Source organism: Actinomadura sp. RB99, from assembly GCF_014706005.1.
Taxonomy (GTDB): Bacteria; Actinomycetota; Actinomycetes; order Streptosporangiales; family Streptosporangiaceae; genus Spirillospora.
This window is the reverse complement of record NZ_JABMCA010000059.1, coordinates 1-57049: the sequence shown is the minus strand read 5'-3', so window position 1 is coordinate 57049 and position 57049 is coordinate 1. Positions and strand designations below refer to the sequence as shown.

The following is a 57049-nucleotide window of genomic DNA, read 5'->3' as shown; positions in this document are numbered from 1 at the left end:
CGCCGATCCAGCGGGCCACGTCGTCCTCGCCGAGCGCCCAGTCCAGCACGTGCAGGGCGACCGCCACCTGCTGCTCCTCCGACACGAACAGGAAGTCGGGGTGGTAGGCGGTGATGTGCACCCGGGCCCGGTCGGGGTCGGCGCGCATGCCGAGCCGGACGTACTCCAGGTCGAACTCGTGGTCGCCGAGGACCAGGTCCTGCGACAGCATCTCCAGGTCGGGACGGCGGGCGGGATGGAACGTCCAGTCGCCGGCCGCCGCGCCGGCCGGGGCGGCGCGGAACCAGCGCTCGGCGAGCCCGCGCAGCTCCGGGTCGCCGCCGCCGGTGACCGTCAGGGACGGCGTGCGGTCGTCCGCGCCGCCGATCTCCCACTGCAGGTCCGGGTGGATCCGGTGGACGCGGCGGGACAGCTCCTCGATCGCCTCCGCCGACAGGCCCTCGCCGGGCGCGGGGCCGCCGGCGTCCTCCGGGCCGGTGCCCGAGGCCGCCAGCGACGCCTCGATCGTCGGGCGGGCCTGCGCCCACCACTCCCAGAACTCGCTGATAGCGGGCGGTGTCGCGGCGGAGGACTCGCGCGGGCGGCGGAAGATTCCCATTGGTCGGTGCACGAGGAGCACGTCAACGGCCGACGATGAACGTCGGGACTCCTCGCTCCTCCTCTCGGATCTGTCGGTGGCGTTCGGTAGCGTCGCGTGACGAAAAGTGTTCGAGGCGGAGGCGGAGATGCGCAGGTCGTTCAAGTTCCTGTTGCGGCCCACGGCACGGCAGGCGGGGAGCCTGGCGGCCTGCGTCGAGGACCATCGAACCCTTTACAACGCCGCCCTTGAGCACCGACGGATCGCCTATCGCAGAGCGGGTACGAGGGTCCGCTACGGCGACCAGTCCGCCGAACTGAAGGACATCCGCGCCGCCGACCCTGACGGTCAGGGACGGTGGTCGTTCTCTTCCCAGCAGGCTACCCTCAGGCGTCTCGACCTGGCGTTCGCCGCCTTCTTCCGCAGACTTCGGGAGGGGCGAAGCCCCGGATACCCCCGATTCAGGGGGCGGGGCCGATTCGACACCGTCACATGGCCGAAGGACGGGGACGGCTGCCGCTGGAACTCCCAGCCGAGGCATCCCACTGCGACGTTCGTGCGCTTCCTCGGAGTCGGCCATGTCCGCGTTCACCAGCATCGACCTGTGGCCGGAATCATCAAGACCATCAGCGTGCGGAGAGAGGGGGCCCGATGGTACGTCGTGCTGTCGTGTGACGATGTCCCCACCGAGCCGGCCGCCTCGACCGGCACCGCAATCGGGATCGACATGGGCGTCGTCTCGCTGGCCACCACCAGCGACGGCGATCACGTTCCCAACCCCCGCACCCTCGCCGCTTCCGCCCGCAGGCTCGCCGCCGCGCAGCGGGCGCTGTCCCGCAAGTCCCCGGGATCCAACCGGCGGCGCAAGGCGATCCGCAGGGTGGCCGCCCTGCACGCGAAGGTGAGGCGGCAGAGGCTCGACCATGCGCATAAGGCGGCGCCGGCCCTCGTCCGCGAGCACGACCTCATCGTCCATGAGGAGCTGCGGATCGCGAACATGACCCGCTCGGCCCGGGGGACGGTCGAGCGCCCCGGTAGCAAGATCGCTCAGAAGACGGGACTGAACAGATCGATTCTGGACGCGGGCTGGGGGGTGTTCCTGACGGTCCTCGCGCACAAGGCTGAAAGCGCCGGTCGAGAGCTGATCGCAGTGAACCCGACCGGAACGTCCCGTACGTGTGCCGTATGCGGGCACAGCGCGGCGGACAATCGCATCGGCCAGGCCGTTTTTCGCTGCTGTGCCTGTGGGCATGCCGCGCACGCCGACGTGAATGCGGCGGTCAACATCCTCGGGGCAGGGCTTGCCCTTCGTGAGGCTGCGCAAGCGGCCCAGCGAGAAGCCGCTTCCGCCAGGAAGCGGAGGAGTCACAACCCGCCTCATCGTACGCGGAATTGATGACGGGCAGCCCCTCGGCTGCGCGTACGCTCGGATGCACTATGACTCTGCGCGTACTCGCCGCCATGTCGGGCGGCGTCGACTCCGCGGTGGCCGCGGCCCGCGCCGCCGAGGCGGGGCACGACGTCACCGGCGTCCACATGGCCCTGTCCAGCAACCCCCAGTCGTACCGGACGGGGGCGCGCGGCTGCTGCACCCTGGAGGACTCCCGGGACGCGCGCCGCGCCGCCGACGTGATCGGCATCCCGTTCTACGTGTGGGACCTCGCCGAGCGGTTCCACCAGGACGTCGTGGAGGACTTCGTCAGCGAGTACGCGGCGGGCCGCACCCCGAACCCGTGCCTGCGCTGCAACGAGAAGATCAAGTTCGCGGCGCTGCTGGACCGGGCGATGGCGCTCGGCTTCGACGCGGTCTGCACCGGCCACTACGCGCGGCTGGACGGCGGCGTCCTGCGCCGCGGCGTGGACGAGGGCAAGGACCAGTCGTACGTGCTGGCGGTCTGCACGCCGGAGCAGCTCGCGCACGCGATGTTCCCGCTCGGCGACACCACCAAGGCCGACATCCGGCGCGAGGCGGAGCGGCGCGGCCTCCAGGTGGCCGACAAGCCGGACAGCCACGACATCTGCTTCATCGCCGACGGCGACACCCGCGGGTTCCTCGCCGAGCGGCTCGGCTCGGCGCCCGGCCCGATCGTCGACACCGACGGGACGCGGGTCGGCGAGCACGACGGCGCGTACGCGTACACGATCGGGCAGCGCAAGGGGCTGCGGCTCGGCGTCCCCGCCCCGGACGGCAAGCCCCGCTACGTCCTGGACATCTCGCCGGTCACCAACACCGTGACCGTGGGGCCGCGCGAGGAACTGGACGTCCACGAGATCATCGGGGAGCGGCCGGTGTGGCTGGCCGAGGCGCCCGCCGGGCCGTTCGCCTGCCACGTCCAGCTCCGCGCGCACGGCGAGGTGTACGCCTGCACCGCCGAGCGGGACGGCGACGGCCTGCGCATCCGCCTGGCCACCCCGGCGCGCGGCGTCGCGACCGGCCAGGCCGCCGTCCTCTACGAGGGCGACCGCGTCCTCGCCTCCGCCACGATCGCCGAGACGGCCCGCGTCCCCGCTTGACGGGCACCCCATGACCATGCGTTGACTTGCCGCGAGTCAATGAGCCGGTGCGCGCTTGGAGGGCGTTGTGAAATTCGGTGTGTCGACGTTCGTGACGGACGACGGGATCGGGCCCGCCGCGCTGGGGCGGGCGCTGGAGGAGCGGGGGTTCGGGTCGCTGTTCGTGGCCGAGCACACGCACATCCCGGTGAAGCGGGAGACGCCGTGGCCGGGCGGGGACGAGCTGCCCCGGCGCTACTACCGGACGCTCGACCCGTTCGTGACGCTGACCGCGGCCGCGACGGCGACCGAGCGGCTGCGGGTCGGCACGGGCATCGCGCTGATCGTCCAGCGGGACCCGATCGTGCTGGCCAACGAGGTCGCCTCGCTCGACCTGGTCTCCGGCGGGCGGGCCGTGCTGGGCGTCGGCGCGGGCTGGAACCGGGAGGAGATGCGCAACCACGGCACCGACCCGACGACCCGGATGCGGCTGCTGCGCGAGCGCGTCCTCGCGGTCAAGGAGCTGTGGACGAAGGACGAGGCGGAGTTCCACGGCGAGTTCGTCGACTTCGACCCGGTGTTCTCCTACCCCAAGCCGGTGCAGGACCCGCACCCGCCGGTGCTGATCGGGGGGTCGGGGCCGACGACGTTCGACCGGGTGGTCGAGTTCGGCGACGGCTGGATGCCGATCTTCGGGCGGGGCACCGACGCGCTCGCCGCGCAGATCGCCGAGCTGCGGGAGCGGGCCGGGCGGCGCGTCCCGGTGACGCTGTTCGCGGTCCCGCCGAAGCCCGAGGTGATCGCGAGCCTGGAGGGCGCCGGCGTCGACGAGGCCCTGTTCGACCTGCCGACCGAGCCGGCGGACGACACGCTGCGCCGCCTGGACCGGCTGGCGGAACTGCTCTGATCGTCCGCCGGTAGGGTTCCGTCCGTGACGAGCGACTTCCCGTGGCAGGCGGGCACGGCGACCGGGGTCGGGTCGTATCCGGGGGACGACCCGGCCGAGGCGCTGCGGATCGTGCTGGGGGAGCTCCCCGAGCTGCCGCACCTGCCGGAGCTCCCCGCGCGCGGGCCGGGCGCCGACCTGACCGGGCGGACGGCCGGGCTGCTGGTGGACATGCCGGTGCGGGTGGAGCCGTCCGGCTGGCGGTTCTCCGACCGGCCGGGCCGCGACACGGTGCGCTCCCTCGACCACCTCGCGCGGGACCTGGACGTCCTGGAGGAGGTCGCGGGCGGCCACGACGGCCCGTTCAAGATCCAGGTGTGCGGGCCGTGGACGCTGGCGTCGACGATCGAGCTGCGGAACGGCGACCGCGCGCTGAAGGACCCGGGCGCCGTCCGCGATCTCGTCGCGTCGCTGGCCGAGGGCGTCGCGGCGCACGTGGCCGACGTCCGGCGGCGCCTGCCGGCCGCGCAGGTCATCGTGCAGCTGGACGAGCCGGGCCTGCCCGCCGCGCTCGCCGGGACGGTCCCGACGGCCAGCGGGTTCGCCCGGCTGCGGGCCGTCGAGGCGCCCGTCGCCGAGGACGCGCTGCGGCAGGTGATCGACGCGGCGGGCGCGTACCCGGTCGTGCACTGCTGCGCCCGGAACGTCCCGTACGCGCTGCTGCGCGGTGCGGGCGCGAAGGCGATCTCGGTCGATCTGGGCCTCGTGCCGAGGCGCGACGACGACGCGGTGGGCGAGACGATCGACGCGGGCGTCGGGCTGTTCCTCGGCGCGGTGCCCGGAACGGACGCCGCGCTGCCGTCCCTCCAGGCGACCGCCGCGCCGGTGAAGGAGCTGTGGCGCCGGCTCGGCTTCCCGGCCGCGCAACTGGGGCGGCAGGTCGTGATCACGCCGGCGTGCGGGATGGCGGGCGCGTCGCCGCGCTACGTCCGCGCCGCCCTCGAACGCTGCCGCGAAACGGCGCGGATGCTGTACGAAGGCGCAGAGTAGGGGGCGCGCCGCTGGTCATATTGTCGGTGGTAGCGGCGAGAATAGGCGCATGACCACCAGCAGCGAGGGCGTTCCGACGGAGGCGGCTCAGCGGCACCTGGAGCTGAGCGAGCGCATCGACGAGGCCAACTACCGCTACTACGTGCTCGACCAGCCGACGGTCACCGACGCCGAGTACGACCGGCTGATGCGCGAGCTCCAGGCGCTGGAGGCCGAGCATCCGGAGCTGGTCACGCCGAGCTCGCCGACGCAGCGGGTCGGCGCGCCGATCACCACGGACTTCGCGACGGTCGAGCATCTGGAGCGGATGCAGAGCCTCGACAACGCGATGAGCGCCGACGAGCTGCTGGCCTGGGACGAGCGGGTGGTCAAGGAGGTCGGCGAGGTCGCCGGCTACCTGTGCGAGCTGAAGATCGACGGCCTGGCGATCGCGGTGACCTACGAGAAGGGCCGGCTGGTGCGCGGGGTGACCCGCGGCGACGGCCGCACCGGCGAGGACGTCACCAACAACGTCCGCACCATCGACGCGCTGCCGGACCGGCTGGCCGGCGAGGGCTGGCCGGACCTGCTGGAGGTGCGCGGCGAGGTCTTCCTGCCGGTCGAGGGGTTCGAGCAGGTCAACGCGGTGCAGGTGGAGGCGGGCAGGGAGCCGTTCGCCAACCCGCGGAACGCGGCGGCGGGGTCGCTGCGGCAGAAGGACCCGCGCGTCACGGCGCACCGTCCGCTGAGCATGCTCGTCCACGGGTTCGGCGCGTGGGAGGGCGGCACGCGGCCGGAGAGCCAGTCCGGGGCGTACGAGCTGATGCGCGGCTGGGGGCTGCCGGTCAGCGACCGGTACAAGGTCGTCGGCGGGCTGGACGCGGTCCGCGAGTACATCGACTTCTACGGCGAGAACCGGCACGACCCGGCGTACGAGATCGACGGCGTGGTGGTGAAGGTCGACCAGTTCTCGCTGCAGCGGCGGCTGGGGTCGACGAGCCGGGCGCCGCGCTGGGCGATCGCGTGGAAGTACCCGCCGGAGGAGGTCAACACCAAGCTCCTCGACATCAAGGTCGGCGTCGGCCGGACCGGGCGGGTCACGCCGTACGGCGTGATGGAGCCGATCAAGGTGGCCGGGTCGACGGTGGAGCGGGCGACGCTGCACAACGCGGGCGAGGTCAAGCGCAAGGGCGTGCTGATCGGCGACACGGTGGTGCTGCGCAAGGCCGGCGACGTGATCCCGGAGATCGTCGCGCCGGTGACCGCGCTGCGGGACGGCTCCGAGCGCGAGTTCGAGATGCCCACCGAGTGCCCGGAGTGCGGGACGGAGCTGGCGTACGAGAAGGAGGGCGACGCCGACATCCGCTGCCCGAACGCGCGGTACTGCCCGGGGCAGCTGCGGGAGCGGCTGTTCTTCGTGGCCAGCCGGAACGCCCTCGACATCGAGGCGCTCGGGTACGTGGCGGCGACGGCGCTGACGCAGCCGCTGGAGCCGAGCGAGCCGCCGGTGAGGAACGAGGGCGACCTGTTCCACCTGACGGTCGAGCAGCTGCTGCCGATCCGGAGCCTCGTGCTGGACCAGCGGACGGGGACGACGAAGACCGACCCGAAGACCGGGGAGCCGAAGGTCGTGTCGTTCTTCGCGAACAAGGAGGGCGAGCCGAAGAAGACCGTCGAGATCCTCTTCGACGAGCTGGAGAAGGCGAAGCGGCAGCCGCTGTGGCGGGTGCTGGTGGCGCTGTCGATCCGGCACGTGGGGCCGTCGGCGTCCCGCGACCTGGCCCGCGAGATGGGGTCGATGGACGCGATCGCGAACGCGACGGAGGAGGAGCTGGCGGCGGTGGACGGCGTCGGCCCGACGATCGCCGCGTCGATCAAGCGCTGGTTCGAGGTCGACTGGCACCGCGAGATCGTGGACAAGTGGCGGGCGGCCGGCGTCCGGATGGAGGACGAGGGCGCGGCGGGCCCGCGGCCGCTGGAGGGCGTCACGGTGGTGATCACCGGGTCGCTGGAGGGGTTCAGCCGCGACTCGGCGACGGAGGCGGTGCAGCGGCTCGGCGGGAAGGTGTCCGGGTCGGTGTCGAAGAAAACGGGCTTCGTGGTCGTGGGCGACAGCCCGGGGTCGAAGTACGACAAAGCCGTCAAACTTGGCGTACCGGTCCTGGAAGAGGAGGGCTTCCGGGTGCTCCTCGCCGATGGGCCAGATGCGGCCAAAAATGTAACTATGCGCGCGGACGCATGACCCGGCGTGGTTAAGCGGCCCCTCACCAGTGTCGCGTTACTCAGGGGTACACTTCAGCTACCGACAGGTGAGGGGCCGGTACGGAAGGGGCATAACGGAACGTACGCAATCGGTTTCGCGAAGTTGAGCAAAGGCCGTACTCTCCCTCACATCACGACCCACCTGAATCTTCGGACGCACCATCCGGGGGGAGTCGCCCCGGAGTCCGGTGCGCCCGGTGCCGGGGACGGCCCCCCGAACCCCCCGAGGATGTGATGAAGGACCCGAACAACACGCGGAACACGGCCCCGCGCCGCGGCTCCCCGTTGTGGATCTACTTCGTCGTCGTCATCCTGCTCGGCGTCGCCGTGTGCGCCGCCGCGTTCGCCGGTCTGACCGGCGCCGACCTCGACGCGCTCGCCGGGAACCCGGTGTTCTGGATCCTCGGCTGCTTCATCGTCTTCGGCGAGCTGCGCCCGATCATCACGCCGGGATCCACCGAGACCAACGGCGCCACCACCTCGACCACGTTCGCCTTCGCCGCGCTGCTGTACGCCGGGCTGCCCGTCGCCGCCGCGCTCCAGGCGATCGCCGTCGTGACCTGCGGCGTCTTCCGCGGCCGCACCCCCCACCGGATCGCGTTCAACGCCGCCCAGTACACCCTCAGCCTCGGCGCCGCCCAGCTCGTCCTCGCCCTCGCCGGCGACCTCGCCACCCCGTCCAGCACCTGGGTCCCCGACGGCGCCGACCTGCCCGCCATCGCGCTCGCCGGCACCGTCTACTTCCTCTGCAACGACACCCTCGTCGGCTCGGCCGTCGCGCTGCACGAGCGGGTCTCGCTGATCAAGGCGCTGCGCTGGGACCTCGCCTACCAGATCCTCGTGCACCTGGCGCTGCTCGGCCTCGCCCCGCTCATGGTCATCGCGATGGACCGGTCCGCGCTGTTCGTCCCGCTGATCCTGCTGCCGTTCATCGCCGTCTACCTGAACGCCTCCGTCGCCGTCCGGCGCGAGCACCAGGCCCTGCACGACGGCCTCACCGGCCTGCCGAACCGCAAGCTGCTGATCGTCCGGACCGAGGAGGCCCTCGCCGAGGCCCGCGGCGCGGAGAAGCGCAGCGCGGCCGGGCGCGCCGCCAAACGCGGGCCGGTCGCGCTCAGGCCCTCGCGGCGCCGCGCCGTCCCGGAGGAGCGCGACCAGCGCGCCGGGCTGTTCCTCCTCGACCTCGACCGGTTCAAGGAGGTCAACGACACCCTCGGGCACCCCACCGGGGACCGGCTGCTGCAGCTCGTCGCGCACCGGCTCACCCACAGCGTCCGGCCCGGCGACCTCGTCGCCCGGCTCGGCGGCGACGAGTTCGCGGTGCTGCTGCCGTCCGTCCGGGACGAGGCCGCCGCCCGCGAGGTCGCGGCGCGGCTGCGCGCCGCGCTCGGCGAACCCGTCCGGCTCGACGGCATGTCGTTCGACCTGGAGGCCAGCGTCGGGATCGCGCTGTTCCCCGACCACGCCCCCGACTTCGAGCTGCTCCTGCAGCGCGCCGACGTCGCGATGTACAACGCCAAGGAGGGCCGCACCGGCGTCGAGGTCTACTCGCCCGCCAACGACCGCAACTCCCCGGCCCGGCTCAGCATGCTCGGCGACCTGCGCCGCGCCATCGACCGGTCCGAGCTCGAGCTGTTCTACCAGCCGAAGGTGTCGCTGCGGGACGGCCAGCTCGTCGGCATGGAGGCGCTGCTGCGCTGGCGCCACCCCGACAAGGGGCTCCTCGAACCGGAGGCGTTCCTGTCGATCGCCGAGCAGACCTACCTGATGCGCTCCATCACGCACCACGTCGTCGAGGCCGCCCTCGCCCAGACCGCCGCGTGGTGGCGCGAGGACCTCGCCGTCCAGGTCGCGGTGAACGCCTCCGGACGCGACCTCCTCGACATGGGCCTCACCGAGACCATCGAGGAGGGCCTGCTCGCCCGCGGCCTGCCGGCCGCCGCGCTGCAGCTGGAGATCACCGAGCGGATCCTGATGAGCGAGCCCGCCTACGCCTCCGACACCGTCGCCAGGCTCGCTGAACTCGGCATCCCGCTCAGCCTCGACGACTTCGGGACCGGCTACTCCTCGCTCGTCCGGCTGAAGCGCCTCCCGGTCGAGGAGATCAAGATCGACTCCTCGTTCGTCGGGCGGCTCGCGGAGTCCGGCGACGACGCGGTGATCGTCCGCTCGATCGTCGACCTCGTCCGCACCCTCGGCCTGCGCTCGGTCGCCGAGGGCGTCGAGGACCCGCAGACCGCGCGCCTGCTCCGCGAGATGGGCTGCGACGCCGCGCAGGGCTGGCACTTCGGCCGCCCCATGGACGCCGACACCGCCACCGACTGGCTGCGCCGCAACGTCCAGCGGGCCCCCGAACCCGCGGCGTAGAAGACCCGGGTAACGCGCTGGCCTCAGTAGCGGCGGCGGGTCTCGTAGGGGTCGTCCTCGTAGTAGTGCTCCTCGCGGATCGCGGGCGGCGGACGGCGCTCCACGGTGCGGCGCGCGGAGGCGATCCGGACGATCCCGACGACCAGCCCGATCAGGCCGCCGATCATCAGGATCACCCCGACCAGGCGGATGTCGATGCCGCTGAACTGGTAGTTGACCGCATAGGCCAGGATCGCGCCGATGATGATCAGGGCGATGCTGCCGCCGATGGTCACGGCGGACTCCTCTCGTCGTCCCGGGGTGGACGTGAGGAGCGTTCCCCGCCTGAGGATCTGAAACGGCCCGTACCGCGCCGCGACGGCGGCGCGCGGGCGCGCGGCGGTGTAAAGCGTTCGGGCGGCGGGGCCCCGGCCAATAGGATGGCGGGTATCCCAATCGATCGCAGGAACGGTTTCTCATCATGTCCGCCATCACCCGTGACGAGGTCTCGCACCTCGCCCGGCTGTCCCGGCTGGCGCTCGGCGACGATGAGCTCGACCATCTCGCCGCCCAGCTCGACCAGATCATTTCCGCGGTCGCGCGGGTGCAGGAGGTCGCCGCGGAGGACATCCCGCCCACCTCGCACGCGCTGCCGCTGACCAACGTGTACCGGCCCGACGAGGTCCGGCCGTGCCTCACGCCGGAGCAGGCGCTCGCCGGCGCTCCCGCCAGCGAGCAGCAGCGTTTCCGCGTCCCGCGGATCCTGGACGAGGAGGCCTGATGGCGGAGCTGTTCCGGAAGGGCGCCGCGGAGCTCGGCGCGCTGATGGCGGCGGGCGAGGTGTCGGCGGTCGAGGTCGCGCAGGCGCACCTGGACCGGATCGCCGCCGTGGACGGGAGCGTCGAGGCGTTCCTGCACGTGGACGCGGAGACCACGCTGGCGCAGGCGCGCCGGGTGGACGAGCGGCGCGCGGCGGGGGAGGAGCTCGGCCCGCTGGCCGGCGTCCCCATCGCCCACAAGGACGTGTTCACCACCACCGACATGCCGACCACGGCCGGATCGAAGATCCTCGAGGGCTGGCGGCCGCCGTACGACGCGACGGTGACGAGCCGGCTGCGCGAGGCCGGCCTGGTGATCCTCGGCAAGACGAACATGGACGAGTTCGCGATGGGCTCGTCCACGGAGAACAGCGCGTACAAGACGACGCGCAACCCGTGGGACCTGTCGCGCATCCCCGGCGGGTCGTCGGGCGGGTCGTCGGCGGCGGTCGCGGCGTACGAGGCGCCGCTGTCCACCGGCACCGACACCGGCGGGTCGATCCGCCAGCCCGCCGCGGTCACCGGCATCGTCGGGACGAAGCCGACCTACGGCGGCTCGTCCCGGTACGGGATCATCGCGTTCGCGTCGTCGCTGGACACGCCGGGCCCGTTCGCCCGCAACGTGCTGGACGCGGCGCTGCTGCACGAGGCGTTCAGCGGCCACGACGTCATGGACTCGACCTCGATCGACCGGCCCGTCCCGAACGTGGTGGAGGCGGCGCGCAGCGGCGACGTGGACGGCCTGCGGGTCGGCGTCGTCCGCGAGTTCTCCGGCGAGGGGTACGAGCCGGGCGTGTCGGCGCGGTTCACCGAGGCCGTGGAGCTGCTGGAGTCGCTCGGCGCGAAGGTCGTCGAGGTGTCCTGCCCGCACTTCCAGTACGCGCTGCCCGCCTACTACCTGATCGCGCCGTCGGAGGCGTCGTCGAACCTGGCGCGGTTCGACGCGATGCGGTACGGGCTGCGCGTCGGCGACGACGGCACCCGCAGCGCCGAGGAGGTCATGGCGCTGACCCGCGCGGAGGGCTTCGGGCCCGAGGTGAAGCGGCGGATCATGCTCGGCACCTACGCGCTGTCGTCGGGCTACTACGACGCCTACTACGGCAAGGCGCAGCAGGTCCGCACGCTGGTCAAGCACGACTTCGACGCGGCGTTCGAGCAGGTGGACGTGCTGGTCTCGCCGACCACGCCGACCACCGCGTTCCCGATCGGGGAGCGCGCGGACGACCCGATGGCGATGTACCTGGCCGACCTGTGCACGATCCCGGCGAACCTCACCGGCAACGCCGCGATCTCCGTGCCGTGCGGCCTCGCCGACGGCCTGCCGGTGGGCCTGCAGGTGATGGCGCCCGTCCTCGGCGACGACCGCGTCTACCGGGTGGGCGCCGCCGTCGAGCGGGCCCTGGAAGAGCGCTGGGGCGGCCCGCTGCTGGCCAAGGCCCCCGAACTGGCGGAGGCGAAGTGAGCACCCCGACACTCATGCCGTACGACGAGGCGCTCGCGAAGTACGAGCCCGTCCTCGGCCTGGAGACGCACATCGAGCTCGGCACCGCGTCGAAGATGTTCTGCGGCTGCCCGACGACGTTCGGCGCGGACCCGAACACCCAGGTCTGCCCGGTCTGCCTGGGCCTGCCCGGGTCGCTGCCGGTGACCAACCACGCCGCGATCGAGGGCATCATCAAGATCGGCCTCGCGCTGAACTGCACGATCGTCGAGTGGTGCCGGTTCGCCCGGAAGAACTACTTCTACCCGGACATGCCGAAGGACTTCCAGATCTCGCAGTACGACGAGCCGCTGTGCGTCGACGGCCACCTGGACGTCGAGGTCGACGGCGAGACGTACCGGATCGAGATCGAGCGCGTCCACATGGAGGAGGACACCGGCAAGTCGCTGCACGTCGGCGGCAGCACGGGCCGCATCCACGGCGCCGACCACTCGCTGGTGGACTACAACCGGGCCGGCATCCCGCTGGTGGAGATCGTCACCAAGCCGATCGCCGCGACGGGCGACAAGGCGCCGCTGGTGGCCCGCGCGTACGCGACGGAGCTGCGCGAGCTGGTGCGGTCGCTCGGGGTTTCGGACGTCCGCATGGAGGAGGGCTCCATGCGCTGCGACGTGAACGTGTCGCTGATGCCGCGCGGCGCGTCGGAGTGGGGCACCCGCACCGAGACCAAGAACGTGAACTCGCTGCGCTCGGTGGAGCGCGCCGTCCGGTCGGAGATCGAGCGGCAGGCGGGCGTGCTGGACGCGGGCGGGCGGGTGATCCAGGAGACCCGCCACTTCCACGAGGACACCGGCCGCAGCACGAGCGGGCGCAGCAAGGAGGAGGCGCAGGACTACCGCTACTTCCCCGAGCCCGACCTGGTGCCGATGGCGCCGTCGCGGGAGTGGGTGGAGGAGCTGCGGGCGTCGCTGCCGGAGCTGCCCGCCGCGCGGCGCCGCCGCGTCCAGGGGGAGTGGGGCCTGTCGGACCTGGAGCTGCGGGACGTCGTCAACGCCGGCGCCGTCGACCTGATCGAGGCGACGATCGCGGCGGGCGCGGACGCCGGCGCGGCCCGCAAGTGGTGGATGAACGAGCTGTCGCGGCGCGCGACCGAGCAGGGCGTGGAGCTGGCCGAGCTGCCGATCACGCCGGAGCAGGTCGCGCGGATCCAGGCGATGGTGTCCGCCGGCGAGCTGAACGACAAGCTGGCCCGGCAGGTGTTCGAGGGCGTCCTCGCCGGCGAGGGCGGCCCGGACGAGGTCGTCGCGGCCCGCGGCCTGAAGGTCGTCAGCGACGAGGGCGAGCTCGCCTCGATCATCGACCAGGTGATCGCGGACAACGCCGCCGTGGCCGACAAGGTCCGGTCCGGCAAGGTCGCCGCCGCCGGCGCCCTCGTCGGCGCCGTGATGAAGGCCACCCGCGGGCAGGCCGACGCCGGCCGCGCCCGCGAGCTGATCCTCGAGAAGCTCGGCGCGTCCTGACGGTTCCCGCCGCCTCGCGGGCACGCCCGCGGGGCGGCGGAAATCCGGTCGCCACCCCATGGCCGCCATGATCCCCGAAGCGGCGGGTGCCGCGAACGCCGCCGTCCCCGCCATGCTCATCTGGCATTTCCAGTACGTACGACCGGACTGAGCCGGGGTCGCGCTCCCTGTCGTAGGCGTCCGCTAGCTTTCGCGGGCATGGTGGAGAGTGCGTTTCCGGCCTTGCCCGCCGGGTTGCCGTCCGGCCGGTTGGTCGCGCCCGAGGAGGGCCCTGAGGGCGTCATGGCGCTGTGGGTGTCGGACGAGCCGAGGGCCGGGCTGGGCGGGCTCTGGTGCCGGTTGTACGACGAGCGCGCGGACACGGGCCTGTATCCGCTGCTGCTGGACACGCTCGGAGGGCAGCCGACCCGGCCCTGGCACGACGGGGAGCTGTTCGTCGACGCGTCGGTGGCCGACATCGACGCCCTTGACGCCGAGGTCCTGCTGAGGGGCGACCGGAGGGGCGGCGAGTCCCGTGGCGAGCCCGGCGTGGAGGACCGGCCCGTCCCGTGGCCGGGGCTCGCCTCGCCGGGCGAAGGGGTGGAGGACGCCGACGAATACGCCAGAGTGTCCGCCGAGTTGGGCGCGGAGGACGCGGAGTTCCTGCTCGGGCTCGTGCCGGCCGCGCGGGGAGCCGACACCCTGACGGTCATGGGGTGGTCCGGGCCGGTCAATCACTGCCGGACGGCGGAGATATCCGCGGTGGTGCGGTCCTGGGAGGAGCGGTTCGGGGCGCGTGTGGTGATGGTGGGCTTCGACGTGCTGGGGCTGTCGGTGGCCGCACCGCCGCGGACGATGGAGCACGCCCGTGCGGTGGCCGCCGAGCACGAGGCGTTCTGCCCGGACAACATCTGGCAGGGCGTCGGCGACATGGAGGAGTACGCCGCCGGGCTGGTGGGCCGGGCGAGCTGGTCGTTCTGGTGGGACTAGCGGGGAGGGACGGTGATGATGCGGTCGTCGGTCCTGGCCGGGGTGCCGCGGCCGTCGCGGTTGCTGGTGGTGAGCCACAGCGAGCCGTCCGGGGCGCGGACGACGGCGCGCAGCCGGCCGTAGGAGCCGGTGAACCGGGCGACGGGGCGGCCCACCTCGCCGCTCGCGGACAGCGGGACCTGCCAGAGCCGCTCGCCGCGCAGCGCGGCGGCCCACAGGGAGCCGTTGGCGTAGGCGAGCCCGGACGGGGACGCCTCGGACGTCCGCCACGTCAGCAGCGGGTTCGTGAAGCCCTTGCGGTTCCCGGAACCCTCGACGGCCGGCCAGCCGTAGTCGCGGCCCTTCTCGATGAGGTTGATCTCGTCGAAGCGGTCCTGCCCGAACTCGGTGGCGTAGAGGCGGCCCTTGGGATCCCAGGCGAGGCCCTGGACGTTGCGGTGGCCGTACGTCCACACGCGGGTGCCGAACGGGTTGCCGGGGGCGGGCCTCCCGTCGGGCGCGACGCGGAGGATCTTCCCGGCGAGGGAGTTCCGGTCCTGCGCCTTCTCGCCCTGGCCGGTCTCTCCGGTGGTGATGTACAGCATCCGGTCGGGGCCGAACGCGAGGCGCCCGCCGTTGTGGATCTCGCCCTTGGGGATGCCGGTGACGACCGGGCGCGGGGCGCCGAGCCGGCCGCCGTCGTAGGAGGCGCGGACGACGCGGTTGTCGGTCGCGGACGTGGTGTAGAGGAAGATCTGGTGGTCCCGCGCGTAGCCGGGGGAGACGGCGACGCCGAGCAGGCCGCCCTCGCCCGCCGCGTCGACGCCGGGAACGGTCCCGACCGGGGTCACCGCGCCCGCCGGGGTGACCCGCAGCAGCCGCGCCGAATCACGTTCGGTCACAAGTGCGTCACCGCCGGGGAGGAAGGCGATGGCCCACGGGATCTTCAGGCCCGTGACCAGAACGCGGGGCGCCCCCGGCGCGGCGGTGCCCCCGGACGGCAGGGGCGGCGGGGTCCGCGCACTCCCCGTGTCCTTCGGCGGGGACGACGAGCACCCCGCGAGGACCAGCGCGGCAAGGACGATCAGGTGCTTGCGCATGAGAACGCCTCCCGTCCCAGCATGACACTTCGCTGTCGCGTGCATCACACCGTCCCGCTCCGCACCCCACAGCGGACGGTGCGGGACAAGAGGGGCGCGGGGCGCTCGGGGTCCCGAATGCGCTCACCCAGCGTGATGCCGGGCAAGCCGCCGATTCGGTGACGATCACGTTTCGGCCATCCCAAACGGATCGCCGACGAGGCGGTTCGTCGCCATGAGGACGCCCAGCCTCAATCGGTCCGTGACCTACGGAACGTACTCTGAGCATCACGGTGATCCCGCAGTGCAGCAACGTCGCTGATCTCCGGCAGGCGCATCCGATGCGCCGCCGTCCCGCGCCGACCCTGCGCGGGGCACGATCCACGACCCTCCGGCCGTTATCCCTGCGACCGGATGAGGTCTCCGGACCCAAGTCCCCTCTGGCGCACCGCCGCGACCGCGAGGGACGGACAGCTCCCCGCGGGGCAGGAAGGGACACGGCGCGATGAGCGGCGAGAACGCCAGGCGGATGCCGCCGCGGGCGGTGCCGGTCGCCATGGCCGCGATCGTCGGCGTCCTGTACGCCACCGGGTCGCTGCTGGGCTGGGGCGGCACGGCCTTCCTCGCCTGGACCGAGGCGGTCGCCGCGGGCGCCGCGGCGATCTCGCTGCTGATGTCGGCCGGGCGGCCGAAGCGCGCCGCCGCCGACTCCGGCGACGTCGGGATCTTCCGGCGGGTGTCGTCCGGCGGGATCTGGCGGGCGTCGTGGCGCTGGTACGGGGTCGCGGCCGCGGGCTGGTTCGCGGGCGCGGTCGGCAGCGCGCTGGACGGCCACGTCTCGCGCAGCGCCCTGTCGCTCTCGGTGCCGGACCTGTTCTACCTGCTGGCTGCGGTGGCGCTAGTCACCGGCCTGATCGTGCCGGTGCGGCTGGCCCGCGACGTGGGCATGTGGCTGCGGTACCTCGCCGACACCTACGTGTGCGCGTGCGCGATCTTCGTGCTGGGCTGGGTCGCGCTCTTCAGCTCGCTGTACCACCAGTCGGGGGAGTCGGCGTCGGAGTTCCTGCTGGAGCTGCTGTACCCGCTGATCGACGTGGTGCTGCTGTGCGGGGCGCTGCCGTTCGCGCTGGGCGCGGCGCGCGGGCGCCGGCGGCTGGCGTGGATGGGGTTCGGGGCGCTGGCGGCGTTCGCGACCGCCGACGTGGTGACGACGTTCGTCCGGCTGGACGGCGGCGGGCCGTCCGACGACCCGTCCGACATCCTGCGGCTCGCCGGGCTGCTGCTGCTCCTGCTGGTGCCGTGGACGGGCCCGGTGCCGGAGGCGGAGCCGGACGGCCCGTCCGACGACGTCCCGGCGGACGCCCTGCCGCAGGACGCGGCGCCGGAGCCCGACGAGCGCGGCCGGCTGATCGGCCCCGGGCTGGCGCCGGCGGCGGTCGCCGCGGCGGCCTCCCTGTTCGTCGCCGGTCACTCGCTGACCGGCCGCAACGGGCTGGAGCCGGTGGTGTCGATCGTGGCGGGCTCGGCGGCGCTGGTGCTGCTGGCGCGGCTCGCGGGCCTGCTGCGGGAGAACGAGCGGCTGCGCCGCGCCGTGGAGGCGAGCGAGGAGCACTTCCGGGCGCTGTCGGAGAGCAGCAACGACGCCGTGCTGATCTGCGACCTCGACGCGACCGTCCAGTACGCGAGCGCGGGCGCGCTGCGCACCTACCACTACACGCCCGAGGAGCTGCTCGGGCGGCCGCTGCACGAGATCATCCACCCGGAGGACCTGCCGCGCGTCCAGGAGGCGTTCACCGAGTTCCTCGACGAGGAGGACGCGGCCGGCGGGGACCGGCCGGGCGCCACCGGGTCGCTGCGGGTGTCGTGCCGGGTCCGCGCCGCGGACGGCACGTGGCTGCCGACCGAGTCGACGATCTCCCGGTACGCGGGGACGGGCGAGGCGCCGGGACGGCTGCTGGTCACCACCCGCGACCTGAGCGAGCAGGCGGCGCTGCAGCGGCAGGTCGCGCACCTGACCTTCCACGACGGGCTGACGGGCCTGCCGAACCGGTCGTACTTCGAGGAGCGGACCCGGGAGGTGCTGGCGCAGCAGCGTCCGGGCGGCCGGGTCGCGGTGGTGTTCGTCGACATGGACGGGTTCACCGACGTCAACGACTCGGCCGGGCACGCCGCCGGCGACCAGGTGCTGGCGCAGGCGGCGCGGCGGCTGCGCGCCAACGTGCAGGCCGACGACACGGTGGCGCGGTGGGGCGGCGACGAGTTCGCGGTCCTCGTGCAGCTGCCGTCGGACGACCGGGAGACCCGCGCGGCGGTGGAGCTGGCGGGGCGGCTGCTGCGGGTGCTGTCGGTGGACCCGTACCAGGTGGGCAGCAAGCAGATCGTGCTGACCGCGAGCGTCGGGATCGCGTTCGCGGGGGACGAGGAGGCGCCGGCGGTCCCGGCGAAGGACCGGGGCGGCGACGCGGGCCGGCGGCTGCGCCGGACCGCCGCGGACCTGATCCGCAACGGCGACCTGGCGATGGCGCGGGCGAAGGAGCTGGGCGGCGGGCGCGTCGAGGTGTTCGCGCCGCACATGCACGCCGACGTGGTGCGGCGGCTGGAGCTCGGCAGCGACCTGCAGCGGGCCCTCGCCGAGGAGCAGTTCGCGGTGGAGTTCCAGCCGGTGGTGGACCTCGCGACGTCCCGGGTGACCGGGGTGGAGGCGCTGCTGCGCTGGTGGCGGGGGAGCGAGTCGGTGCCGCCGGAGGAGTTCATCGGGCCGGCGGAGGAGTCCGGGCTGATGATTCCGCTCGGCGACTGGGTGCTGCGGGAGGCGTGCCGGGAGGTGGCGCGGTGGCGCCGCGACTCCTGGGACGTGGGCCTGTCGGTGAACTTCACCGCCCGGCAGATCGCCGCGCCCCGGTTCGTGGAATCGGTGGCGGCGGCGCTGGAGGAGACGGGGCTGCCGCCGCAGGCGCTGACGCTGGAGGTCCGCGAGGAGGTGCTCGTCGAGGACGGCGGGCAGAACGTGGCGCGGCTGTCGGAGCTGCGCGACCTCGGCGTCCGGCTGGCGATCGACGACTTCGGCACCGGGTACGCGTCGCTGGCCTACCTCGGCCAGCTCCCGGTGGACATCATCAAGATCGACCCGTCGTTCGTGGCGGGGCTCGGCTCGGACGAGACGCTGTCGCTGCTGACCCGGACGATCGTCCGGCTGGGCCGCGACCTGGGGCTGACCGTGGTGGCGGAGGGCATCGAGCGGCCGGAGCAGCTGGAGCTGCTGCGCGCGATGGACTGCCCGCGCGGCCAGGGCTTCCTGGTGGCGCGCCCGATGGCCGCCGGACGGGTGGAGTCGCTGGTCCGGACGAACCTCGCGGCACAGGATCTACCAGGCGATCTGCCGCTTCCGCTGCCGGGCTGAGGCGGCCGGTTCCGCCGGGAAACCGTCTCAGATGCCGAGATTTCCTGTCCACGGATTTGACCGGGGGCCGGATCTCGGCGAAAGTGGCTCCGTGCAGAACACCACCATCATCCTCGTAGTACTTGGTCGGCGCGCAGGCTGACCAAGCTCACCGACCTGCGCGCCTCCCCTCGACCGCTTCCGGCGGCGGGGGTTTTTTGTTGCCCGGCGAGCCCCAGACTTCTCTCCCAAGGAAACAGGATCATGACGACCGAACAGATGACGGGAGCCCAGGCGCTGGTCCGCGCCCTGGAGAACGTCGGCGTCGACACCGTGTTCGGCATCCCGGGGGGCGCGATCCTCCCGGCCTACGACCCGCTGTTCGACTCGAACAAGCTGCGCCACATCCTCGTCCGGCACGAGCAGGGCGCCGGCCACGCCGCGCAGGGCTACGCGATGGTCACCGGCAAGGTCGGGGTGTGCATGGCCACCTCCGGGCCGGGCGCGACGAACCTGGTCACCGCGATCTCCGACGCCTACATGGACTCGGTGCCGATGGTGGCCATCACGGGCCAGGTCGCGACCTCCCTCATCGGGACCGACGGCTTCCAGGAGGCCGACATCGCCGGCATCACGATGCCGATCACCAAGCACAACTTCCTGGTCACCAAGGCCGAGGACATCGCCCGCACCATCGCCGAGGCGTTCCACATCGCCGGCACCGGCCGTCCCGGCCCCGTCCTGGTCGACATCGCCAAGGACGCGATGCAGGCCACGGTCGAGTTCCAGTGGCCCGTCCAGCTCCAGCTCCCCGGGTACCGCCCCGTCACCCGGCCGCACTCCAAGCAGGTCCGCGAGGCGGCACGGCTGATCGTCGAGGCGGAGCGCCCGGTGCTGTACGTCGGCGGCGGCGTGCTGAAGGCCGGCGCGGCCGCCGAGCTGAAGGTGCTCGCCGAGCTGACCGGCGCCCCCGTCGTCACCACGCTGATGGCCAAGGGAGCGCTGCCCGACAGCCACCCGCTGCACATGGGCATGCCGGGCATGCACGGCGCGGTCGGCGCGGTCGGCGCGCTGCAGCGCTCGGACCTGCTGATCGCGCTCGGCGCCCGGTTCGACGACCGGGTCACCGGCAAGCTCGACGGGTTCGCCCCGCACGCCAAGGTCGTGCACGCCGACATCGACCCGGCGGAGATCTCCAAGAACCGGCACGCGGACGTCCCGATCGTCGGCGACGCCCGCGAGGTCATCGCCGACCTGATCGTCGCGGTGCAGAACGAGCACGAGGCGGGCCGCAAGGGGAACTACGAGGACTGGTGGCGCCAGCTCAACGCGTGGCGCGAGACCTACCCGCTGGGCTACGACACCCCCGAGGACGGCACGCTGTCCCCGCAGTACGTCATCGAGCGGATCGGGCAGCTCGCCGGCCCGGAGGCGTACTACGTCGCGGGCGTCGGCCAGCACCAGATGTGGGCGGCGCAGTTCATCAAGTACGAGCGGCCGGGCGCGTTCCTGAACTCCGGCGGCGCCGGGACGATGGGGTACTCGGTCCCGGCGGCGATGGGCGCCAAGGTCGGCGCGCCGGACGCGACGGTCTGGGCGATCGACGGCGACGGCTGCTTCCAGATGACCAACCAGGAGCTGGCCACCTGCGCGATCGAGGGCATCCCGGTCAAGGTCGCCGTGATCAACAACGGTAACCTCGGCATGGTCCGGCAGTGGCAGACGCTGTTCTACGACGGCCGCTACTCCAACACGAACCTGCACACCGCCAAGCGGATCCCCGACTTCGTCAAGCTCGCCGAGGCCTACGGCTGCGTGGGGCTGCGCTGCGAGAAGGCCGAGGACGTGGACGACGTCATCGCCAAGGCGATGGAGATCAACGACGCCCCCGTCGTGATCGACTTCGTGGTGCACAAGGACGCGATGGTCTGGCCCATGGTCGCCGCCGGCACCACCAACGACGACATCAAGATCGCGCGGGACATGGCGCCCGAGTGGGAGAACGGAGACTGACCGCGATGAGCTCGCACACCCTCTCGGTCCTGGTGGAGAACAAGCCGGGCATCCTGGCGCGGGTCGCGGCCCTGTTCTCGCGCCGCGGCTTCAACATCGAGTCCCTCGCGGTCGGCACCACCGAGCACCCGGACATCTCCCGGATGACGATCGTGGTGAACGTCGCCGAGCTGCCGCTGGAGCAGGTCACCAAGCAGCTGAACAAGCTGATCAACGTGCTGAAGATCGTCGAGCTGGAGCCGTCGGCGTCGGTCCAGCGCGAGCTGGTGCTGGTCAAGGTCCGCGCGGACGCGGAGACGCGCTCGCAGGTCCTCGAGACCGTCACGCTGTTCCGTGCCAAGGTGGTGGACGTCGCGCCCGACGCGGTCACGATCGAGGCCACCGGCAACCGCGACAAGCTGGACGCGTTCATCAAGGTCCTCGAGCCGTTCGGGATCAAGGAGCTGGTCCAGTCCGGCATGGTGGCCATCGGACGCGGCGCCCGGTCCATCACCGACCGCTCGCTGCGCGCGATCGAGCGCAGCGCCTGAAACCGGACGCCCGACCGGGCGCGGCCCGGCCCCAGAAGTACAACCACATCGAAGAAAGGCAACAGCACTGTGGCTGAGATGTTCTACGACGACGCCGCCGACCTGAGCGTGATCCAGGGCCGGCACGTCGCGATCATCGGTTACGGCAGCCAGGGGCACGCGCACGCCCTGTCGCTGCGCGACTCCGGCGTCGACGTGCGGGTCGGGCTCCGCGAGGGGTCGGCCAGCCGGGAGAAGGCCGAGGCCGAGGGCCTGCGCGTGGTCACCCCCGCCGAGGCGGCCGAGGAGGCCGACCTCGTCATGCTGCTGGCCCCCGACCACCACCACCGCGAGATCTTCGAGAAGGACATCAAGCCGGCCCTCGTCGAGGGCGACGCGCTGTTCTTCGGGCACGGCTTCAGCATCCGGTACGGCCTCGTCCAGCCGCCGGAGGGCGTGGACGTGGCGATGGTCGCGCCGAAGGGCCCGGGGCACCTCGTCCGCCGCCAGTTCGTCGCGGGCCGCGGCGTCCCGGTGATCGTGGCGGTGGAGAAGGACGCCTCCGGCAACGCGTGGCCGCTGGCGCTGTCCTACGCCAAGGGCATCGGCGGCCTGCGCGCGGGCGGCATCAAGACCACCTTCACCGAGGAGACCGAGACCGACCTGTTCGGCGAGCAGGCCGTGCTGTGCGGCGGTGCGTCCGAGCTGGTCAAGGCCGGTTTCGAGGTGCTGACCGAGGCCGGCTACCAGCCGGAGGTCGCCTACTTCGAGGTGCTGCACGAGCTGAAGCTGATCGTCGACCTCATGTACGAGGGCGGCATCTCCAAGATGTACTGGTCGGTCTCCGACAACGCCGAGTACGGCGGCTACAGCCGCGGCCCGCGCGTGATCACGCCGGAGACGAAGGCCGCGATGAAGAAGATCCTCGGCGAGATCCAGTCCGGCGAGTACGCCAAGGAGCTGGTGGAGGAGTTCGAGGGCGGCCAGGCCCAGTTCGGCAAGTACCGCGAGCAGCTCGCCGAGCACCCGATCGAGAAGACCGGTGCGGAGCTGCGCCCGATGATGAGCTGGCTGAACGACTAGTCGTTCCGGTCGACCGGGGGCGGGCGCGCGGCGCCCGCCCCCGTTCGCGTTCCCGGGCTCCGCTCGTTCCCGGCGCGGCTCGTCTCGCGCGCCGCTCGTACCCGGGCGCCGCTCGTACCCGGGCGCCGCTCGTACTCGGGCGCCGCTCGCGGTCCCGCGCGCGGTTCAGCGGGGCGCGGAGGCGCGGGAGAGGCGGCGGCGGATGCGGGCGCGCAGGGACGTGGCGCCGGCGTCCTCGCGGACCACCAGCGCCAGGTGGCCGCCCTTGGTGAAGTACACCGAGACGTGGTGCGCGCCGACGGGGCGCCGCTGCGGAGCGGTCTTCAGGCCGTCCGCGCGGCGGGAGCCGAAGCGGGCCTCGCGGGTCACGCCGTGCGCGGTCGCGGCGACGTGCACGTCCCAGCGGCCGGGGGCGACGCCGGACGGGTCGGCGAACGCCTCGAACCCGCCGGTGCCGGTGTCCGGCGCGGAGCGCGGGCCGGCGGGGAAGACGTGCTCCTTGCCGGTGGTCCGCTCGCGCAGGATGACGTCCACGACCGTGCGGTTCGTCTCGACCCGTTCGAGCGCGGCGGTGCCGCGGATCCGCACCCGCCGGCCCTGCCAGCACACCGCGTCGAGGCGGTGCTCGACGCCGACCTCGGTGGTGATGTCGGCGTCCTGCCGGGGGACGCCGCGCAGGTAGGGGTACATCGCGTAGATCCGGCCGCCGACCACGACGGCGCCCGCGGGGCTGCCCTCCACCTCGTCGCGGATCAGCCGCTCCAGCTCCTCGCGCAGGCCGTACTGGATGCAGAACGCGCGCAGCCGGTCGGCGGCGGGCAGCGCGGCGCGGGCCGCGTCGCTGAGGCCCTCGTCGCCGATGACCCGGCGGGTGCCGTCGACGAGCCGCTCCCGCTGCCGGCGGTCGAGGTCGAGGTACCGGTGGTCGTACACGCGCAGGACGTCGCGCAGGACGCTGATCGTGCTGTCGGAGGTCACGCTTCTCTCCTGATCGTCCGGGGACATGGTCACGGTAAGGCGTGAGATGGTCGCGCACAGTGAAATTCCGGTAGCGTGTCCTTCGGGATGCATACGCGGTATTGCGCCAGGGATACCGCGTATGCATACTCGGTGTTCATGTCCATACGACACGGCCTGCTGGCACTGCTGTCCCAGGGGCCCCGCTACGGCTACCAGCTGCGCGCCGAGTTCGAGGCGTCCACCGGATCGTCCTGGCCGCTCAACATCGGGCAGGTGTACTCCACGCTGTCCCGGCTCGAACGCGACGAACTGGTCACCCGCGTCGGGGCCGACGACGAGGGGCGGTTCGTCTACCGGATCACCCCGGCGGGCGAGGCGGACGTGCGGGAGTGGTTCGCCACCCCGGTGGCCCGCGCCGACCGGCCCCGCGACGAGCTGGCGATCAAGCTGGCGATGGCCGTCACCGCGCCCGGCGTCGACGTCCGCCAGGTCGTCCAGGCGCAGCGCACCGCCACCCTGCGCACCCTCCAGGACCTCACCCGGGTGAAGGCCGCCGTGCCCGCCGACCCGTCCGACCGGGGCGACCGCGCCTGGCGCCTCGTCCTGGAGTCGATGATCTTCCAGGCGGAGGCCGAGGTCCGCTGGCTGGACCACTGCGAGGCGTTCGTCGTCCGGACCGCCCCCGCCGACCCGTCCGCGAGCCCGCCCGCCGCCGCGCCGCAGGACGCGCCGATCGAGGAGACGAGCCGGTGAGCGTGCTCGCGATGCGGGACGTGTCCCGCGACCACGGGACGGGCGCCGGGCTCGTACACGCCCTGCGGGACGTGAGCCTCGACGTCGCGGAGGGCGAGTTCGTCGCGGTGATGGGCCCGTCCGGCTCCGGCAAGTCGACGCTGCTGACGCTCGCCGGCGGGCTGGACGCGCCGACCTCCGGCCGGGTCGCCGTCGCGGGCGCCGACCTCGGCGCGCTCGGGCCGGCCGCGCGGGCGGCGCTGCGGCGCCGCGCCGTCGGCTACGTCTTCCAGGACCTCAACCTGATCCCCGCGCTCACCGCGGTGGAGAACGTGATGCTGCCGCGCGAGCTCGACGGCGCCCGCGCGCGCCGGGCCCGGCGGGAGGCGTACCGGGCGCTCGCCGCGGTCGGCGTCGGCGACCTGGCCGAACGGTTCCCCGACGAGCTGTCGGGCGGCCAGCAGCAGCGCGTCGCGATCGCCCGCGCGCTCGTCGGCGACCGCCGGCTCCTGCTCGCCGACGAGCCGACCGGCGCCCTCGACAGCCACGCCGGCGAGGAGATCATGCGCGCGCTGCGGGCCCGCTGCGACGAGGGCGCCGCCTGCCTGATGGTCACGCACGAGTCGCGGCACGCCGCGTGGGCCGACCGGGTCGTGTTCCTGCGGGACGGCCGGATGGTCGACTCCACGCCGGGCCGCACCGGACCCGAGTCCCTCCTGGAGGCCGGGTGAGCGCCTACGGCGCCGCGCTGCGGCTCGCCCGCCGGGACGCGCTGCGCGCCAAGGGCCGCACCGCCCTCGTCATCTGCATGATCGGCCTGCCCGTGACGGCGATCGTCGCGCTGGCCGTGCTCTTCCGGACCAGCGCCTGGTCGGCGCGCGAGTCGCTGCCGTACGAGATCGGCGCCGCCGACGCCCGGCTCACCGGCGCGGCGCACGCGCCGGTCGGGCAGACGGCCGACGGCCAGGACATCATCAAACCGCGGGCGTCCGGGGGCGGCGACGCCGAGCGGCCCTGGACCACCCCGGAGATCACCCGGCGGGTCGCGGCGGCGTTCGGGCCGTCCGCGCGCGTCCGGCCGCTGGAGACCGGCGGCCGGATCGCGCTGCGGACCGCCCGCGGCTACCGCGGCGCCGACCACATCGGCCTCGACCTGCGCGACCCCATGACCCGCGGCATGCTCGAGATCACCGGCGGCCGGGCGCCCGCGCGGCCCGGCGAGGTGGCGCTCGCCCCCTCGCTCGGCTTCCGGCTCGGCGCGGACGTCCAGATCGACCGGTCGGGGACGACCGCGCGGGTGGTGGGGCACGTGCGGGACCCGCGCGAGCCCCGCCGGGCCCTCGCGCTCACCCTGCCCGGCGCGGTGCCGGGCCTGACGGCGCCGCGCCCGCAATGGCTGGTCGCCGGGGCCGGCCCGGTGACCTGGGACGAGGTGACCGCGCTCAACGGGAGCGGGATCACCGTGCTCTCCCGGGCGGTCGTGTCGGACCCGCCCGCGCGGGCTCGCGAGGAGTCCGTTCCGGCCGCCGGCCCGGACGGCACCGGCGTCGCCGTCGTCGCGATGGCCGTCGCCGTGGTCGTGCTGGAGGTCGTGCTGCTCGCCGGCCCCGCCTTCGCGGTGGGCGTGCGGCGGCAGCGGCACCGGCTGGCGCTGGTCGCCGCGTGCGGCGGCGACGCCCGGCACCTGCGCGCCGTCGTGCTGGCCGGCGGCCTGGTCCTCGGGGGCGCCGCCGCGGTGGCCGGAGCGCTGCTCGGGCTGCTCGCGGCGGCCCTGGCCAAGCCGCTGTCCAAGGCGTTCCTCGGCGTCGTCCTCGGCCCGTACGAGGTGCCGTGGGCGCTGGTCGCCGTGACGATGCTGCTCGGCGCGGGCAGCGGCGTCCTGGCCGCCCTCGTGCCCGCCCTGCAGGCCGCCCGGATGGACGTCGTCGCCGCGCTCGCCGGGCGCCGGGAGGCCGTCCGGGCGCGCCGCGGCTGGCCGGCCGCGGGCGCGGTCCTCGTGCTGCTCGGCGTCGCGGCCTCCCTGTTCGGCACCCGCGCGCTGCACGAGCTCGGGGCCGCGCTGGGCGCCGCCGCGATCGTCATCGGATGCGTCATGGCCACGCCGTGGCTGGTCGGCGCGGCGGGCCGGGGCGCCCGGTGGCTCCCACTGCCGCTGCGCCTGGCCGTCCGGGACGGGGCGCGCAACCGGGGCCGCGCCGCCCCGGTCGTCGCGGCGATCATGGCGGCGGTCGCCGGGATCACCGTGTTCGCGATCGGCGTCCCCAGCGACGCCCGGCAGGAGCGCGCCGAGTACGAGCCCCGGCTGCCGATGGGGTCGGCGATGGTCCGGCCGCCCCTGGGGCAGGCGGACGCCGTCACCGCCGCGATCGGGCGGGAACTGCCCGGGCTGCCGCTGGTCCCGCTGCGGACGCTGCCGGGGGAGGGGGCGGAGTGCGGTCAGGCCGACACCGCGAAGTGCCCGTCCGTCGGCTTCGCCTCCGGGCCGTCCCGGACCAGGACGGTCGTGCTCGACAACGTCGTCGGCGGTGCGCGCGAGGCGCGCCTGCTGCTCGGCCGCGACGATCCCGCCGTGACGGCCGCGCTCGCCGCCGGGAAGGTCGTCGTCTTCGGGTCCCCGCCGCTGCCCGGCGGCACCACGACCCTGACGGTCTCGTACTGGAAGGACGACCGGCGGCACACGCTGCGGACGGTGCGCGGCGTCCCGGCGGTCGCCGTCCGCGAGGACCCGCACGTCCAGGCCCTCGTGCCGCCGTCGGTCGCGGCGCTCGCCCGGGTGCCCGTGCGGACCGAGGCGCTCGGCGTCGACCGGGCCGACCACCGGGTCACCGAGGCGGAGCAGTCCCGGCTGACCGAGGTCCTCGCCGCCTTCACCGACACCGACGACACCGTCTACGTGGAACGCGGGCACGTCGATTCGCCCTCGCCGATGCTGCTCGCGCTCGCGATCGCCGGGGCCGTCCTGGCCTTCGGCGGCACGATGATCGCGACGGGGCTGGCGGCCGCGGACGCCCGCCCCGACCTGGCGACGCTCGCGGCGATCGGCGCCCGGCCGGGCACCCGCCGGCTGCTGTCGATGGGCCAGGCCGGGTTCGTGGCCGTCCTCGGCTGCTGGCTCGGCATCGCGGCCGGATTCGTGCCCGGCGTCGCGGTCGCCCGCCCGCTCACCGAGGTCGCGGCGGTGCCGGCCGGCCCGGACGGGGCGCCCGCGGTCCCCGGGCACGGCCCGACCCTGGACGTCCCGTGGTCGCTCCTCCTGGCCGTCGGGGTGGCCGTCCCGCTGCTGGCGGTGGTGGCCGCCGCCGTGTTCACGCGCCGCGGCCTGCCCCTGACCCACCGTCCCGCCGACTGACGGGTCTCGCCGCGCCTCAACGGGCCCCACCGGCGGGGTGAGGGGCGTCGGTGGGGGCCGTGGAGGGGCTGGTAGCGTCCGGCGCGTGGCGGAGGTGGAGGCGGTCGCGGCGGAGGGGCCGGTCGGTGCGGGACGCCACGGCACGCGTGCTCGGCGGCACATCTGGGCGATAGCGGCGCTCGTCACGGCGAGCGCCGCGCTCGACTCCGCGTTCGCGCTGCTGCGGCTGCGCGCGTTCCGGGCCAGCACCTACGACCTCGTGATCTTCGACCAGGCGGTCCGGTCCTACAGCCGGTTCGGCGCGCCGGTCGCGATCGTCAAGGGCGTCCACAACGGGTTCGGGCCCGGCTTCTCCGTGCTCGGCGACCACTTCTCGCCGCTCCTCGCGGTGCTGGCGCCGCTGTACTGGATCCACGACGGCCCGGGGACGCTGCTGGTCGCGCAGGGCGTGCTGTTCGCGCTGGCGATCGTGCCGATCTGGCGGTTCACCGAGCGCCGGCTCGGCGCGGGCGCCGGGTACTGCGCGGCGGGCGCGTACGCGCTGTCGTGGCCGGTCGCCGAGGCGCTCGCGTTCGACTTCCACGAGGTCGCGTTCGTCCCGCTGCTGTCGGCGGTGATGATCGAGCGGTACGACGCGGGGCGGCGCGGCCGGGCGGCGCTCGCCGCGTTCCTCCTGCTGCTGGTCAAGGAGGACATGGGCCTGCTCCTCGCGGGGTTCGGTCTGTTCCTGCTGACCCGCCGGGGGGAGCGGCGCGCCGGACTGGCCTACCTGGCCGCGGGCGGCGCCGCGACGGCGGTGTGCTCGAAGATCGCCATCGCGGCCTTCGGCGGCGACAACGATTACTACTGGGCCTACACCTCGCTCGGCCGGGACCTCCCGCACGCCGCCGCGCACGTCCTGACGCACCCGTGGGACGCGGTCGCGCTGATCGGCACCCCGCCCGCCAAGCTCGCCATGATGGGGCTGCTCGTCCTGCCTCTGCTGCTGCTCCCGCCGGCGTCCCCGCTGACGCTGGTCGCCCTGCCGCCGCTGCTGGAGCGGATGCTCGCCGACCGCTTCGCCAACTGGTGGGCGCCGCACTACCACTACAACGCGTTCATCGTCGCGGTGCTCGTCCTGGCCGCTGTGGACGGCGCCGCGCGCCTGCGGGAGAACGCCTGGCTGCGCTCCCGCGCCCGCCGGCTCGGGCGGTTCGGGAGGCGCCTGAGCCCCGGGTGGGTCCCGGCGGCCGGCCTGCTGGCCGCGGCGATCATCACCGTGCCGTTCTTCGCGTTCGGGGATCTCAGCGATCCCGCGCTGTACCGCCGCAATGAGCGAGCCTCGGCCGCCGCTGCGGCGGTCGCGAAGGTCCCGGACGGGGCGCTGGTGGAGGCCGCCAACGGCGTCGGGCCGGGCCTCAGCGGACGGACCCGCGTGCTCCTGTGGGACTGGCAGCCGCGCAACGCCCCGTGGGTCGTCGCGGACGTGCGGCGGCACACGTTCCCGTTCCCGTCGGTGGCCGAGCAGCAGCGGCGGGTCGCCCTGCTGAAGGCGTCCGGCTACCGGGAGGTGTTCGGCCGGGACGGCTACGTCGTGCTGCACCGGGACGGCCCGGACCCCTGGTGAGCGCGCCGTCCGCCGCCGCCGGGAAAGGCGGCGATCGTTTGGACGGATTGTCCAATGACCTTTGCGTGCCGGGGCGGTCAGAATGCCGGTGGAGATGGCTTCCAGGGTAAAAGAACCTATCCTTTTGGCGCACCTTGCCGGATACTTGAAGAAAGTCGCGACGGCCACGGCCGGCGCGGGAGCACCTGCGCGAACGCTCACGTGACCGCCGCCGGAACGGCGCTGGGGCGTGCACATGGACGGCGAGAGGCCGACAGGGACCGGACCGGGACGGCCGGCCGGGCGCGCGGCGCAATTCCTCACCGGCGCGGCAATGCCGCGGCCGGCGAAACGCCCGTTCCGCATTGGCGGTGATCGGGCCGGCAATGGCGCGGAGAGGTGACGTGCAGGCGCGAGAGGACAACGGCGTCCGGCGCTGGGAGACGTGCGGGAGGGCCTGGATCGGCGTCCTCCGGCACGTGTGGGCGGCCGGTGTCGCCGGCATGGAGGACGCGGGGCCGATCATCGAAGGGCCCCCGCTGCTGTTCGAGATCGACTCGCTGAGCTGGGAGGACCCGATCCTGCGCGAGTACGGCGACCGCGCGCGCCTCGCGCACGGCGACCGGGAGCGCGACCGGGACGCGGCGGCCGGCCGGTACGGGCCCCGGCTGCGCGACATCGACGGCGTCGACCAGCTGCACTGGGTCGTCGGCCTGCTGCGGGCCCGGCCGTGGACGACCAGCGCCTGGATCTCGCTGACGCTGCCGGGCGGGGACGCCGCCGCCGTACCGTGCCTGACCGCGCTGTCGTTCCGCATCCGCGGCTACCGGCTGATCATGACCGGGATGTTCCGGTCCCAGGACGTCTTCCGCGGCTACCTGGCCTACGTCCCGCTGCGCGAGGTCCAGCTGCACGTGGCCGGGCGGCTGGGGCTGCCGGCCGGGCCGCTGCGGATCTTCGTGGACGTCCCGCACGTCCGGGTCGCCGACGCCGAGCGGGTCGCCGCCGTGCTGGCCGCGGTGCCCGAGCCGAACGCCGCCTGACGGGCGGCGCCCGTCCGGAGCCGGCCCCGGCCGCGCGACCGGGGGTAAGGGCGGCGCGGGCCCGGCGGACACCCCGGAGTTACCGACGGGTCTTTCCCCGTCGCGAACCCCGCCGCCCGCCGGGGGATAGACTCGCCGCTGGGGGCGAGGGCACGACGAGGTGACTCGCGCACTTCACCTGCACATCAGCCGAACATCCGACTTCCGAAGGACTGTTTCCTTGAGCAAGCCCGTCGTCCTCGTCGCAGAAGAGCTCTCCCCGGCCGGCATCGCCGTGCTGGAATCCGACTTCGAGGTCCGTCACGTCGACGGCAGCGACAAGGCCAAGCTGCTGCCGGCCGTCGCCGACGTCGACGCCCTGATCGTCCGCAGCGCCACCAAGGTCACCGCCGAGGTCTTCCAGCACGCCGGGAGGCTGCGCGTGGTCGCGCGGGCCGGCGTCGGCCTCGACAACGTCGACGTGGAGGCCGCCACCAAGGCCGGCGTCATGGTCGTCAACGCGCCGACCTCCAACATCGTCACCGCCGCCGAGCACGCGATCGCCCTCCTGCTGGCCACCGCCCGGAACGTTCCGCAGGGCCACTCCGCGCTCAAGCAGGGCGAGTGGAAGCGGTCCAAGTACACCGGCGTCGAGCTGCAGGGCAAGACCGTCGGCGTGCTCGGCCTCGGCCGCATCGGCGTGCTGGTCTCCCAGCGCCTCGCCGCCTTCGACATGAACGTGATCGCGTTCGACCCGTACGTGCAGGCGGCCCGCGCGGCCCAGCTCGGCGTGAAGCTCGTCACCCTGGACGAGCTGCTCCAGCAGAGCGACTTCATCACCGTCCACCTGCCGAAGACCCCCGAGACCCTCGGCCTCATCGGCGACCGCGAGCTGCACCAGGTCAAGCCGAGCGTGCGGATCGTCAACGCCGCGCGCGGCGGGATCGTCGACGAGGAGGCGCTCGACCTCGCGCTGAAGGACGGCCGGGTCGCCGGCGCCGGCATCGACGTGTTCAGCAGCGAGCCCTGCACCGACAGCCCGCTGTTCGTGCACGACAACGTGGTCGTCACCCCGCACCTCGGCGCCAGCACGCACGAGGCGCAGGAGAAGGCGGGCACGCAGGTCGCCCGCTCGGTGAAGCTGGCGCTGTCCGGCGAGTTCGTGCCGGACGCGGTGAACGTCCAGGGCGGCGCGGTCGCCGAGGACGTCAAGCCCGGCCTGCCGCTGGCCGAGAAGCTCGGCCGGATCTTCACCGCCCTCGCCGGCGGCGTGCCCGTCCGGCTGGACGTGGTGGTGCGCGGCGAGATCGCCGAGCACGACGTCAAGGTGCTGGAGCTGGCCGCGCTCAAGGGCGTGTTCTCGGACGTCGTCGAGGAGTCGGTGACCTTCGTCAACGCGCCGCTGCTGGCCCGCGACCGGGGCGTCGAGGTCACCCTCACCACCAGCGAGGACAGCCCCGACTGGCGGAACGTGGTGCAGGTGCGCGGCACGATGGGCGACGGCGGCGTGGTGTCGGTGTCCGGCACGCTGACCGGCCCGAAGCACGCCGAGCGGATCATCGAGATCAACGGCTACAACATGGAGCTGGTGCCGACCGCGCACATGGCGTTCTTCTCCTACGTCGACCGCCCGGGCATCGTCGGCGCCGTCGGCAAGCTGCTCGGCGACGCCGAGGTCAACATCGCCGGCATGCAGGTCGGCCGGGACGCCAAGGGCGGCAAGGCGCTGATCGCGCTGACCGTCGACTCCGGCATCCCGTCGCAGCTCGTGGACGCGATCTCCGCCGAGGTGGGCGCCGACATGGGCCGCCGCGTCGACCTGGACTGACCCGGGAGAGCGAGAGGTGACCGCCGCGGGCGGGCGTCCGGCACGGGCCGGGTGCCCGCCCGTCGTGGTCGTGAGCACCGTCACGTCTCATATGTTGAGATTTTACGCCACGGGTCGGGACAGTCGCCTGGACGGCGGGTACCGTCGAAGGCAGTCATGCGGCGTTTCGTGGTAATCCTTCGCTGCCGCAGCGGGGCCTGACATCGGCGGGCCGGCGCCGCTGCGGAGGTTCGACCCGGCCATGAGCCCGATTCCGCGCCCGGACCCGTGCGAACCACGCGTCCCGGGCGGCCCGGCATCCAGAGTCTCGGCGATTCGGAGCGAATCATGAACGACACCACCCGTACCGGCACGCCCGCGGACGACGCCGCGGAGGAGGCCGCCCGCGCCCTGCAGACGGCCCTGGACCGCCGCGACAACGGCGGCCACCCCTCGCGGTAGCGCGGCCCCGGGCCTCCCGGCAGACGCGCCGGCGCGGCATGGCAGGGTGAACGCCATGCCGTCGCCGATGCCCGCCGGGGCCGGGGAGGTCGCGGAGGCGCTGCGCGCCGCCGGGCGCCTCGGGCCCTACTTCGAGATCACCACGGACCCGGCCGAGGAGGCCGACCCGACCTGGCGTCCGCTGCCCGAGCGCGACCCCGCGCGGCTCGCCGGCCTCACCGGCCTGTACGCCGAGCGGCTCGGCACCCGCGAGCGGCGCGTCGCCGCGTCCATCCTGTTCCAGGGCCTCGCGTCGCGCCTGTGGTCGCCGGTCGTCGCGGCGGCGGCCCGGGGCGTCGTCCCCGACCTGTCCGGCCTGCACTGGCGGTGGGCGCCCGGCGCCCCCATCGCGCTCTGGCTGGCCGAACCGCGCGGGCACCGGGCCGACGGCCCCGCCGAAGCGGCGGGCCTGGTCCACGACGCGGTCGTCACCGGCCAGCTGGAGCCGCTGCGCGCGACGATGCTCACCTTCACCCGCCTCGCGGACGGCCTGCTGTGGGGGAACGCGGCGTCGGCCCTCGCCGGCGGCCTGAACGTCGGCCCGCCCGACGGCGCCCGCGCCGCGCTCGTCCGCGAACTCCTGGCCCGGCCCCCGCTGGCGGGCGCCGGGGCGTTCGGCCGGCGCGGCTTCGTCCGGCGCAACTGCTGTCTGTACTACCGCGTCCCGCCCGGCGGCGAGATGTGCGGCGACTGCGGCCTGCGCCGCCCGCCGCGCCGCGACGGGCCGCCGCCACGGGTGCGCCCGTGACGGCGGCCGGCGGCGGTCAGGCCGGGACGGCGGCCCGGTGGCGGGCCACCGAACGCTCGGTCAGGTAACCGAACAGCAGCCCGATCGTGCTCCACAGGACGAGCTGGACGCCCAGGGACGCGAGCCGGAAGTCCCACAGGACCGTGGCCGGGAAGTGCTCCGGAACCGCCTCGGGCTCCGGCGTGAGCCGGTACACGACCGCCAGCAGGACGGCGTAGCCGGCCGCCGTCGCCGTGATCGCGTTCCAGGCGCCGAGCCGGGGGACGAGGCGGCGGCACACGATCACCGCCGCGGTCGTCGCCAGGATCCCCAGCGCCATCATGCAGAAGTACAGCGCCGTCCGGCCGCCGATCGTGGTCGGGTTGCCGACCGCCGGGGGCGTCGCCGGGTACTTCAGGAACGGCACCAGCTCGATCGCCACGAACCCGGCGAGGGCGACCAGGGCGGCGGTGGCGCGCGCGCCGAGCCGTCCCAGCCGTCCGGACGCGAAGGCGAACGCGATCGAGAAGAGCCCGCCGAGCGCCGTCCCGTACACCGCCATGGCGGTGATCAGGCCGGCGGTCTTCTGCACGGTGCGGCCGACGACCTCCGGCTCGTGCCCGGCGTGCTCGGCGTGCGCCCTCGCCTCCTCGAACGCGATGGCGTGCCCGACCTGCGGCTCCCCGTACAGCCACGCGACGACCAGGGCGAGGGCGGCAGCGGCCAGGCCCGCGAGCATCCCGCGGACCAGCAGTGCTCTCATCATCGGCGCGGCCTAGTGGCAGGGGAAGCCGAGCAGGTGCCGGCCGTCGTGGGTGAACTCGTGCACCCAGGTGCCGCCGAAGACCGACGTCGCGCCCTGCTCGGCGCCGACGAAGTAGATCAGGATCGCGGCCAGCACGACGGCGAGCACCGCCCATGGCACGATGTCGCGGATCGGCAGGCGCAGCGGCGCCGCGAACGGCTCGGCCTGCGGGGACGTGGCGGACGGTACGGCGGACTCGGCCATGTCGGGTCTCCTCACGGGGTGCACTCGCCCCGGTTGCGGGAGGACGACGGGTCAGTGTCCTGACTCCCAGATCGCCGTCTCCCTCCGACCTTCCCGCCGGTGCGGCCGGCCGTGGTCGTGCTGGGGGAGACTCCCTGGTCACAGTGGCGGGACCGTCCTGGATTCGCACCAGGTTCCTGCGCACCGTCGCCTCGATGTGAACTTGTCGAGGAGAGCGTCTCCTCTCCCCACCGGCGCGTCAAGCCCGCGAAGGGTGACAAAGGTGACGTTCGCGCCGCCGTCCGCGGCGATCGTCCGCGGCCGCCGGGACCGCCCCGCCGAGACACCGATACCGGGATATGAGACGCAAGCCCAAGCAGTGAGACGTTTGCAGTACAGTACGCCCATGGCTTCCCGCAGCATTCGTCTGGCCGTCATTCCCGGTGACGGGATCGGCCCCGAGGTGGTCGCCGAGGGACTGAAGGTCCTCGAGGCCGTCGCCCCGTCCAGCGGCCTCGCGTTCGAGCAGACCTCCTACGACCTGGGCGCCGCCCGCTGGCACCGGACCGGGGAGACGCTGCCCGACTCGGTGCTGGAGGAGCTGCGCGGCCAGGACGTCATCCTGCTCGGCGCCGTCGGCGACCCGAGCGTCCCGAGCGGGACACTGGAGCGCGGGCTGCTGCTGCGGACCCGGTTCGAGCTCGACCACTACGTCAACCTCCGCCCGGTGAAGCTGTTCCCGGGCGTGAAGACCCCCCTCGCCGACGTCACGCCCGACGACATCGACATGGTCGTCGTCCGCGAGGGCACCGAGGGCCCCTACACGGGCGTCGGCGGCGTCCTGCGCAAGGGCACCGAGCACGAGGTCGCCACGCAGGAGAGCGTGAACACCGCCTTCGGCGTCGAGCGGGTCGTCCGCTACGCGTTCGAGGTCGCGGCGTCGCGCCCGCGCAAGAAGCTGACGCTCGTCCACAAGGACAACGTCCTGACCTTCGCCGGTGATCTCTACCAGCGCGTCATGAAGCGGGTCGGTGCGGAGTACCCGCAGGTCGCGACCGACTACTGCCATGTCGACGCGGCCACCATGTTCTTCGTCGGCCAGCCGCAGCGGTTCGACGTCGTCGTCACCGACAACCTGTTCGGCGACATCATCACCGACATCGGCGCCGCGATCGCCGGCGGCATCGGGCTCGCCGCGTCCGGGAACGTCAACCCCGACCGGACGGCGCCGTCGATGTTCGAGCCGGTGCACGGCAGCGCGCCCGACATCGCGGGGCAGGGCAAGGCCGACCCGACCGCCACGATCCTGTCGGTCGCGATGCTGCTCGACCACATCGGCGCGGGCGAGGCCGCTCGCCGCGTCGAGCAGGCCGTCTCCGACGACCTGGCCGAGCGCGGCGCGCTCGGGACGCGGTCGACCGCCCAGATCGGCGACGCGATCGCCAAGCGAGTATCGGGCTGAGGGCGCGCCTCTCTGGCCACGAGCAGGGACACTCCGGGCGCGCCTCGCGGCGCGCCCGGTTTTCCGTATGCGCCGCGTGCGAGGAGTGGGGTCGAGGAACAAAGTACGACAATAGGGACTAAGGACGCCGCAGCGGCAATGGAGCCGCGCCGGCGATCGGGAGAGGACGAACGGCGATGAGCGACACCCTGGACTTCGAGATCACGCTGACCGAGCGGCCCGCGACGGCCGCCGAGCGCGAGCGCGTCCTGGCCGATCCGGGCTTCGGCCGGTACTTCACCGACCACATGATCACCATCCGGTACTCGGCGGACCGGGGGTGGTACGACGCGAAGCTCGAACCGTACGGGCCGATCCCGATGGACCCGGCCAGCCAGGTGTTCCACTACGCCCAGGAGCTGTTCGAGGGCCTCAAGGCCTACAAGCAGCCGGACGGCTCGATCGTCACCTTCCGGCCGTACATGAACGCGGCCCGGATGAACCGATCCGCCAAGCGGATGGCCATGCCGCAGATCCCCGAGCAGCTGTTCGTCGACGCCGTCGAGCTGCTGGTCGCCACCGACAAGGCGTGGGTGCCCGACACCGAGGGGCACAGCCTCTACCTGCGGCCGTTCATGTTCGCCACGACCCGCGCCCTCGGCGTGAACAGCCCGGCGCACGAGTTCCTCTTCATGATCATCGCCTCCCCGTCCGGGCTGTACTACCCGCGCGGGATCAAGCCCGTCTCGGTGTGGCTGTCGCAGGACTACACCCGCGCGGCGCCCGGCGGCACCGGCGAGGCCAAGTTCGGCGGCAACTACGCGGCGTCGTTCGCGGGCCAGGCCGAGGCCGTCGCGCAGGGCTGCGACCAGGTCGTCTGGCTCGACGCGGTGGAGCACCGCTGGGTCGAGGAGGTCGGCTCGATGAACCTGATGTTCGTCTACGGCTCCGGTTCCGACGCCCGGCTGCTCACCCCGGCGCTCACCGGCACGCTCCTCGCGGGCGTCACCCGCGACTCGATGCTCAAGCTCGCCCCGGACCTCGGCATCCCCGCCGAGGAGGGCAAGATCAGCATCGACGAGTGGCAGGCCGGCTGCGCGTCCGGCGAGATCACCGAGGTGTTCGGCTGCGGCACCGCCGCGATCATCAGTCCGGTCGGCCGGGTCAGGGGCCGCGACCGCGAGTGGACGATCGGCGACGGCGAGCCCGGCGAGATCTCCATGAAGCTGCGGCAGGAGCTGGTCGGCATCCAGTACGGCACCCGCCCCGACCCCTACGGCTGGGTCCACAAGATCGCCTGATCCGTGGTGGCGCCCGATGGCGCGCCCGTCCCCGGGTGCGCGCCATCGGGCGCGGTCATGGCCGGCCGCGTCAGCGGCCGTAGCGGACCGTGGTGGTGAGCGCCGAGCCCGCGGTCTTCGGGCTCACCCCCCGCGCGTCCGGGTTGATCGCGTAGTGGAAGGCGAACCCGACGAAGGCCCGTCCGGGCCTGCCGCCGACCTGCACCGGGAAGGTGCAGGTGCCCGAGAGGACGTAGACCTTGCGGACGCGGTGCGGCCGGACCGTGGAGTGCCAGACGTACCCGACCGGGACGACGTGCCGGTCGTGGTAGCGGCCGTTCAGCCCGGTCGCCGTGCAGACCGCGTTGCCCCGCGCGATCGCCTTCAGCCTGCCGTTGGTGATCTGGAACGACCACGCCATCGGGTACTGCCGCGAGTACCGCCCGGTGAGCTTCACCTGCGCGTGGAACGCGCCGATCCGGTCCCGGTGCGCGAAGCTCTGATGCCGTTTGGTGAACACGAAGTATTGGGCCGCCGCGTCCGGGGCACGGTGCCTCGGACGGTTCTCCGCGGACGCGGCCGAGGCGACGCCGAGCGCCATTGCCAGAGCCGTTCCGGAGATCACGGCCGTCCGGCCGAATGTGTGCATGCGCATGACAGGCATTCCCTTCGGAAATGGTCGCCGCCCGCCGGGTCCGGCGGGCGGCCGTGCCGGGTCCGCCGGGGCTCCTCAGCTCCGGCCCGCCCGCCGCACGTCCAGCGCGCGGTAGGCGTAGCCGTCCTGTTCGGCTTCCTCCCAGGTGAACAGCACGCTCTCACCGGGATCCAGGGAGGCGAAGCCGCCGGGTGCGGTGCGGACGGCGGAGAAGTGCGCCCAGACCTCGCCCGGGACGTCCGGCGAGACGAGCACGCCCCAGCCGTTCTCGTCGTCCCAGGACGCGACCGTTCCGCGAACCGGATCCCCGCTCATCGCAAATCCCTCCTCCGGCGGACAGCGCGATCCTCGGTCATTCACCCGGCCATGCGCAAGCGTGTTTACGCGATGAAAACCTTACTTAACCATGGCAGATCATTTCCCGCACTTCTATAAAGCGTTATCGGCTGAAATGACGGAGGAGTTCGCGATGTGCGCCGCTTGTCTCGTCGTCTCAGCATCCGAGACAGGTGTCCCATGCACGGCGGGCGGTGTGGCAGACTGGGCCGCATCATGCGCCTCAGCCTCGTCATTATCGGCTGGCGCGCCGGCAACTAACGGGACACCGCCGGCGCGCAGACCTCTCACGTCCGTGAGGGGTCTTTTTTGTGCCCTGGCGCTGATCACCCATTCCTGGGGGGACCCACACCATGCACGGCGACGACTTCCACGTCTACGACACCACGCTCCGCGACGGCTCGCAGCAGGAGGGGCTGAACCTCTCCGTCGGCGACAAGCTCGTCGTCGCACGCCACCTGGACGACCTGGGCGTCGGCTTCATCGAGGGCGGCTGGCCCGGAGCCAATCCCAAGGACACCGAGTTCTTCAGGCGGGCTCGAACAGAGCTCGACCTGAGGCACGCGCGGCTCACCGCGTTCGGCGCGACCCGCCGGGCCGGGGTGAAGGCGGCCGACGACCCCCAGGTCGCCGCCCTGCGCGAATCCGGCGCGTCCGTCGTGACCCTGGTCGCCAAGAGTCACGACAGGCACGTCGAGCTGGCCCTCCGCACGACCCTGGAGGAGAACCTCGCGATGATCCGCGACACGGTCTCCCACCTGCGTGCGGAGGGCCAACGAGTCTTCCTGGACGCCGAGCACTTCTTCGACGGCTACAAGGCCAACCGCGCCTACGCGCTGGAGGCCGTGCGCACCGCCGCCGAGGCGGGCGCGGACGTCGTCGCGCTCTGCGACACCAACGGCGGCATGCTGCCCGACGAACTGGCCGACGTCGTCCACGAGGTCGTCGGCCTCGGCGTCCGCGTCGGCATCCACTGCCACGACGACTCCGGCTGCGCGGTCGCGAACTCGCTCGCCGCCGTGAAGGCCGGCGCGACCCACGTCCAGGGCTGCGCGAACGGCTACGGCGAGCGCAGCGGCAACGCCAACCTGTTCACCGTCATCGGGAACCTCCAGCTCAAGCGGGGCATGGACCTGGTATCGGACGCCCAGCTGGCGGAGATGACCCGGATCGCGCACGCGGTCTCCGAGGTCACCAACGTCGCGCCCAGCTCCCAGCAGCCCTACGTGGGCCTGTCGGCGTTCGCGCACAAGGCCGGGCTGCACGCCTCCGCCGTCAAGGTCGACCCGGACCTCTACCAGCACATCGACCCGGCGGCCGTCGGCAACGACATGCGGATGCTGGTCTCCAGCATGGCGGGCCGGGCTTCCGTGGAGCTGAAGGGCCGCGAGCTCGGCTACGACCTGTCCGGCGACAAGGCCAAGGCCGTCGTGGACAAGGTCAAGGAGCTGGAGTCCACCGGCTACACCTTCGAGGCCGCGGACGCCTCGTTCGAGCTGCTGCTGCGCGAGGAGCTGACCGGCGTCCGGCAGCGGCACTTCGAGGTCGAGTCGTGGCGGTCCATCGTGGAGCGCCGCCCGGACGGCTCCATGGTCAGCGAGGCGACCGTCAAGCTGCACGCCAAGGGCGAGCGGATCATCGCGACGGGCGAGGGCAACGGGCCCGTCAACGCCCTGGACAACGCGCTGCGCATCGCGCTCGGCCGGCTCTACCCGGAGCTGGCGCGGCTGGAGCTCGTCGACTACAAGGTCCGCATCCTGGAGGGCGCGCACGGCACCGACGCCCGCACCCGGGTGCTGATCGAGTCCGCCGACGGGGAGCGCGAGTGGGGGACGGTCGGCGTCGAGGACAACGTCATCGCCGCGTCCTGGCAGGCCCTGGAGGAGGCCGTCACCTACTGCCTGCTGCACGCGGGGTACGAGGCGGGCTAACCCGCGCGGCGTGGGGCATGATCGGGGGATGAGCACCGAGATCACCGACAATGCCGGAGAAGGCCGCTACGAGATCCGGGTGGACGGCGGCCTCGCCGGGTTCGCCGAGTACGAGCGGCGCGACGGCGCGGTCGTGTTCACCCATACCGAGGTCGACCCCGCCTACGAGGGCAAGGGCATCGGCAGCGCCCTCGCCCGCGGCGCGCTGGACGACGTCCGCGCCAAGGGCGAGTCGGTCGTGCCGGTCTGCCCGTTCATCAAGAAGTGGATCGAGAAGCACCCCGACTACCAGGACCTGGTGAAGGGGTGACCGCGGCGGCGGGCGCGGGTCCCACGGGGCTCGCGCCCGCCGCGTCGCGGCCGGTCAGCCCTGCTTGGGGCCGGCGCTCTCGACGACCTCGAAGCCCCACAGCTCCGAGCCGGACGCGGCGGGCCCGCCGTGCCCGTGCCCATGGCCGTGCCCGTGGCCGGCCGGGCGGTCGGCGGCGGCCTGCGCGTGCCCGTGCTGGAACGCCTGGCTCTGCGTCCAGCGCTGGAAGTCCTCCTCGCTGCGCCACCGGGTGTAGACGAGGTACCGGTCCTGGCCCTCCACCGGCCGCAGCAGCTCGAAGCCCTCGAAGCCCTCCGCGGACTCCACCAGCCCCGCCCGCCCGGCGAAGCGCTTCTCGATCTCCTCGCGCATCTCCGGGTTCACGGTGAGGACGTTGATCTTCACGACGGACACGCTCGACCCCCTTCACGTCTTGTCGTGCCCACCGTACTCACATCGCCTGCGGCCAGGACGCGCCCCCCTCCAGCGTCAGCCAGGCGGACAGCGACGCCTCCTTCACCCGCACGCGCACCCGCGCGTAGCGGGCCGGGTCCACGAAGCCGGGCGCGGGCGCGAGCACGGTGTCGAAGACGAACTCCGACGCGACGAACGCCAGGTCGGCACCGGTGTCGGCGACCCGCCGCTTCACCGCCGGCGCGTCCACCAGCCGCCGGGTCGTGATGATCGAGATGCCGGACACCCCGCGCGGGCCCTTCTGGACGGGCCCGACGTGCGCCGCCGCGCGGAGCTGGAGCCGCGCGGGCTCGGCGGCGCGCCGGTTGTACCGGCGCAGCTCCACGGCGAGCCGCGCCAGCATCGGGTCGAGGACCTGCTCGGTCGGCGTGCCCGGTGGGACGACGATGAGCGCGCCGTCGCCGCGGTCCTCGGTGTAGAGGTCGCCGAAGTCGATGCCGGATGCCGCGAACGCCTCCTCCAGCGACGCGTACATGGCGTCCAGGACGTGCCGCCGGTCGGCGTCGGTGCGGCGCGGCGAGCTGAACCCCTGGATGTCGGTGATCAGGATCGTGCAGTTGCCGCTCGGCCCGGCCGGCAGCGCGGGCCGCCGGTCCGGCTCGTCGCGCCGGCGCTCGGTCTGCCGCCGGTACACCTGGTCCTCCAGGACGGCCCGGACGCGCGGGTTGCCGTCCAGGAAGTCGGCGAACGCGCGGGCGTCCACCCGCAGCGCCCGCACGTCGCCCTCTGCGGTGACGGTGGCGGACCTGTCCCGGACCATCAGCGCCGCGCGCTCGCCGACCAGCTCCCCGGCGCCGCGGAACGCGAGGGTCCGCCGTTCGCCGCCCTCCCGGACCCACACGCGCGCCCAGCCGGCGAGGATGACGATCACCTCCTGCGCGAGGCCGCCCTCCCGGCAGAGCACGTCGCCCGCGCGGTAGCCGTGGTCCTGTCCCCGTTCCAGCAGCTCGCGCCGCTCGGCGGCGGTGAGCGCGCCCCAGAACGCCGCGGCCGGCGCCGCCGGAAGCGGCTCGGGCGCGGCGTCCGGGGGAGCGGGGCCGGTGTCGGCGGGCACGACCGCGCGCGGCGGCGCGGCGCCGGGCGCCCCCTGCGACGCGCCCGCCCTCAGGTACTGGACGAGCGCGCTGGTCATGGCCGCGATGCAGCAGCACACGAAGCCCAGCATCCAGCCCACGGCGGCGCCGGCCGAGCCGTCCAGTCCGTACCCGGCCAGCGCGCCCCCGCCGGCCGCGGCGACGAGCCATCCCGATTGCCATCGTCCCGGTGTTCCCACGGCGCTCTCCATCCCCGTCCGGCCGCGGCGCGTCGCGCGCCCCGCGGGCCGGGCGTCCGGTGCGGAGCCCCACTCCCTCACCAAGCACGGTACAGCGACGTACATACAATCGCCATACGATTGATGAGTGATCCATGGTGATACGTCGGTTGCCTGATGGCGAGAGTCATGCGAACCTGAGATCGGCAGGGTTTCCCCGGACGATGACCGGGAAAACATGCACCTACACCCTGTATCCGGGGCAGGGAAACGACGGCGGAACGCCGCACCGGCACCCGTGCCCCGCACGCCGTCCGGCACGGCCGGCCCGGATAGGAGAGAACCGCTCATGCCGAACCCCCGAGCAGCCTCCGACACGCCGGGCGACGCGGCGCCCCGAGCCGAGGGCGTCCCGCAGAACGAGCGGGTGACGCTGAACCTCACCGGCAAGGCCGTCCAGGCGCTCCAGCGCCTCCAGGACATGACCGGCTACAACAAGACCGACTGCATCAACCGGGCGCTGATCATCGCCGCCGAGGTCGAGCGCATGTCCCGCGAGCCCGGCGCCGTCTACTGGCGCGAGACCCCTGCCAGCGACCTCATGCTCGTCCGCTTCGTCTGACCCCGCCCGACCGGCCGCCCGCGCGTCGGAACGCGCCTGGTATCAGCCCGGCTTGTTCAACGGTGATGGTGAGGCGGGGCTGCGGGCGGGTCAGGCCACCGGGACGGTCCGATGGGCTTCGGCGAGGTCCATACCTCGATGATGCGGTGCACCGGCCGGCCGGGGGCATCGATCGGCCTCTCGAAGAGGGCTCCGGACGGTGTCGCGTCCTCGGTCTCGCGAGTCGCGACGTAGCTGAAGCCTTGGCGGCGGTAGTAGGCGTGCAGTTCGGTGTTGTCCGTCCAGACGTCGATCCTGAGCACAGTGGCGCCCTGCTGCAGTTCCTTGCCCTTGCCCGCCGCCCAGGTGATCAGCTCCGCGCCGAGACCGGTCCCCGCGTAGTCGCGGTCGATCACCAGCTGGTGCAGGTAGACCGCCTCGACACCGCGTTCCTCCTCGGTCCACAGCTCCGGATGGCCGAACGGCTGGAGGGTGACGGTGGCGATCGGGCGCAGGCCGTCGAACATCAGCCAGGTCAGGCCGTTCACGACGCGTTCGTAGACCCGCTTGTAGCGGCTTTCCGGATCGGGCCAGGGCCGGTTCCACTGGGTCGTGGACTTCTCGGTCCGCAGCCAGGCGGCCCTTCCGTCGATGAGGCCGAGGACGACCGGGACCTCCTCCGGGCGGGCCCGGCGGATGTGGTAGTCGGGTTGGGGGACCTGGCTGCGTCGGCAGGTCCTGCTGTCTGTGTCCACGGGCTCCTGACTCCGAGAGAAAGACCGAGCCCCCGCCTCCGGGCCCGACGCCGGGAGCCGTGGCTTCCGCGGGGACCGGAACAGGGGCGGTGGATGTGTGCGAACGCCGCGGCCGGGCGGCCGGGGGGTCACCCGCCGCGGGACCCGCCGTCCGGCGCCTTCTCCGGGGAAGGGCCGTCCGCGGGCGGCTGACCTGGGGCGCGCATGACCTGTTCGGGGACCTTCCCGTCGTTGTAGTGCAGCCTCGTCCGGTCGGCCGGCCAGACCGTCACGGTGAGGCGGAACGCGTCGCCCTCGGCGGAGTAGGCGGTGCGGATGGTCTCGAAGACGACGTCGGCCGCCGAGTCGCCCAGGCTGAAGAAGCGCTTCTCGTTGCCGTCGGGGACCCGGGCGCGGATCTCGTCGTGGAAGCCGACCTCCTTGTAGCCGAGGGTCTCGCCGAGGTAGCCGACCGCGCCCTGCGGGATGTCGGTCGGTTCGAGCAGCCGGGGCGCCCCGCCGGTGGCGAACCGCAGCGGGTAGAACGAGGTCTGCAGCGCCCATGGCCGCTCGTCGACGAAGATCTCCTGGTGCCGGGAGACGAACGTCTCGCCGTGCTCGGCCTGGAGGTACCAGGCGATCAGCTGGGTGCCCTGCTGGATCTCCACCTTCACCGGTGAGACCGTCACGTCCTGGCCGGCGGGGATGAACGCGTCGCGGTTGTACCACTCGCCCTCGCCGCTGCCGGGCGCGAGGCCCAGCGGCATCGCGGACAGGGTGACGTGGACGGTGCTCGGCCGGTAGACGACGAAGGTGCCCTTGCCCTGCTCGGAGACGACCCTTCCCTGGTTCGCCAGCCAGGCCAGCGCGTCGCGGATGGTGTTGCGCGACGCGCCGTAGTGCTGCTCCAGGTCCTTCTCCGCCGGGAGCCGGCGCCGGGCGGCGGTGCCGGAGGGCTCGGCCAGGTCTCCGGTCTCGATCCGCCGGAGCAGGTCGTCGGCGATGTCCCGCCAGCGCAGCGGTGTCGCGCGAGCCATGGTGGCGATCCCCTTCCCGGCCGGCGCCCGGGCCGCGCACCTCGTCGTGCGCGCCGCGCGGGAGCGGCCCCGAATCGGACGTCAAGAGCTGAACAAGTAGTTCCCACTCAACATGTTTGCAATCTCCTAAGAGGGTAACACTCATACTGAGCAACTTGTTGGTACAAGTGAACTTCCAAGGAAAGTTCGACAACAGTAGCAGCGTGATGGGTGACATGTAAGACATATGTAGAACTAGCAGACGGGTCGGCCGGACCGAACCTGTCGGAAGGAGCCGACATGGCTGCGTCAGTGACCGTCTACCTGTGGATCCTCGTTCCGCTGACGGTGTTCGGGGCCCTCGTGATCTCGATCGTTCTGGCCGGGCGGAGGTTCAACTCCACGGTCTTCCGCGGGCAGGGGCCGCAGTGGTCGAACCGTCAGGGCCTGTTCGTGAACGTGGTCGACCCGGCGCTGCCGGTCGGCCGCCGCCAGAAGAGCCGTACCAGCACGTGATCTCCGTCGCCGCGTGGGCGGGACGCCGAGCCGAGGAGAGGTCGAGGTGGAAGAGAGCGGGACACAGGCACCGCCGGTCGGTGCGGCGCCAGGGGAGTGGCGGGCGGTGCGGTTCGGCGAGCGGCCGACGGCGGGGGCGTACCCGCGGCTGGTGCTCACCCCGGTGCCGGCGGACGGCGCCGGGGTCCGCCCCGGCGGCGCCCGTACCTGGAGCGCCGCGCACGGGCGGGGTGCGGCATGGAGGGCGTCGGCCGCCGCCCGGGGACCGGGCGTCCCGGGGACGCCCGGCGCCGTGTGGGCGGTCGCGGCCGGGCTCGCGGTCCTCGTGATCATCGAGGCGCTGGGCCGGCGGGCGAGCGCGCCGCGCGGGCTCACCGCGGCGTGCTCGGCCGCCGCCTTCGCGGTCGCCGTCGCTCCCGGCCTCACCGCCGCGGCGTCCGCGCGCCGCCGGTCCGAGACCGCCCGGACCGGGGCCCGCGAACCCGAGGTCGCCGCGCCGGCGGGCTGAGCGCGCCGGTCCCGGCGCCGGCCGTGGGCGGGGGCCTGCGGGCCGCTCGTGACCGCGTTGTCAGTGACGGGGGAGACGGAAGGGAGGCAATGGGCCAACGGGTGAGTTCATGCTGTCTTCATGTGAAGAAAATTGCGCTGAAACGGGACATAAGTGACTTGATCCCTCATACTGCAATCAAGCGGAAGAGAGGGATGTGCTAGTGACCGGCCACGTTCAGCCCCAGGCTCACCCGGACCCCCACGTCGACGCCACCCGCGGATACATCACCATGGTCAGCGACGCGCTCCAGGCATCGGGGACGCTCTTGGCGGACGTGTGGCTCGATCCGTCCCACCCCCGCGACGCCACCTTCCTGCTCGGCGCCCGGGCGGTCGTCTGGACCGAGACGGACGGCTTCGTCGTCGGCGAGTTCGTCTCCGGCGCCCCCGGCGTCCGGACCGTCCTGCGCGACCCCGTCGCTCTCGGCGGCGGCGCGCTGCCCGACCCGCTCGCCCTCCCGTCCCTGCTCGCCGGGGCCGGCGCGGGCGCACTCGTCCGGCCGCGCTCGTACGACGACGGGCACGACGGCTTCGACGAGGCGCTGGCGCGGTTCAGGGTGGGGTGAGGCGGTCGTTCGAACGGACGAGGGTCTTTTCGCTCCTGACAACCGGTCAGGTGGATATTTCAACAAAACCGGCTAAAGCGGTGGCGGATTTCGGGCGCCGCCGCCACCATGGTTCGCGCACGGCACGCGTGAGGTTCCCGCGCGCCGTGGACCCGCAGCCGAACGACCGGAGTGATCGCATGCCTGTCCGACCCTGGAGTCCCGAGGACCTCGGGCGTCCCACGGACGGATCCTGGGCCGACGTCGCGTTCGGGCTGGGCGAGATCTACGAGGACGAGGGCGATCTCGGGCAGGCCGCCGACTGGTTCCGGCGGGCCGCCGAGTCCGGGCACGACGCGGCGGCGCTGCGGCTCGGCGCGGTGCTCGGCCGGATGGCCGACGACGGCGCCGACGGGTCCGCCGAGGACCTGCTCGCCGAGGCCACCCGCTGGATCAGCGGCGCCCAGGACATCGCCACCCCGGACGCGATCGAGCTGATCACCGACATGCTCAACCGGCACCAGCGGCAGGCCGCCCGCCGGGGGCTGGAGCCCGCAGGCCAGCAGTGCTGAGTGGACATTTCCGGCGCCCCCGTCGAACCTGATCGTCGCGCCCGCCGTCGGACTCCATGGGACCCGGTCACAGGGAGGGCGAGGAGTTGAGCGGCGACGAGCCCGGCTACGTGCCTCCTGACCACAAGACCACCGTCGAGTTCGCGCGTCCCGCCGGGCCGGCCGAGGCCGCCGCGACGCCGGCGGAGCCCGGCGAGCCGGAGCCCGAGAGCGCGGACGATCCGGACGCCACGGCACCCGACCGGTCCGAACCGGACGATCGGCTGATCGTTGGGCCGCCGCCTGCCGAGAGCTCTGTGGCGAAGCCGGTGCTCGGCGGGTCAGGTGCGCGGTCGACGCCAGAGAAGGTCGTCGCGTGGCTGCGGCGCTTCCCGGTTCCCCTGACGCTGGTCGCCGCGGTGCTGGTCATGGCCGTGGCGCTGGGCGCGGTGTCGCTGTTCAGCGGAGGCGGATCGGACGGCGAGGAGGACGTGCCCCGGACGCCGGGCAAGACCCGCGTCCCGGCCTCGGGCCGTCCCACGCCGGGGTCGGTGGCGACCGGCAGCGGCATCACCTACCGGCTCGTCCAGCAGGACGACGGCTACTACGAAGGCCGGTTCGTCATCACCAACCGCACCGGACGCCCCATGCGGACGTGGCGGGTGAGCTTCGACGCGCCCGGCGCCGACGTCCGCAGCGTCTGGGACGCCCGGCTCGTCCAGGGCGGGGCCCATCCGGTGATCGAGAACGCCGACGGCGCCGACCCGATCCCGCCCGGCGGCACCCTGGACGTCCAGTTCGGTGCGTCCGGCGTCCCGGCGGCGCCGCGCGCGTGCCTGTTCAACGGCGCCGCATGCGGCTTCTGAGCCGCGTACTAGGCTCTCGACCATGCGTATCGCCAGGTTCTCCACCGACGAGGGCATGTCCTTCGGCGTGGTGGAGGAGAACACCATCGCCGCCGTCGCGGCCCACCCGTTCGGTGACCTGACCTTCACCGGGCAGCGCTTCCCGCTCGCCGACGTGCGGCTGCTGGCCCCGATCCTGCCCAGCAAGGTCATCGCGATCGGCAAGAACTACGCCGACCACGCCCGCGAGATGGGCGGCGAACCGCCCGCCGAACCGGTGATCTTCGCCAAGCCGTCCACGGCGGTGATCGGGCCCGGCGAGGCGATCGCCTACCCGGAGAAGCTCTCCGAGCGCGTCGACCACGAGGGCGAGCTCGCCGTGGTGATCGGCCGCATGTGCCGCGAGGTCCCCGCCGCCCGCGCCGCCGACGTCATCCTCGGCTACACCTGCGCCAACGACGTCACCGCCCGCGACCTGCAGAAGAAGGACGGGCAGTGGACGCGGGCGAAGGGCTTCGACACCTTCTGCCCGCTCGGCCCGTGGATCGAGACCGAGGTCGACCCGTCCGACCTCGCGATCTCCACCACCGTCAACGGGGAGGTCCGCCAGGAGGCGCGCACGTCGCTGCTGCTGCACGACGTCCCCAGCCTGGTCGAGTACGTCAGCCAGGTCATGACCCTGCTGCCCGGCGACGTCATCCTCACCGGCACCCCCGCCGGCGTCGGACCCCTGGAGATCGGCGACGAGGTCACGGTCACCATCGAGAACGTCGGCGACCTCACCAACCGCGTCGTCGCCCGCGACTGACCCCGCTGTCGTACGGCGTCCCTAAGCTGGGGGGCGCCGTACGAAGGGGGAGGTCATGGCGTTCACCGGCTTCAGCGGCGAGGCGTTCGAGTTCTACGAGGGCCTCCTCGCCGACAACAGCAAGTCCTACTGGACGGCCAACCGCCGGGTCTACGACGAGCACGTCCGCGGCCCGATGGCCGACCTGTGCGCCGAACTCGAGGAGGAGTTCGGCGCGGTCAAGCTGTTCCGCCCTTACCGCGACGTCCGCTTCAGCAAGGACAAGACGCCCTACAAGACCCACCAGGGCGGCCACAGCGGCGGCTTCTACGTCCAGATCGACGCCGACGGCCTGATGGTCGCCGGCGGCATGTACGCGCCCACGCCGGAGCAGCTCCGCGGCTACCGGGCCGCCGTCGACGCCGACTCGTCCGGCAAGCGGCTCCAGGCCATCGTGGACGACCTGCGCGCCGCGGGCCTCGAGATCGCCGGGGACCGGCTCAAGACCCGTCCGCGCGGCACTCCCGAGGACCACCCCCGCCTGGAACTGCTCCGCCACCGCTCCCTCTACGCCCACGAGGGCTGGCCCGTGGAGCCCTGGATGTCGACGCCCGAGGTCGTCACCCGCGTCCGCGACGCCTGGCGCCGCCTGCGGCCCCTCGTCGAGTGGGGCGACGAGCACGTGGGCCCGCCCGATTTCAGCCGCTGATCCCGCCCGCCGCGGCAATCGTTTTGGTCGCTGACCCCGGCGTCCTGTATTCTCTTCGAGGCGCGAGCGACCAGCCGGAAACGGCCGGGAAGCCCGTACCGCACTGGGGTATGGTGTAATCGGCAGCACGAGTGATTCTGGTTCACTTAGTCTAGGTTCGAGTCCTGGTACCCCAGCTCCGTCCACTGTCGTGGACAGGCCCCCGTCGTCTAGTGGCCTAGGACGCCGCCCTCTCAAGGCGGTAACGGCGGTTCGAATCCGCTCGGGGGTACGTTTCCGAGGCCGTGTGCTCGGCGAGGTCGACTCGCTCCCGCACACGGCCTCGTCGCGTTCACCCGGGGGCTGGACCCGCCGGGTACCTCCGGGTACGCGATGGTGGAATTCGGTTCGAGGTGGGGGTCCGGGTCCGGTAAGCTGGGCGAGGCCCGAGCGGGAGACCGCCAAGGCCGACAGTCCTTGCCCCCGTCGTCTAGTGGCCTAGGACGCCGCCCTCTCAAGGCGGTAACGGCGGTTCGAATCCGCTCGGGGGTACATCAGGGAGAACGCGACCGCGGATCCGATCGGACCCGCGGTCTTCCGCTTTCCGGGGCCGGGTCACGAGGCCGCCGCCTACGGCCGGAGCCGCCGCGGACGCCGAAGGCCACCACGGCGAGCGCGACCACGATGATCACCGCGATGCCCTCGCGGCCGGACGCGAACGCGCGGACGGTGCCGGACGTCCTCGACCACAGCCCGTCGTCCGGTGTTCCGGCGCTCGCGCCCATCCAGATCGAGCCGTCGGCGGCGGACGCGGGGCCCGCCGCCGACGCCCGCACCGTCCGCGGCAGGTCCGGATGCTCGCGCTTCATCCGCTCCGCGCCGACGGCGCTCATCGGGATCCTGCTGAAGTCGACGCCCCCGGTCACCAGCTGCCGCACCACCCGCATGCCGCCCCTGTCGACGGTCTGGGTGTAGCTGAAGTCGCCGTTCTGGATGGAGCGGACGTAGGAGTCGTACACCTGCCGGGGCGTCCAGCCGTCCTGGAGCTCCGCCAGGCCGATGTTCCCCGAGCCGATCAGCTTGTCGAACGACGTGCGGTGGCCGTCCTGGTGCCGCTTGCGGATCCATTGCGCGACGATGCGGGCCAGGAACGCGCGGCGGATGGGAGCGTATTCGGGGGCTGTGTTGACGGCCTTGACGATCGCCGGCACGACCATCCGCTGTTCCAGTTGCTCGTTGCGCGCGTCGCTCGCCGGATCGGAGACGCAGGACAGCTTGCCCGCGTTGGCGATGTGCTGCGCCTTGGCCTTCACCGCCAGATCGGCCTTGAGGATGTAGAGGGACGAGCCGTCCTCGCGCACTTCGACGTCGCCGGGGACGATCCACATGCGGGACGAGTAGCACGCCTTGTCGGAGCCGGCGAGCAGCGCGTCCCAGTACCTCGCGCCGAGGTCGGTCTTCGGGTCCAGCAGCTTTCCCTCGGTCCGTTTCATGAGGTAGTCGGCCTCGAGAAGCGCCTTTCCGGCGTCGGTCCGGCCGAGCGCCGGGTCGATGACGCGGCTCGGCTCGTCGGGGTTGAGGTTCACCCAGAACCTGCTCGGATCGAGCACCAGCCACGTCCGCAGATCGGCCGTGCTGCTCGTGACCGCGTCCAGGCCGGACGCGAGGTCGCCGCCCGTCCCGGGGGCCGTCGGCCGGCCGGAGAAGGCGTACTTCACGCCGCCCGAACCCGCGTCGTCCGACAGGTAGCGCATCTGCAGGGTGGTGAAGTCGACGCCGCCGAGCCCGCCGCCGGTGAGGCCCTTGACGACCCCGTCGTTCTCCTCCTCGCCGCCGCACGGCCCGGCCATCGGGTACGCCGCCGGTACTGCGGTCCGCCCGCCGCCGAGGGGAATGCCGATCGACCCGGTCTTGCAGCCCACTCCGAGGTTCTTCTTCGCCTTCGCCTCTTCCTCCTTCGGCTTCTTTATCTCGTAGCCGCCGTTCCTGAACGACTGCCGTTCCTTCTGGAGGGCGGAGTCGCGGTTCTTCTCGTCGTCGCCATGGTTGTACCTGGGGCCGCCGTTCTTGCGCAGCGTCGAGTACTCGCCGTGCTTGGACTTGGCATCGGAGCCGAGGAAGATCGAGCAGCGCTTCTCGCAGTCCTGCCGCTCCGTCTCCAGCGCGTAGACGCGGCTGGTCGGGATCCCCTTCTCCGCGAGCCAGTCGTCCACGATCTCCTCGGAGTGCACGTCCTCCAGCGTTCCGATCTCGACGCGCTCGACGAGGTTGTAGTCCTCGTCGAAGACCAGGAGCGTGATCTTCTCGGGGCGGCCGTTCACCGCCAGGCGCGGGGCGTTCGGCGCGACGGCGTACCGGATCGGGCCGCCGTCGGTCTCGGTGTAGGCGAACGCGGCGATGTTGCGCCCCGGCGACAGCGGGGTGTGGATGGCGAGGTCGCCGGGATCGACGACCTTCGTCGGCGCGTTGTTCTGGGGTGGCGCGATCTTGTCCACGAGGTGGGCGTCGTATTCCTTGATGTACGCCTTGATCGCCATGCCTTCGGCCGTCGTTCCCCAGGGCACCTTGTTGGCCGAGGGGACGGCCTGCGCCGGGCCGTCCTGAGGCGGGGCCGCAAGTGCGCCGGGCGCGGCGAAGGCGAGCGCGGCGGCGAGCGCGGCGGCGAGCGCGGCGGTGACGGCGGCGCCGCGGCGGGAGCGCTCAGGAAGCGGGTGGCGCATCGTCGCCTCCTGGTCCCTGCTCCTGCGGGGGTGCCGGGCGGGGCGCCGGTGGACGGGGTGGTGGCGGGGCGTTCCACGGGCCGGGCGCGCCATAGGGCGGCCGGGCCTGCGGCGGACCGGGGTAAGGCGGCGGGTCGGCGTAAGGCTGCGGACCGGGGTGAGGCGGCGGGCCGTATCCGGGCGGGGGCTGCTGGAAGCCGGGGCCGGGCGGGTACTGCGGGGGCGGGTAAGCCCGTGGCGGTTGGACGGGGTATCCGGCAGGCGGCGCGCCGGGTGGACGGCCCGTCGCCTTCGGGGCGAGATCGAGGCCGGTGGCCTGCAGATAGGCGGTCAGGGTCGGGGACGGGCCGGGACCGCTGGACGGGCCGCCCGCCGTCGCGGCACCGCGCCTGTAGGCGGTGGCCGCGGCGGCGGAGAGGGCGCCGAGCGCCAGAAGCGCGACGATCGTGACGCCGCCGAGCGAGGTGCCGGTCGAGCAGGTGTGGCCGTGCCCGAAATCGTGCTTCCGCAGGTCGAGGGACGGCTTGTAGTCGTAGCTGACGTCGCAGGCGGACGCGCTCTGCGGCGCGAGCGGCAGCAGGAGCCCGGCGGCGAGGACCGTGCCGGCGGCGAAGCGGAGGGCGCGGCGGGTCACGGCGCCGCCTGCCCGGGGTGCGGGGCCGCCGGGGCCGCCGGGGCGGCGGCGCGTGCCTTCAGCCGCATCACTTTCGCGCGCAACGCGTCTCCCTCCTCGCGGGCCGGGCCGTCGGCGTCGTCCATGTGCCGCCAGCGCCAGGCGGCGAGGTCGAGTTGGGCCGCCTGCAGGCGGCTGAGGGCGCGCAGCCCGTTCCATCCGTGCAGGCGCCAGGTGCCGGCGAGGGCCCAGAACCGCAGGGCCGGGTCGATGAGGAACGGCGCCTCCTGCCGGGTGACGGCCGGGCCGGCCGCCGTCTCGGCGGTCACGCCGGCCCGCGCGGCGGCGGTCCTGGCGCGCGTCCCGAGGACCAGCAGCATGGCGGTGACCAGGATGAACGGCGCCTGGGGGAGCAGCCACAGGAACGGCGAGACGATCAGGGTGTCGAACGGGCTCCCGATGTCGACGTGGTCGTGGACGACGTGGGAGAGCCACGCCGACAGGACCTCGGTGGCGATCGCGCCGGTGGACGCGGCGGCGAGGGCGGTCAGGGCGGCGCGCCGCCGCTCGCCGCGCCGCCGCGCCTGGGCGGCGACGCCGATCCCGGCGCCGAGGAGGGCGCCGAACGCCACCTGCCCGCCGAGCAACCCGACGGACTGCCGGATCCAGTACTCGAAGCCGCCGGTCGCGCCGTTGAACGCGCTGAGCGACCCGTACAGGCGGATGAACAGCACGCTCTCGACGAGGTTGTAGCCGAGGCCGATGGCGGCGCCGACGACGAGGCCCGTCACGGCGTCGGTGAGGCGGTGCCGGAACAGCACCAGCAGCAGGACGACGCCCGCCGCGACCAGCAGCGCGTTCACGACGCCGAGGTGCACGACGACGACGTCCATGACGCGGTACTGGTTCTTGAGCTGAGCGGTCAGCGACGCCTTGCCGCCCTTGCCGACGAACCCGCCGACCGTGCCGAACGCGAGGTTGCTCGCGGCGCGTCCGAGGCCGAACACGATCAGCGCGCCCCAGCCGAACGCGACCAGCAGCATCGCGAGTGGGACCCGGGAGAACCGCTGCCCGTGGTGCAGCAGCCAGAGCACGAACGCGGTGCCGGGGACGCAGGCGAGCGCCTGCGCCGGGTACTCCAGGACGACCACGAGCGGGATGAGGCCGAACGGCCCGAGCATCACCGCGATCGTCGCCCAGGTCAGCGCCCGGGCGCGGCGCTCGTCCGGCCGGGTGACCAGCACGAACCCCTGAATGAGCGCCCCGATCGCGATGCCGGCGAGGACCGTCCAGAACACGGCCCGGGGCGTGCCGAGGAGCCGGCCGACCGATCCTCCGCCGGGCGTCTTCTGGAAGATCGACAGGGTCGGCTCGTCCGGCAGCACGTGCGGGCGGACGAGGTTGAGCAGCAGTTCGAGCAGGTACAGCGCGATGGCCAGCCGGACGACCAGGAGCGCCCGCCCGCGGGCCGCCGCGTCGTCGCGGACGGCCGCCCGGAACGCCGCGAGCGGCGCCGGCGCCGGCGCCGGGGTCGCCGGGGGGACGGCGGTCATGGCGCGCCTCCCGGGATCTGCGGAATGCTCGGCAGGGTCGTCGGGAACGACGGCATCTGCGTCGGGAAGTCCGTGGGGAGCTGCGTCGGCACGCCGGTCCCGCCGGGCGGGACGCTGGGGAGCGTCGTCGGCAGGTCCGGCATGCTGGGCCGCGCCGGGGTCGGCATCGCCGGCATCGTGGGCGTCTGTGGAGCGTTGGCGCCGGTCAGGTCGATGACCAGGGCGGCGGCGAACAGTACGGCGCCGGCGAGCGCGCCCGCCGTCAGGAGCAGCAGCTGCGGGCGCGGCGCGCCGGACGCGCCGGCTTCGCGATTGTCGTTCATCGTCCCTGTCGCTTTGTGCGATGTGATGAGGGCTCGTCGCGCGCCGGTGCGGGGAGCGTGATCGGCGTCGCGTTCCGTTGCGTAGGGATCGGGATCCGGGCGGGGGACTGACGGATCGAAGGGTAAGCACGGCCGGTATACGTCGGGAATACGGCCCGCAGCCGGACGGAGCGGCCGAACGGAACGGCCTCGGCCGCCGAGCCGGCCGAGGCTGTCCTCTCTCTCACGGGTTGGGGACCGACGCCGAGCGCGACCATGAGCAGGAAGCCCATCAGGCGGCCGGTCGCCCGCAGGTCCCGGTCGGGTTGCGTGATCGATCCGACACGGAGTGGAACAATGCCTGTGTCCTTGGCTGACGACCTCGCGTACGGTCAACTAAAGTCGTTGGGTCGGCGAGTTCGGGAGGGGCCGGATGGGCAACAAGACGGAAGAGATCGCGCCGGGCGCGACGCTGGCGGACAAGGTCGAGTGGCTGATCCGCAACCTGTGGCCGGCGGACGCCCATCCGCCCCGCAACAACGTCGAGACCGCCGCCGCCATCGCGCGCGCCACGGGGGAGGACATCTCGTCCACCACCGTGTGGAAGCTGCGCACCGGACGCCAGGAGAACCCGCAGCTCAAGACCCTCCGGGCGCTCGCCACCTTCTTCGGCGTGCCGATCGGCTACTTCGGGCGGCCCAGCGAGACCGCCCCCATCGACGAGGACATCACGCTCAAGGCCCTGCGCCGCGACGTCGAGCACGGCATCATCCGCCCCGAGGTCCTGCGCGCCCTCGTCGACCTGTCCCCGGAGGCCCGCTGGGTCGTCGACGAGATGATCCTCAGCGCCGCGGCGGCCGACCGGCGCCGCCAGGCCGCTCCCTGACCCGCGTTCCCGCACCTGCGAACGGCGCCGGCGGTCGCACGGCTCAGGGAAGGGCCGTGTGCCAGAGGGTCGGCGTGTCGCCGTCCATGCCGGTCGCCACCAGGCCCTGTCCTAGTGCGGCCAGGCCGGTGAGGCGCTGGCTTCCCTTTCCCGCGAGGCGGGCCCCGCGCGGACGGGTGATCCGCCACGACGCGCCGTCCGCCGAACTCCACAGCGCGACGTCGTCCGTCCCGGCGGGCGTGCCCGCGAGGACGAACCCGCGCGGCGTCGCCAGGCTCGCCGCCAGCGCGGACGCCGGGACGGTCTGCGCGCGCCACGTCCGTCCCGCGTCGGACGAGACCGCGACGGCGTTGCCCACACCCGTCGCGACCAGCGTGTCCCCGCGCGCGACGACGCGGGTGAGCGGCCCCTGCACCTGCGGCGGCCGCACCGTCGTCCACTTCGCGCCGTCGTCGGACGTCCAGACGGCCGGGGCCCCGTCGCGCTCACCGACCGCGACGTAGCCCTTCGTCACGGCCGCGACGTCGTGCATCCTCCCGTCCCGCAGATCGCCGGAACCGGCCGTCCACCGGGCGAGGTCGTCCGAACGCCACGCGATGGGGGCCTTGTCCGTCGAGCCGACGACGACGTAGCCCGCCTGCCCGTAGGCGGCGCCGGCCAGCGCGCCGTCATCGTCCGCCGGGCCCGCGACGGTGCTCCACGCGTTCGCGTCACCCGACGTGAGCAGCAGCGGCTTCGCCGCGCTCCGTCCCGCCGCGACCCATCCCTTCGGCCCGTAAGCGGCGGCCGCGAGACGCTGCACGCCCGGCCCCGTCAGGCCGGTCCCGCCCGCGCGCGTCCACGCCCGGCCGTCGCGCGTCGTCCAGACGGCCGCCTCGCCCGCGCCGCTGCCGATGGCCAGCGTCACGCCGTTGCCCGCCACCAGCCGCGTGATGGTCCGGTCCGGCGTCACCGCGCCCGGGACGGACAGCAGATCGATGTCCCCGTGGCGCGCGCCCGGCGCCGCCAGGTACGCGCCGGAGTCCTGGTGGCCCGCCACCAGCACGCCCTGCGGCAGTGCCGCCGCCGAACCGGCCTGGCGGCCCTGGTCCGTCCCGAGCCTCTCCACGGACTTCCAGTTCACGCCGTCCTTGCTGCGCTGCGCGGCCACGCGCCCGTCGGTGAGCGGGGTGAGCGCGGCCAGGCCCGCGTCGGATCCGCCCAGCGCGGTGAGGCTGGAGTAGGTGCGGCGGTCGATGGTGCTCGACCGCGTCCAGCCGACGCCGTCCGACGACCGGAAGAACACCGCGAGCGCCCGCTTCTTCGGGTGCTTCGACGACCCGCCCGTCCGGCGCCCCTCGCGCGCCGCGAAGAACCCGCCGGGGCCCGACGTCAGCGCGACGACGGGCCCGTACGACCCGTCGCTCTGCGGGACCTCCGCGCGCGCCCACGTCCGTCCGCCGTCGGCCGACCGCCACAGATCGCCGTTGTCGTTCCGCACGACCAGCGTGGCACCGCTCGCCGCGATGCTCACGGGCTTCCCTTGCAGCGGCGCTTGCTGCCGCTGCCATGCGGCGCCGTCCGAGGACGTCCACAGGACCGCCGCGCCCTGGTTGGTGCCGATCGCCGCGAAACCCGTGGAGGTGGCCGCGACACCGGTGACCTGGTCGCCCGCCGTGAACGCGCCCGCGGCCCCGGCACGATGCGTCCACGTGCGGCCGTCCGCGCTCGTCCACACGGCCACGCCGCCTGGACCGCGTCCCAGTGCCGCCCAGGCGCGGTCGCCCGCCACGACGACCTCCGGCACGTCCTGGGCGGTGCCGCCCTCGTCCTTCACCTTCGCGGTGCTCCACGCCTTGCCGCCGTCGGACGACACGAGGATCTGCCCGCGCGGCGCGTCCACCGTCTCACTGCCGACCGTCACCGCCGTGCCGCCGTGCACCGCGACCGCCGTGACCGTCTGCTCGTGGCCGTCATACAGCGCGGCCGGGACCGCGAACACCTTGTCTGCGGCCTCGGCGCCCGGAGCGTCCTCGTGCCCGCCGCCGTTCCCGCCGTCGCGGACCAGGTAGGTCACGCCACCGGCCACCAGCACCGCGATCGCCGCGACCGCGATCCCCGACCGCAGCCCCGGCCGGAACACGCGGGTGCCGCCGCCTTCCGGTGGTGTGGGCGCGCCCTGCGGCCGGTCGAACACCAGCGGGTCTCCGCCGCGCGCCCGCCCTGCGCCGCCGACCGGCGGCTCCGGCTTTCGGACGCGCGCCTGGCCCGCTGCGGCCGGCGGGCGTGCCGCGTTGTTCTCCTGGCCGCCCGCGCTCGTTCCGGGACGTCCCATGACGGGCTCGCTCGCGGGGCGCGGCCATGGAGCCGCGGCCGGGATCGGCGCCGGGCGCGGCGGCCCCGGGGGTGGCGGCGCGGGCACCGGCTTCGC

Annotated in this window: 51 protein-coding genes, 3 tRNA genes and 1 riboswitch (1 of these 55 cut by a window edge); of the genes, 37 read left to right on the top strand and 17 right to left on the bottom strand. The window is 73.3% G+C overall.

Annotation, left to right across the window (positions count from 1 at the left end):
- On the bottom strand, window positions 1-598 hold the 5' portion of the coding sequence (locus amrb99_RS36875; RefSeq protein ID WP_190865123.1) for a DUF695 domain-containing protein. 488 nt of this gene lie to the left of the window's left edge; the window shows 598 of its 1086 coding nt (coding positions 1-598); it begins with the start codon at window positions 596-598; the stop codon falls past the left edge of the window.
- 106 nt (window positions 599-704) lie between these two features.
- Between amrb99_RS36875 and amrb99_RS36870 the strand changes: the two genes are divergently transcribed.
- From amrb99_RS36870 to amrb99_RS36845, 6 genes are all read left to right on the top strand, one after another.
- Window positions 705-1973, top strand: coding sequence for a transposase (locus tag amrb99_RS36870; protein WP_347257012.1), 1269 nt, complete (start codon window positions 705-707; stop codon window positions 1971-1973).
- Window positions 1974-2014: 41 nt separating this feature from the next.
- Complete coding sequence (mnmA, locus tag amrb99_RS36865) at window positions 2015-3091, top strand: tRNA 2-thiouridine(34) synthase MnmA (RefSeq protein WP_190865121.1); 1077 nt, start codon at window positions 2015-2017, stop codon at window positions 3089-3091.
- Between the two features lie 67 nt (window positions 3092-3158).
- Window positions 3159-3977: a TIGR03619 family F420-dependent LLM class oxidoreductase gene (locus tag amrb99_RS36860; RefSeq protein ID WP_190865119.1), complete on the top strand. Its 819-nt coding sequence runs from the start codon at window positions 3159-3161 to the stop codon at window positions 3975-3977.
- Between the two features lie 24 nt (window positions 3978-4001).
- Complete coding sequence (locus amrb99_RS36855) at window positions 4002-5006, top strand: methionine synthase (protein WP_190865117.1); 1005 nt, start codon at window positions 4002-4004, stop codon at window positions 5004-5006.
- 49 nt (window positions 5007-5055) lie between these two features.
- Window positions 5056-7227 (top strand): NAD-dependent DNA ligase LigA, encoded by a 2172-nt coding sequence (gene ligA / locus amrb99_RS36850; protein ID WP_190865116.1) that lies wholly within the window; start codon window positions 5056-5058, stop codon window positions 7225-7227.
- Window positions 7228-7481: 254 nt separating this feature from the next.
- Window positions 7482-9614 (top strand): bifunctional diguanylate cyclase/phosphodiesterase, encoded by a 2133-nt coding sequence (locus amrb99_RS36845; RefSeq protein WP_190865114.1) that lies wholly within the window; start codon window positions 7482-7484, stop codon window positions 9612-9614.
- Between the two features lie 23 nt (window positions 9615-9637).
- Here the strand turns inward: amrb99_RS36845 and amrb99_RS36840 are convergent, their stop codons facing one another.
- On the bottom strand, window positions 9638-9889 hold the full coding sequence (locus tag amrb99_RS36840) for a DUF6458 family protein (RefSeq protein ID WP_190865112.1): 252 nt from the start codon (window positions 9887-9889) through the stop codon (window positions 9638-9640).
- A gap of 185 nt (window positions 9890-10074) precedes the next feature.
- On the opposite strand from amrb99_RS36840, the gene gatC reads away from it, so the two are divergent.
- The 4 genes from gatC (at window position 10075) to amrb99_RS36820 (ending at window position 14341) form a co-directional block, all read left to right on the top strand.
- Window positions 10075-10374 (top strand): Asp-tRNA(Asn)/Glu-tRNA(Gln) amidotransferase subunit GatC, encoded by a 300-nt coding sequence (gatC, locus tag amrb99_RS36835; RefSeq protein ID WP_151543432.1) that lies wholly within the window; start codon window positions 10075-10077, stop codon window positions 10372-10374.
- Entirely contained in the window at window positions 10374-11873 is a 1500-nt protein-coding gene (gatA, locus tag amrb99_RS36830; RefSeq protein ID WP_190865110.1) for an Asp-tRNA(Asn)/Glu-tRNA(Gln) amidotransferase subunit GatA, read from the top strand. Before gatC ends, gatA begins: the two co-directional genes overlap by 1 nt.
- Before the next feature lie 14 nt (window positions 11874-11887).
- The gene (gene gatB, locus amrb99_RS36825; protein WP_190865142.1) at window positions 11888-13372 is read left to right on the top strand and encodes an Asp-tRNA(Asn)/Glu-tRNA(Gln) amidotransferase subunit GatB; all 1485 of its coding nucleotides are present in this window, start codon (window positions 11888-11890) and stop codon (window positions 13370-13372) included.
- 198 nt (window positions 13373-13570) lie between these two features.
- The gene (locus tag amrb99_RS36820; RefSeq protein ID WP_190865107.1) at window positions 13571-14341 is read left to right on the top strand and encodes a DUF4253 domain-containing protein; all 771 of its coding nucleotides are present in this window, start codon (window positions 13571-13573) and stop codon (window positions 14339-14341) included.
- Here the strand turns inward: amrb99_RS36820 and amrb99_RS36815 are convergent.
- Window positions 14338-15420, bottom strand: a complete 1083-nt coding sequence (locus tag amrb99_RS36815; protein WP_190865105.1) for a PQQ-dependent sugar dehydrogenase — start codon at window positions 15418-15420, stop codon at window positions 14338-14340. The genes amrb99_RS36820 and amrb99_RS36815 overlap by 4 nt on opposite strands.
- 484 nt (window positions 15421-15904) lie before the next feature.
- Between amrb99_RS36815 and amrb99_RS36810 the strand changes: the two genes are divergently transcribed.
- The 4 genes from amrb99_RS36810 to ilvC all read left to right on the top strand — a co-directional run bounded on the left by amrb99_RS36810 (window position 15905) and on the right by ilvC (window position 22383).
- On the top strand, window positions 15905-18799 hold the full coding sequence (locus amrb99_RS36810) for a GGDEF domain-containing phosphodiesterase (protein WP_190865103.1): 2895 nt from the start codon (window positions 15905-15907) through the stop codon (window positions 18797-18799).
- Window positions 18800-19039: 240 nt separating this feature from the next.
- On the top strand, window positions 19040-20791 hold the full coding sequence (locus amrb99_RS36805) for an acetolactate synthase large subunit (protein WP_347257013.1): 1752 nt from the start codon (window positions 19040-19042) through the stop codon (window positions 20789-20791).
- A 5-nt stretch (window positions 20792-20796) separates the two neighbouring features.
- A complete protein-coding gene (gene ilvN / locus amrb99_RS36800) occupies window positions 20797-21321 on the top strand; it encodes an acetolactate synthase small subunit (RefSeq protein ID WP_190865099.1) in 525 nt (174 codons plus the stop codon).
- Between the two features lie 78 nt (window positions 21322-21399).
- Entirely contained in the window at window positions 21400-22383 is a 984-nt protein-coding gene (gene ilvC, locus amrb99_RS36795; protein WP_190865092.1) for a ketol-acid reductoisomerase, read from the top strand.
- Window positions 22384-22548: 165 nt separating this feature from the next.
- Here ilvC and amrb99_RS36790 read toward each other — a convergent pair whose 3' ends face one another.
- Window positions 22549-23361, bottom strand: coding sequence for a hypothetical protein (locus amrb99_RS36790; RefSeq protein WP_190865090.1), 813 nt, complete (start codon window positions 23359-23361; stop codon window positions 22549-22551).
- A 138-nt stretch (window positions 23362-23499) separates the two neighbouring features.
- Between amrb99_RS36790 and amrb99_RS36785 the strand changes: the two genes are divergently transcribed.
- The 7 genes from amrb99_RS36785 to amrb99_RS36755 all read left to right on the top strand — a co-directional run bounded on the left by amrb99_RS36785 (window position 23500) and on the right by amrb99_RS36755 (window position 33087).
- Window positions 23500-24096, top strand: a complete 597-nt coding sequence (locus amrb99_RS36785) for a PadR family transcriptional regulator (RefSeq protein ID WP_190865088.1) — start codon at window positions 23500-23502, stop codon at window positions 24094-24096.
- Window positions 24093-24806, top strand: a complete 714-nt coding sequence (locus amrb99_RS36780; RefSeq protein WP_347257011.1) for an ABC transporter ATP-binding protein — start codon at window positions 24093-24095, stop codon at window positions 24804-24806. The genes amrb99_RS36785 and amrb99_RS36780 overlap by 4 nt, the downstream gene beginning before the upstream one ends.
- Entirely contained in the window at window positions 24803-27424 is a 2622-nt protein-coding gene (locus amrb99_RS36775) for an FtsX-like permease family protein (RefSeq protein WP_190865086.1), read from the top strand. Before amrb99_RS36780 ends, amrb99_RS36775 begins: the two co-directional genes overlap by 4 nt.
- 85 nt (window positions 27425-27509) lie before the next feature.
- Window positions 27510-29030, top strand: a complete 1521-nt coding sequence (locus amrb99_RS36770) for a DUF2079 domain-containing protein (protein ID WP_347257010.1) — start codon at window positions 27510-27512, stop codon at window positions 29028-29030.
- 383 nt (window positions 29031-29413) lie between these two features.
- A complete protein-coding gene (locus amrb99_RS36765) occupies window positions 29414-30052 on the top strand; it encodes a hypothetical protein (protein WP_347257009.1) in 639 nt (212 codons plus the stop codon).
- Window positions 30053-30272: 220 nt separating this feature from the next.
- Window positions 30273-31859 (top strand): phosphoglycerate dehydrogenase, encoded by a 1587-nt coding sequence (serA, locus tag amrb99_RS36760; RefSeq protein WP_190865084.1) that lies wholly within the window; start codon window positions 30273-30275, stop codon window positions 31857-31859.
- Window positions 31860-32355: 496 nt separating this feature from the next.
- Window positions 32356-33087 carry a (2Fe-2S)-binding protein gene (locus amrb99_RS36755; protein WP_190865082.1) on the top strand — a complete coding sequence of 244 codons (732 nt, stop codon included), beginning with the start codon at window positions 32356-32358 and terminating at the stop codon, window positions 33085-33087.
- A gap of 16 nt (window positions 33088-33103) precedes the next feature.
- Here amrb99_RS36755 and amrb99_RS36750 read toward each other — a convergent pair whose 3' ends face one another.
- Window positions 33104-33832 carry a CbtA family protein gene (locus tag amrb99_RS36750; RefSeq protein ID WP_190865080.1) on the bottom strand — a complete coding sequence of 243 codons (729 nt, stop codon included), beginning with the start codon at window positions 33830-33832 and terminating at the stop codon, window positions 33104-33106.
- Between the two features lie 9 nt (window positions 33833-33841).
- Complete coding sequence (locus amrb99_RS36745) at window positions 33842-34075, bottom strand: CbtB domain-containing protein (protein WP_190865078.1); 234 nt, start codon at window positions 34073-34075, stop codon at window positions 33842-33844.
- 31 nt (window positions 34076-34106) lie between these two features.
- A riboswitch (cobalamin riboswitch) is annotated at window positions 34107-34296 on the bottom strand.
- A 164-nt stretch (window positions 34297-34460) separates the two neighbouring features.
- Between amrb99_RS36745 and amrb99_RS36740 the strand changes: the two genes are divergently transcribed.
- Together amrb99_RS36740 and amrb99_RS36735 are read left to right on the top strand one after the other, a co-directional pair.
- On the top strand, window positions 34461-35516 hold the full coding sequence (locus tag amrb99_RS36740) for a 3-isopropylmalate dehydrogenase (protein ID WP_190865076.1): 1056 nt from the start codon (window positions 34461-34463) through the stop codon (window positions 35514-35516).
- 176 nt (window positions 35517-35692) lie between these two features.
- Window positions 35693-36796 (top strand): branched-chain amino acid aminotransferase, encoded by a 1104-nt coding sequence (locus amrb99_RS36735; protein ID WP_190865074.1) that lies wholly within the window; start codon window positions 35693-35695, stop codon window positions 36794-36796.
- A gap of 70 nt (window positions 36797-36866) precedes the next feature.
- Here amrb99_RS36735 and amrb99_RS36730 read toward each other — a convergent pair whose 3' ends face one another.
- Entirely contained in the window at window positions 36867-37430 is a 564-nt protein-coding gene (locus amrb99_RS36730; protein WP_190865072.1) for a hypothetical protein, read from the bottom strand.
- 75 nt (window positions 37431-37505) lie between these two features.
- A complete protein-coding gene (locus amrb99_RS36725; protein WP_190865070.1) occupies window positions 37506-37745 on the bottom strand; it encodes a cold shock domain-containing protein in 240 nt (79 codons plus the stop codon).
- A gap of 374 nt (window positions 37746-38119) precedes the next feature.
- Here amrb99_RS36725 and cimA point away from each other — a divergent pair, with 374 nt between their 5' ends.
- Window positions 38120-39697 (top strand): citramalate synthase, encoded by a 1578-nt coding sequence (gene cimA / locus amrb99_RS36720; protein WP_190865068.1) that lies wholly within the window; start codon window positions 38120-38122, stop codon window positions 39695-39697.
- 28 nt (window positions 39698-39725) lie between these two features.
- The gene (locus amrb99_RS36715) at window positions 39726-40007 is read left to right on the top strand and encodes a GNAT family N-acetyltransferase (RefSeq protein WP_190865066.1); all 282 of its coding nucleotides are present in this window, start codon (window positions 39726-39728) and stop codon (window positions 40005-40007) included.
- 54 nt (window positions 40008-40061) lie between these two features.
- Here amrb99_RS36715 and amrb99_RS36710 read toward each other — a convergent pair whose 3' ends face one another.
- Window positions 40062-40421 carry an antibiotic biosynthesis monooxygenase gene (locus amrb99_RS36710; protein ID WP_190865063.1) on the bottom strand — a complete coding sequence of 120 codons (360 nt, stop codon included), beginning with the start codon at window positions 40419-40421 and terminating at the stop codon, window positions 40062-40064.
- Between the two features lie 37 nt (window positions 40422-40458).
- Window positions 40459-41754 (bottom strand): cyclic nucleotide-binding domain-containing protein, encoded by a 1296-nt coding sequence (locus amrb99_RS36705; RefSeq protein WP_190865061.1) that lies wholly within the window; start codon window positions 41752-41754, stop codon window positions 40459-40461.
- A 328-nt stretch (window positions 41755-42082) separates the two neighbouring features.
- Here amrb99_RS36705 and amrb99_RS36700 point away from each other — a divergent pair, with 328 nt between their 5' ends.
- Window positions 42083-42355, top strand: coding sequence for a hypothetical protein (locus amrb99_RS36700; RefSeq protein ID WP_194737505.1), 273 nt, complete (start codon window positions 42083-42085; stop codon window positions 42353-42355).
- 56 nt (window positions 42356-42411) lie between these two features.
- Here amrb99_RS36700 and amrb99_RS36695 read toward each other — a convergent pair whose 3' ends face one another.
- Together amrb99_RS36695 and amrb99_RS36690 are read right to left on the bottom strand one after the other, a co-directional pair.
- A complete protein-coding gene (locus tag amrb99_RS36695) occupies window positions 42412-43089 on the bottom strand; it encodes a GNAT family N-acetyltransferase (RefSeq protein WP_190865059.1) in 678 nt (225 codons plus the stop codon).
- 128 nt (window positions 43090-43217) lie between these two features.
- Window positions 43218-44105 carry a GntR family transcriptional regulator gene (locus amrb99_RS36690; protein WP_190865057.1) on the bottom strand — a complete coding sequence of 296 codons (888 nt, stop codon included), beginning with the start codon at window positions 44103-44105 and terminating at the stop codon, window positions 43218-43220.
- A 279-nt stretch (window positions 44106-44384) separates the two neighbouring features.
- Here amrb99_RS36690 and amrb99_RS36685 point away from each other — a divergent pair, with 279 nt between their 5' ends.
- The 10 genes from amrb99_RS36685 to amrb99_RS36640 all read left to right on the top strand — a co-directional run bounded on the left by amrb99_RS36685 (window position 44385) and on the right by amrb99_RS36640 (window position 49117).
- The gene (locus amrb99_RS36685) at window positions 44385-44600 is read left to right on the top strand and encodes a hypothetical protein (protein WP_190865056.1); all 216 of its coding nucleotides are present in this window, start codon (window positions 44385-44387) and stop codon (window positions 44598-44600) included.
- Between the two features lie 46 nt (window positions 44601-44646).
- Complete coding sequence (locus amrb99_RS36680) at window positions 44647-45108, top strand: hypothetical protein (RefSeq protein ID WP_190865054.1); 462 nt, start codon at window positions 44647-44649, stop codon at window positions 45106-45108.
- A 202-nt stretch (window positions 45109-45310) separates the two neighbouring features.
- Window positions 45311-45715, top strand: coding sequence for a hypothetical protein (locus tag amrb99_RS36675; RefSeq protein ID WP_190865052.1), 405 nt, complete (start codon window positions 45311-45313; stop codon window positions 45713-45715).
- 179 nt (window positions 45716-45894) lie between these two features.
- Window positions 45895-46266, top strand: a complete 372-nt coding sequence (locus amrb99_RS36670; protein ID WP_190865051.1) for a hypothetical protein — start codon at window positions 45895-45897, stop codon at window positions 46264-46266.
- An 86-nt stretch (window positions 46267-46352) separates the two neighbouring features.
- Complete coding sequence (locus tag amrb99_RS36665) at window positions 46353-47111, top strand: cellulose binding domain-containing protein (RefSeq protein ID WP_190865048.1); 759 nt, start codon at window positions 46353-46355, stop codon at window positions 47109-47111.
- Between the two features lie 22 nt (window positions 47112-47133).
- A complete protein-coding gene (locus tag amrb99_RS36660) occupies window positions 47134-47898 on the top strand; it encodes a fumarylacetoacetate hydrolase family protein (RefSeq protein WP_190865047.1) in 765 nt (254 codons plus the stop codon).
- A 55-nt stretch (window positions 47899-47953) separates the two neighbouring features.
- Window positions 47954-48586, top strand: coding sequence for a DUF2461 domain-containing protein (locus amrb99_RS36655; RefSeq protein ID WP_190865045.1), 633 nt, complete (start codon window positions 47954-47956; stop codon window positions 48584-48586).
- 104 nt (window positions 48587-48690) lie between these two features.
- Window positions 48691-48762, top strand: a tRNA-Gln gene (locus amrb99_RS36650).
- A 22-nt stretch (window positions 48763-48784) separates the two neighbouring features.
- Window positions 48785-48857 (top strand) — tRNA-Glu (locus amrb99_RS36645).
- A gap of 187 nt (window positions 48858-49044) precedes the next feature.
- Window positions 49045-49117: transfer RNA gene (locus amrb99_RS36640), tRNA-Glu, on the top strand.
- Window positions 49118-49119: 2 nt separating this feature from the next.
- Here amrb99_RS36640 and amrb99_RS36635 read toward each other — a convergent pair.
- From amrb99_RS36635 to amrb99_RS36620, 4 genes are read right to left on the bottom strand one after another with little or no spacing between them, the layout of a single operon-like run.
- The gene (locus tag amrb99_RS36635) at window positions 49120-51285 is read right to left on the bottom strand and encodes a hypothetical protein (protein ID WP_190865043.1); all 2166 of its coding nucleotides are present in this window, start codon (window positions 51283-51285) and stop codon (window positions 49120-49122) included.
- Window positions 51266-51919, bottom strand: a complete 654-nt coding sequence (locus amrb99_RS36630) for a hypothetical protein (RefSeq protein ID WP_190865041.1) — start codon at window positions 51917-51919, stop codon at window positions 51266-51268. The genes amrb99_RS36635 and amrb99_RS36630 overlap by 20 nt, the downstream gene beginning before the upstream one ends.
- Complete coding sequence (locus amrb99_RS36625; protein WP_190865039.1) at window positions 51916-53451, bottom strand: PrsW family glutamic-type intramembrane protease; 1536 nt, start codon at window positions 53449-53451, stop codon at window positions 51916-51918. The genes amrb99_RS36630 and amrb99_RS36625 overlap by 4 nt, the downstream gene beginning before the upstream one ends.
- Window positions 53448-53774, bottom strand: a complete 327-nt coding sequence (locus amrb99_RS36620) for a hypothetical protein (protein WP_190865037.1) — start codon at window positions 53772-53774, stop codon at window positions 53448-53450. The genes amrb99_RS36625 and amrb99_RS36620 overlap by 4 nt, the downstream gene beginning before the upstream one ends.
- A 412-nt stretch (window positions 53775-54186) precedes the next feature.
- Here amrb99_RS36620 and amrb99_RS36615 point away from each other — a divergent pair, with 412 nt between their 5' ends.
- Window positions 54187-54639 (top strand): helix-turn-helix transcriptional regulator, encoded by a 453-nt coding sequence (locus amrb99_RS36615; RefSeq protein ID WP_190865035.1) that lies wholly within the window; start codon window positions 54187-54189, stop codon window positions 54637-54639.
- A gap of 43 nt (window positions 54640-54682) precedes the next feature.
- Here the strand turns inward: amrb99_RS36615 and amrb99_RS36610 are convergent, their stop codons facing one another.
- The gene (locus tag amrb99_RS36610; RefSeq protein WP_190865033.1) at window positions 54683-56953 is read right to left on the bottom strand and encodes a sialidase family protein; all 2271 of its coding nucleotides are present in this window, start codon (window positions 56951-56953) and stop codon (window positions 54683-54685) included.
- Between the last annotated feature and the right edge of the window lie 96 nt (window positions 56954-57049).

Coding starts and splice junctions, on each gene's coding strand:
- amrb99_RS36660 (WP_190865047.1), top strand. CDS start 47,134: ATGCGTATCGCCAGGTTCTCCACCGACGAGGGCATGTCCTTCGGCGTG.
- amrb99_RS36820 (WP_190865107.1), top strand. CDS start 13,571: ATGGTGGAGAGTGCGTTTCCGGCCTTGCCCGCCGGGTTGCCGTCCGGC.
- amrb99_RS36620 (WP_190865037.1), bottom strand. CDS start 53,774: ATGAACGACAATCGCGAAGCCGGCGCGTCCGGCGCGCCGCGCCCGCAG.
- amrb99_RS36810 (WP_190865103.1), top strand. CDS start 15,905: ATGAGCGGCGAGAACGCCAGGCGGATGCCGCCGCGGGCGGTGCCGGTC.
- amrb99_RS36745 (WP_190865078.1), bottom strand. CDS start 34,075: ATGGCCGAGTCCGCCGTACCGTCCGCCACGTCCCCGCAGGCCGAGCCG.
- gatB (WP_190865142.1), top strand. CDS start 11,888: ATGCCGTACGACGAGGCGCTCGCGAAGTACGAGCCCGTCCTCGGCCTG.
- ligA (WP_190865116.1), top strand. CDS start 5,056: ATGACCACCAGCAGCGAGGGCGTTCCGACGGAGGCGGCTCAGCGGCAC.
- amrb99_RS36700 (WP_194737505.1), top strand. CDS start 42,083: ATGCCGAACCCCCGAGCAGCCTCCGACACGCCGGGCGACGCGGCGCCC.
- gatA (WP_190865110.1), top strand. CDS start 10,374: ATGGCGGAGCTGTTCCGGAAGGGCGCCGCGGAGCTCGGCGCGCTGATG.
- amrb99_RS36685 (WP_190865056.1), top strand. CDS start 44,385: ATGGCTGCGTCAGTGACCGTCTACCTGTGGATCCTCGTTCCGCTGACG.
- amrb99_RS36755 (WP_190865082.1), top strand. CDS start 32,356: ATGCCGTCGCCGATGCCCGCCGGGGCCGGGGAGGTCGCGGAGGCGCTG.
- amrb99_RS36615 (WP_190865035.1), top strand. CDS start 54,187: ATGGGCAACAAGACGGAAGAGATCGCGCCGGGCGCGACGCTGGCGGAC.
- gatC (WP_151543432.1), top strand. CDS start 10,075: ATGTCCGCCATCACCCGTGACGAGGTCTCGCACCTCGCCCGGCTGTCC.
- ilvC (WP_190865092.1), top strand. CDS start 21,400: ATGTTCTACGACGACGCCGCCGACCTGAGCGTGATCCAGGGCCGGCAC.
- amrb99_RS36715 (WP_190865066.1), top strand. CDS start 39,726: ATGAGCACCGAGATCACCGACAATGCCGGAGAAGGCCGCTACGAGATC.
- ilvN (WP_190865099.1), top strand. CDS start 20,797: ATGAGCTCGCACACCCTCTCGGTCCTGGTGGAGAACAAGCCGGGCATC.
- amrb99_RS36655 (WP_190865045.1), top strand. CDS start 47,954: ATGGCGTTCACCGGCTTCAGCGGCGAGGCGTTCGAGTTCTACGAGGGC.
- amrb99_RS36690 (WP_190865057.1), bottom strand. CDS start 44,105: ATGGCTCGCGCGACACCGCTGCGCTGGCGGGACATCGCCGACGACCTG.
- amrb99_RS36635 (WP_190865043.1), bottom strand. CDS start 51,285: ATGCGCCACCCGCTTCCTGAGCGCTCCCGCCGCGGCGCCGCCGTCACC.
- amrb99_RS36730 (WP_190865072.1), bottom strand. CDS start 37,430: ATGCGCATGCACACATTCGGCCGGACGGCCGTGATCTCCGGAACGGCT.
- amrb99_RS36740 (WP_190865076.1), top strand. CDS start 34,461: ATGGCTTCCCGCAGCATTCGTCTGGCCGTCATTCCCGGTGACGGGATC.
- amrb99_RS36735 (WP_190865074.1), top strand. CDS start 35,693: ATGAGCGACACCCTGGACTTCGAGATCACGCTGACCGAGCGGCCCGCG.
- amrb99_RS36815 (WP_190865105.1), bottom strand. CDS start 15,420: ATGCGCAAGCACCTGATCGTCCTTGCCGCGCTGGTCCTCGCGGGGTGC.
- mnmA (WP_190865121.1), top strand. CDS start 2,015: ATGACTCTGCGCGTACTCGCCGCCATGTCGGGCGGCGTCGACTCCGCG.
- amrb99_RS36670 (WP_190865051.1), top strand. CDS start 45,895: ATGCCTGTCCGACCCTGGAGTCCCGAGGACCTCGGGCGTCCCACGGAC.
- amrb99_RS36610 (WP_190865033.1), bottom strand. CDS start 56,953: ATGGGACGTCCCGGAACGAGCGCGGGCGGCCAGGAGAACAACGCGGCA.
- amrb99_RS36785 (WP_190865088.1), top strand. CDS start 23,500: ATGTCCATACGACACGGCCTGCTGGCACTGCTGTCCCAGGGGCCCCGC.
- cimA (WP_190865068.1), top strand. CDS start 38,120: ATGCACGGCGACGACTTCCACGTCTACGACACCACGCTCCGCGACGGC.
- amrb99_RS36845 (WP_190865114.1), top strand. CDS start 7,482: ATGAAGGACCCGAACAACACGCGGAACACGGCCCCGCGCCGCGGCTCC.
- amrb99_RS36625 (WP_190865039.1), bottom strand. CDS start 53,451: ATGACCGCCGTCCCCCCGGCGACCCCGGCGCCGGCGCCGGCGCCGCTC.
- amrb99_RS36725 (WP_190865070.1), bottom strand. CDS start 37,745: ATGAGCGGGGATCCGGTTCGCGGAACGGTCGCGTCCTGGGACGACGAG.
- amrb99_RS36750 (WP_190865080.1), bottom strand. CDS start 33,832: ATGATGAGAGCACTGCTGGTCCGCGGGATGCTCGCGGGCCTGGCCGCT.